The sequence below is a fragment of the Moraxella boevrei DSM 14165 genome (assembly GCF_000379845.1).
Classification (GTDB): domain Bacteria; phylum Pseudomonadota; class Gammaproteobacteria; order Pseudomonadales; family Moraxellaceae; genus Faucicola; species Faucicola boevrei.
Map to the genome: position 1 here is coordinate 57,672 of NZ_KB903811.1, position 50,344 is coordinate 108,015.

The window sequence follows — 50,344 nt, forward strand, 5'->3', positions numbered from 1 at the left end:
TTGCGGTCGGTAATTATCAAAGCCGTGCAACCAATCATGTGCTAAATGTCATGGATGGCATTGCGTGGTTAAGTCAGGCAACCTTATTTGTGATGCTTGGGCTATTGGTAACGCCGAGTGATGTGCTAAAAGTGTGGCATTATGGCTTGGCGGTAGCGATTTTTTTGGTGTTGGTGTCTCGTCCGATTGCGGTGGTAACAGGACTTATGCCATTTGGTTTTAAAAAGAATGAACTGATGTTTATCTCTTGGGTGGGATTGCGTGGTGCGGTACCTGTGACGCTTGCGATTATCCCTGTAATGATGGGCGTTGAGCAGTCCATGCTGTTGTTTGACATCACTTTTGCGGTAGTGGTGCTATCGCTTTTGGTACAAGGTTCTACCTTGCCATTTTTTGCCAAACGTTTAAATGTGCTGTTGCCGGACGAAGCTAAGCCAAAAAGCGAACATCGTATTTGGCTCAATGACCATGCCAGTATTCAGATTTTTGAATTTGAAGTTGTAAAACATTCTTTTGCGATCAACCAACATCCTGAAACCATTGCCCACGCCATTGATGCCAATGAAGTACGACTATTTGCGTTTGTCAGACGTGGTAAATTAACCACGCTTAGCCCCGACATTCGCCTACAAATCGGCGATAGCGTGTGGTTTGCATTGCGTGGCGATCATGCCGATTCGTTATCGCATATTTTTGGTGATAATATGATAAAAGAACGCCAAGATAGTGAATTTTTTGGTAGTTGGATTGTATCGCCCCATATCCGTTTGTGCAATTTGCCGTTATTGGCATTGGACGAGATTGAGCCTGATATTCGCCAAAAAACTGTGCTAGAATATATTGAGCACGAAACGTCAGGTAATCTGGTGGTCGGTGATAGTATTAGCTTGATAAAGGGGATTAAGTTAGTGGTTCGTCATGTGGATAACTGGGGAAAAATTACCGCTGTTGGGGTAAAAAAAGTGGAGAAAAAAGCCGAATAAAAAACTTATAGTAAAAACTAAATTAAAATAAGCACCGTTGCCCTGAGCTTGCCAAAGGGTAACGGTCATAGGTTTAACAGGCTTACCATAAACGACCTTGTTCAGTATAGCCCAGTTTTCACTATAAAAAGTTTAACATTTGGCAACAATCACACACTCTCCCACACTGCCAATGCCTGTTTCATCATTTTTACGTCATGGGTACGCACGATGCACGCCCCTTGTTGCACCGCAATCAGCCCAGCCATCGTACTCGCTACATCACGATGAGCCACATCATGCTCAAGATTGGCATTTTTTAACATGTCGCCGATAAAACGTTTGCGAGATAATGCCACCATCATCGGCAAATTAAAACGATGAAATTGCCAAAAATTATTCAATAATTCTGCATTTTGCACCGCATTTTTGGCAAAACCAAACCCCACATCAAGGATAATATTTTCAAGTTTTACCCCTCCTGCGACTACGTCTGCTATACGTTGTTGTAATTCTTGATAAACGTCGTTAACCACATCTTGATAATTTGCCAAATCATTCATGGTTGTCGGCTCACCACGATTGTGCATGAGTATCACAGGGATTTGTAAATCTTTTGCCATTTCAATCGCATTTGGGCGTGTCAAGGCACGCACATCATTCCAAATATTCGCTCCCACTTCATAGCAGGCTTTAATAACATTGGGGGAGCTGGTATCCACCGAAATCCAAAGGTTATCATCGCTATTTTGTCGCAATTTTTCTACGACTGCGACCACTCGGTCTAACTCTTCGCTTTCACTCACGATACTCGCATTAGGGCGAGTGCTTTCACCACCGATATCAATAATGCTTGCACCATCTGTTATCATCTGTTCGGCATGATATAAAGCGGTATCTAGCGTGTTGTGTTTGCCACCGTCCGAAAAAGAATCTGGGGTAACATTCAAAATCCCCATAATATGCGGTTTTGATAGGTCTAATGTCTGATGTTTATACTGAATTGAAAAATTTGGTAATTTGGTAATTTGCATGGTTTTTCCTGTTGAGATTAAAAAATAATTCGGTAAAAAACAAAAACCGCCATCATCTGATAACGGTTTGTTTGCCCCATTACATCGCTGGCAATGGCGGTGGTAAGCTTGTGCCTGTCTGTATGACGTCTTTTTCAAAATTTACCTTAATCGTTTCTTGGTAATTTTTTGGTTCACGTGGTGGCAGACCTGCCATGATATCTTGCAACTGGTCTCTATCAATGGTTTCCCATTTCATCAACGCATCTACCATAGCGTGCATTTTATCATGATTGGCTTCAATCAGCTCACGAGCGATTTTGTATTGGGTCTCCAAGATATGACGCACTTCTTCATCAACTTTTTGTTGAGTCGCCTCTGATATCGTGCGAGTTGGCATATAGCCTGATTGGTCGTCATCTTCATATACCATCACACCCATTTTATCCGACATACCATATTTGGTTACCATGGCACGCGCCATTTTTGTTGCACGTTCAAAGTCGTTAGACGCCCCTGTTGATTGTTGATTAATAAAGACTTCTTCAGCAATACGCCCACCAAATAAAATAGAAATCTCGTTTAGCATACCGTCTTTGTATTTGCTAATCGCATCTTGTTCAGGTAATTGCCACGTTACCCCCAATGCCCAGCCACGTGGCATAATGGTTACTTTGTGTACAGGGTCAGTATTTGGCAACATTTCGGCAACCAAGGCATGACCTGCTTCATGATAAGCAGTAGCACGGCGTTCTTCTTCACGCAATACCATGGACTTACGTTCAGGTCCCATAAATAGCTTATCTTTGGCTTCTTCAAAGTCATTCATATCTACACTCGCCTTATTATGACGAGCTGCGAACAAGGCTGCTTCATTGACAAGATTGGCAAGCTGAGCCCCACTAAAGCCAGGGGTTCCTCTTGCCAATGTGCGAATATCCACGCTCGTGGTTGATGGTAATTTTTTCAAATGTACTCGCAAAATCTGCTCACGCCCTTTGATATCAGGCAAGCCGACCGATACTTGACGGTCAAAACGACCGGGACGAAGTAATGCTTTATCCAACACATCGGCACGGTTCGTCGCTGCAATTACAATCACACCTTCATTACCGTCAAAACCATCCATTTCAACCAATAATTGGTTCAAAGTTTGCTCACGTTCATCATGACCGCCACCCATGCCATTACCACGATGACGACCCACTGCATCAATTTCATCAATAAAAATAATACACGGGGCATTTTTTTTGGCCTGTTCAAACATATCACGCACACGAGATGCCCCGACACCGACAAACATTTCCACAAAATCCGAACCAGAAATGCTAAAAAACGGGACTTTCGCCTCGCCTGCAATCGCTTTTGCCAACAAAGTTTTACCTGTACCAGGAGGACCTACCATTAAAACACCACGCGGAATTGTTGCCCCAAGTTTGGTAAATTTTTCTGGGTCACGTAAAAAGTCCACGATTTCAGCGACTTCTTGCTTAGACTCTTCAACGCCTGCCACGTCAGCAAAGGTAACTTTAACTTGGTCTTCGGTGAGCATTTTGGCTTTAGATTTACCAAAACTCATCGGACCAAAACCACGCCCGCCGCCACCAGAGCCACTTCCGCCCATATTTCGCATGATAAATAAGAACAAGCCAATAATCAACAGCACAGGAAAACTGGCGATAAGTAGTTGCATCATCACGCCTTGACGCTCAGGACTTGCCCCTTGTACTTCCACGTTATGCTTAATTAAGTTTGGCATAAGCTCAGTATCAGTAACCGCAGGGCGTACCGTTTCAAACTCTGCACCACTTTTGGTTTTACCCGTGATATGTTCACCGTCAATTTTGACACTTTTAATTTTATCACCGCTCACTTGGGTAACAAATTGGGAATAATGGAGCTTATCAGGTTCATTTTTGGTATCAAAGTTGCTAAAAATAGCCACCAACAAAAAAATCACTGCCAACCATAATAAGGTATTTTTTACCATGTCGCTCACGTTTTTGTCCTATCCGTTTTAATATTACTAAACAAATTTTAGTTTTGGGTATGTTTTTAAATTTTAAACAAATCTGGTTTTTTGATAAAAATTACCAATTATTCCGCATGATTTTAACATATTTTGCCACAAAGTTTGATTTATTTGTTAAAATCTTATTTTAAATAAAAGGCAAACGTTTAATATAGCATGATATAAGGTCTTACACATAATTATCAAGCCAAAAAACTGTTATAAAATCGTAATTGTCCAGCTAAAACCTACATCGTGGCTACCCAGTACATTTCTTTTGACCTTGCCCGAGAGGCTTTTGGCTTAATACTGCGCACTTTGTTAAAGGTTTGTTGCATTTGTTTACGTAATTCGTCCGAACCTTCACCCTGAAACACTTTGATAATCAGCGAACCGCCTTCGTTCAATACTTGACTGGCAAAGTCCACCGCCAATTCACACAAATAAATCATGCGTGGCTGATCAACCGAGGCGAAGCCTGACGTGTTGGGTGCCATATCCGACAACACCACATCTACCTTTTTATCGGCAACTTCTGCCATGATTTTGTCAAAAATTGTCTGCTCACGAAAATCACCCTGAATAAAAGTAACATTTTCAAGCGTATCCATCGGTAAAATATCAGACGCAATCAATTTACCACTATCGCCCACGAGTTTGCCCGCTACCTGCGACCAGCTACCAGGGGCAGATCCTAAATCCACCACGGTCATGCCTTTTTTGATAAGCTGTAATTTATCATTAATTTCCAACAACTTATAGGCCGCTCTGGCACGATAGCCGTCTCGCTGAGCCAACTTAACATAATGGTCATCAAGGTGTTCTTTCATCCACGCACGACTGCTTTTAGACAATTTTTTGTTGGTAATTCGGGTTGCCATACTCGTCTTTTGCTCTTTTTTCAATCAAAACTTCTGCTATTTTACCATATTTTCGTCAATGGTTTATGCTATAATAGGCTAATTTTTATCATTTTATAGGTTTTTTATGTCAAACAAAGCAATCAACAATGCCGAAATGAAGTTTCTAAAAGGCATCGGACATCGGCTTAACCCTGTCGTTATGGTAGGCGGACACGGCGTAACCGACAATGTAATTGAAGAAATCAACCGTGCCTTAGACGATCATGAGCTGATTAAAGTCAAAATCCCTGCAGGCAGTAAAGACGAGCGTGATGCCGTTAACCAAGCGATTAGCGAAGCTACTGGCTCAACAATTATCACCAGTATCGGACGCATCGTGTTGCTACTGCGTCATAATCCTGACGCCAATCCAAAATTGTCAAATTTGGCAAGATTTGGCGGATAATTTTATCAAAATTAAAAAATGAATTTAGAAAATATAAAAAATAAACACTATCTACTAAATCCGATTGCCAAACATAGTACGCAAGCGGATTTTCCATCCATAGTTACCCAAGTTCAATTACAAAAAAATGTGGATAATGCACAAGTTTTGCTAACTTTAAGCTATCAAATTTTGGCAAAAAGTACCGTAAAATTGGTAGAATTTGACCAAAGTTTGGTAAAACCGACTGATTTTTTGTGGGAAAATGATTGTTTAGAATGTTTTATTCAGCTTGATGAACGCCGATATTTTGAAATCAATGCCAGCCCTAGTGGTGCATTCGCTTTGTATGAATTTGATGATTATCGTACGCCCAATCAATTACCACCACGAGCAACTGATAAACTCACATTTATTTGGCAAAATCCTAATTGCGAAAATTACAAAAAATACAACAATTGTAACAGTCATTTTGAGTTTTCAGTCATCTTACCTACCAATTTTTTACCGACAAAAATCAATCCAACTGTGATTTTATACCAACATCATCAACCCATTTTTTATGCGGTCAATCATGCCAGTCCGCCTGATTTTCACAACAAAAACTTTTGGCAAAATTTTTAAATCAATTTTTACCAAAACAAAAAAAACTGGCAAACCCGCCAGTTTTTCTATTTTTATTTTCAGCAATTTAGCAAAAAATTAACGCTCTGGTGCTAATGCTAGATAAGTTTGTGGATTGACAGCTTGACCATTTTGGCGTACTTCATAATGCAAATGCGGACCTGTTGAACGACCTGTATTGCCCACGTTGGCAATGTGTTGATTGGCGTACACGGTATCGCCGACGTTTACCAAGTTCGCTGAGTTGTGTGCGTAACGTGTGGTAACGCCATTGCCGTGGTTAATTTCAATATAACGACCGTAGCCAGAACCCCAACCTGAGTAAGTTACCACACCGTTGCCTGTGGCATAAATTGGCGTGCCGACTGGTGCAGCAAAGTCCATACCTTTGTGAAATTGGGTTTTACCAAAAATATAACGATAGCCAAAACCTGACGACATACGAGCCTTTGACGTAATCGGACGCACAGGTAACAAACCATTGCCCGCATAGCTCGGTTCTGCATACACATTAGTAATGGTAATCACATTATCGCTAGAAAGTTTTTGGGCTAAAACTGCCAAACGGTCTTCTTTTTGTTGGGCTTGTTGGCTCAATAATTGGATATCACTGCTGATATCGCCAACATAATAATCTTCGCCATCGTCATCAGCATGAGCCACGCTCACCGTCATTAAGGCAACAAATGGAAGTACAGTTAAAGCTAATTTCATGGGGGTTCCTCTTATTTCAGTCAAACTTGATTAGGTTTAACTTTCATATTTGGCTTAAATTTTGGTAAAATTCATTCGTTTGAAATATCGTTTGACAATTTAACAGCTAAAAATCAAACCCAATCCCAACAAAAATAAGTTAAAATAACACGCTTAAATTTCGCTGATGGATAATTTTGTTTCACATTAATCGTTAAAAAACTGGAATGCACATGACTTCTAAAAAACCAGTCAACTACCTCGCCTCGCATCATGAACGCATCGCCAATTTACCGACACCGTTTCATGATAAAATCCAACATTTTCAAATCCTAACTCAAAAAATCCGTCAAGCATGGCAATCAATCCTGCCTGATGATGCCCTAGCAACGCTAAATGTCGGCTATCAATCAGAGCAAACGCTCTTTATCACCACCAGTAATCAAACGCTTGCCAATCATCTAAGTTACAGTCAGGCGGTATTGTTAAGTACATTGCAACAATCCAACCCAGCGTTTAATGGTATCTACCAATTAAAATTTCAAGTGGTTCATCCAACTTTTGCAACCACAACCGCTCAACTGGAATGTAATCAAACCGTTAATTCTGTAACATCGTGTGACATCAGCGAAAATACGAAGCGAAATATAGCACATCTTGCCGAGCTTGTCACTCATGACAAAGCATTATATGACGTGTTGCAAAAATTTTTGGATAAATAAAATCTTAATTTTTTTGATGTTTACAATGTAAAGTTATGTAAAATTTGTTACTTTTAGAAAAATAAATTTGCACTAGTTACAATTCATTGACAAAACTTATGCACAGCCTAACCATTTTTTTACTTTTTTATCATAAAATCAAAAAGATATCTTTTTAACGCTAGGCATTGCCCTATCACGGCTACACGCACCAAAAAATTTTGGACAAATTTGTCAATAATTAGCCGATAGAAAACCCCATGTTTTTTGTTGCCAAAAAATTAGCCAAACTTGTGACTAAAAATGTTACACAGAGTTTGGCTAAATTTTTAGTTATTTAATCATTTTAAAATAATTTAGTTGTTATAATTAACAAATGATGAATTCACATTGTCATATTTTGTTACAATTTTAAAATTATTCGGATCGCTAAAAACTGCTTTTAATAAATTGTTATTCAACATATGTCCAGATTTATAACCATAAAACGCCCCCAAAATCTGATGTCCTGCCAAATATAAATCACCCACTGCATCAAGTATTTTATGCCGAACAAATTCATTGTCAAAGCGTAAGCCGTCTGGGTTTAGCACCTTTTCATCATCCACCACGATCGCATTATCCATACTACCACCCAAGCCTAAATTTTGGCTTTTGAGATACTCAATATCTTTTAAAAAACCAAACGTTCTGGCTTTTGCGATTTGTTCAGTAAAATTAGCACGATTAAAATCAATCTCAAAGGTATCATGCTCTTTGGCAAAAGCGGGGTGGTTAAAATCAATGGTAAACGCCAATGAAAAGCCGTCATACGGGGTAAAACGGGCGATTTTGTCATCATGGCGTACTGCTACAGGACGTAGAATTTGGATAAATTTTTTGTCAGCAGATTGGGTAACAAGCCCTGCTTTTTCCAAGGTTTCAATAAACACCATGGCACTGCCGTCCATAATCGGAATTTCAGGGGCAGACACTTCCACCACAAGGTTATCAATACCTAAACAGGCAATCGCACTCATCAAATGCTCTACCGTACCAATGCGTTGGTTGTCGGTATTAGTGAGATTGGAAGACATGACGGTATCGGTAATTTGGTCATAACGTGCCAAAATCGGCTGTGGATTGGGCAAATCGCTGCGCAAAAATACCACGCCTGTATCTACATCCGCAGGTAAAAATCGTATTTGTACCAACTTGCCACTATGTAGCCCAATGCCTTCTAAAGAAATTGGCGTTTTTATGGTACGTTGTTTCAGGGTTTGTTGTTGTGTCTGTTCTATCATGGTTGCTCTATTACATATTTTGTTACATTTGGCGTATTTTAGCATTGTTTTGACAGATAACAAGGCTCTTTTCTTGATTTTTTTGATGAGTTTTTTTTATGATTTTTATCAAATTGTTTAACAATATTGCTAAGGCGATAGCTAAAAATTAAAATCGCATAAAAAACCCACTATCAATCTTGATAATGGGTTTTGTTTTTTCTAATACTTAACAATTACTTGTTTTGTTGTTGGCGTAAATATTGTTGAATACTATTGCCTGTACGCTGTGGTTGTGTGGTTGACACAGTTGGCTGAGCGGTTGCTGGTTGTGGTGTAACAGGTTGAACTTGTGGAGCAACACTTGGAGCGACAGTTGCTGTTGGCTGTGAGCTGTTGGCTGTCAATGCAGGTGTGTGTGTTCCTGCATCTACTCTTTGGCTACCAATCTCTGGGACAAAAGCACGGTTTGGATTTGGTACTTTTGGTGTCGTATCAAGGGTTAAACCTGTCGCCACAACGGTAACTTGGATTTCATCGCCCATATCTTCATCAAATACGATACCGTAGAAAATATTCGCTTCATCAATATCCACCAAACTTTTTACCTTTTCGGTAATGCGTTCTTGTTCATCAAAATTAAAATCAGAACTTGCCACAGTATTTACCAACAAACCTTTGGCATTTTTTAGCAACAAATTATCCAGTAGCGGACTCTTAATTGCTTTTTCGGCAGCGATTTCGGCACGGTCTTCGCCACTGGCCTTACCAATCCCCATCATCGCATGACCCCGAGAAGTCATCGCTGTGCGAATATCATTAAAGTCAATGTTGATAAAGCCATCTTCACGAATCATATTTGAGATACCTTGTACCGCTTGCATCAGTACTTCATCGGCTTTTTTAAAGGCATCTTTCATTGAGATTTTGCCATACACATTCATCAATTTATCATTGGGGATGGTAATAATCGAGTCAACAAAATTTGATAATTGTTCAATCCCTTCTTTGGCAACTTTACTGCGTTTGCCACCTTCAAAAGTAAAAGGCATTGTTACCACGGCAACAGTAAGTTTGTCCATTTCTTTGGCAAGACGGGCAATCACGGGAGCTGCCCCTGTCCCTGTACCACCACCCATCCCTGCAGTAATAAATACCATGTCCGAGTTTTCTAACACTTGTCGAATTGTTTCTTCATCGCTTTCAGCCGCTTCACGTCCGATTTCAGGATTTGCCCCTGCACCTAGACCACGATTATTATTTTTCAGACCAAGCTGAATTTTACTTGGGGCTGATAAGCGGTCAAGTGCTTGTCGGTCAGTGTTGGCACACACAAAGGTGATATTTTTGATGTTGGATTGTACCATGGTTTCCACGGCATTACCGCCACCACCGCCGACGCCAATTACGGTCAAACGGGCTGAACCATTATGCTCTTCAAAAGAATCATTGGCAATGCTAAATTTTGATTCCATCTTGGATTATCTCCGCACTAAATGTCGTTAATCAATAAAATTACGCCTATCATACCACGACTTTTAAAAAAACGCTAAAAATCTTGGCAAAAAATTGCTAAACACCAAAAAATATTAAAAAAAATTAAAACATTTTTTTCAAAAAGCTTTCAATTTGGTGTAAGGTTTTACTTAAGCCAGATGCTTCTTCAATATTCGCATTTTTTTCGGTATGATAAAACGCATCACTTTGGGTATATAACAACGTGCCAAACACATTTTGATATTTTCGTTGTCCAATCAGCGAAGCGATGTGTCGCAATTTTTCATCATCCCCATATTGGCTGTAGGCACTGATGGGTGATTGATGTTCGGCACGGTTGGATTTATGGACTTTATTGGCAAATACCTTTTTGGCAAGTGGAATAAGTCCACGCATTTCTGAGCCACCGCCCGTTAATACATAGCCTTGTTGCAAAAAATCACTTAACCCCAACGCATCTAAATCATTTTTAATATTTATTAAAATATTAATGTAGCGTGCTTCCACGATTTCTAGCAATTCTTGCATATTGACGGTTTTTTCATCATTTAGCTGAGAACGACGAATGCTAAAAAATTGACTAGCATCGATGCCAAAACGGTCAACGCTGGCTTGTTGTTTTTTCAACTGTTCTGCTTCAGCAACCGTTACGTCTAGCAACACCGAAATATCAAGAGTAGCGTGTTGACTGCCTTCAGGAAAACAGCGTGTATAGACCAATTTATTATCACTATAAACGCACACACTGGTGGTTGATGAACCGATATCAATTAGGCAAACACCGTGATATTTTTCTTCCGCCAACAAGCTATACTCCGCCGATGACACCGCATCAAACATCATTTGTTCAATATTGACATCGCACTCTTGTAAGAGTTGTTGTAGATTTTGCCGACTACGTACAGGCATCATCATCAAATGATGGAGTACCATTAGCTCGCTAGCTTGCATCCCAATCGCATCATCAATCATCTCGTCGCCACCGTCTAGGGCAATGCCTTGTTGCACATAGTGCATTAGATACATATCATCGCTTTGGTGTTGTTTTTTGGCTTGGGTCAATGCTGACACTACGTCTTTGGCACGAATGGTGTCGGTATTGATTGTCACTGTACCCGAACTATTAACACTCACCAATTCAGGGGTGGAAAAACTCAGCCAAACACTGTTAACACGGCAGTTTGCCATATCTTCGGCTTCTTGAATGGATTGTTTGATTGCGGATTTTAAACGTTCCCGATGACGGATAACGCCCTGAGCAAAATCATGGTTTTTAACCGATGAAATGCCAATAATACGAATATCTTGGGCGTGAAAAACCTGACCAATCACCGTATGTACGGCAGTGGCACTTAGATGAACAACGACGATAAGTTCAGGTTTTGTCATTTTTTAACGCTTTTACATCCGATTTATATAAAATTTGTCAAAGGCTTACGAAGTTTTTTGAGTTAAATTTTGTGTTTTTACCACAGGTCGCCAAGTGATTGCCATTCCATTTTTATACCGTAAATCAATGCTTTGAATATTAGAAAGTTTTGGGTTTAATTGGTTTTGTAGCAATACGCTCAAACGGTATAATTTTTCTGATGTATTGTCATTATCCACCAAAATTCGCAAACCATTGTCAAACCGAAATAACCACGTCATGCGTGATGTGACGATTACTTCATTCACTTTTAAACCAATCGGTAGGTACCAATCACTAACTTGTTTGGCTTGTTGCATCATTGCAATGGCGTCTTTGTTATCATCGCCCTGCAAATGCATCCAATAATCAGCCTGAAGTTCACTCGGGTCAGCAGGATGAAACACCACACCACGGGCATCAACCAAGCGTTCGCTACCAAATTTTGCTACCGCTTGGCGGGGTATCACTTTTACCACTAAACCCTGTTGCCAATCACGGCGGATGTCTACTTGTTCCACCCAATCAATCCGTGCAATTTTGTCAACATAAGTTTGTAAATCGGTCTGTAAAAAATTATCCGTTGCTTGTGTGCCAACAGTTTGCACCAAAACGTGATGTTCGTATTGGTTTAAATCGTTGGGTAGCACGCTAATCTTGGCGTCTGGCAATTGTCTTAACAACTGAATAGTCAACCCCAAAAATACCAAAAGAAACACGCCAACCCCTGCCAATAGCCAGTAAATGGGATTTTTCAAGGTCTGTTTATCAAAGTTCATCGCTTTGTCAAAACCAAACAAGGACTTGGGTTGAGCGTGGGTCATTGGTAAAAATGTTAATCCTAAAAGTCATCAATACAAAAAGTGTCTATCATACCAAATTATACCGACAAAATAACCTTACTTCATCGCAAAGTTTTTGATATTCATCCGTATTTTGTAAGAAAATGTAGTATTCTAACAGTTTTTGTGAAAATTTAAAACCTTTATCAAATATCTGCCAGATTTTCTAAAAAATTTTTTAGCAAAAATTATGACAAAGTCTCTGATAAAATTTGTAAGCATAAATCTGCAAACGAAATCCCAACCTGCTTGGCGGCCATTGGCACAAGGCTATGGTCGGTCATTCCAGGGACGGTGTTGAGCTCCAAAAGGTACAATTTGCCGTCATCGCCTTTTAAAAAATCCACCCGCCCCCAACCTTTGCCCCCCACCGCTTCAAAGGCACGCTTGGCAAGCTCGCCCATTTGCTTCTCTTCATCAGCGGTCAAATCAGACGGACACAGATAAGCGGTATCATTACGCAGATATTTGGCATCATAATCGTAAAATTTGCCCTTGGGGACAATCTTAATGCTTGGCAAGGCCCTATCGCCCAGTAGCGACAAGGCGTATTCGCCCCCTGTGATGGCTTTTTCTGCCAAAATCTCGCCGTGATACTGCTTTAAAGTGGGGTAGACTTTTGCCAAATCGCCCACCTGTTCAATCATCACCACCCCCACGCTTGACCCTTCACTGGAAGGCTTGACAAAGAGCGGTAAACCAAAGTCTGTCTCCACCGCATCAAAATCGCTGTCATCGTGTAGCACCACATACGGCACATTGGGCAAGCCAAGTGCCTGCCAAATCAGGCGACAGCGAAATTTGTCCATCGCAATGGCAGATGCCAGCACACCACAGCCTGTATAAGGCACGCCCAAGCCGTCCAGCACCCCCTGCAAACCGCCGTCTTCGCCAAAAGTGCCGTGCAAGACATTAAACACACGGTCAAAGTTTTTAAGCTGTGTCAAATCACGCTCTTTGGGATCAAAGTGGTGGGCGTCTATACCTTTGGATAGCAGGGCGTCAAGCACCGCCTTGCCACTTTTTAAAGACACTTCTCGCTCGGCACTTGTACCACCGCACACCACGGCGACTTTGCCAAAATTTGTTACATCGTTCATAAGTTTTAACCTTAATATAAAATTAAAAACCACACATTTGCTTGTATTCTTGCAATAATTTATCCATTTCTGGTTTAAATTGTTTAATATAATTATATGCTACCTTTGCACCGCTTGGGTGCGGAAAACAAACGGTTTTGCATTTTTCAAAGTTTTGGAAAAATACTTGAAATCCGCCACTTTCTTTTTGTACCATTTTTCTCTGACCAATTTCATTGCCAACAACTTTAATGAATTTTTCGTAATTGTCTTGTTGGTTAATAAAATCTGTTAATCTACGCCCCATAAATAATACTAAACTTGGTTGTAAAACTTCAAAATGAGTAATTAGATAATCAAAATTTTTTGAGATTTCATTATAGTCTTCAACACTTTTATTTGCGGTTGGGGAGATATTGGTTTGCATAATACTTTTTTCAAAGTTACCGCCCAAATTCTCCCTATCAAGAGAATGCCCCCATAATTCAAACCATTTAGCGACAATATTATCATATCTATATTTGTTAAAATTAAAAAAACCATCCCCTAAAAATGGTGTTTTATTAGCAAAAGTGAAAATTGTAGCATTTTTTCTTTGCCAAATTTCATCATCAGTTAAACCAGTAAATTGCTTATCAGGGTTTATTCCGTGCTCGTAACCACAAATTAACAATCCATTTTTATCATTCAATCCTTTAAAAATTGAATTTGCAAGATTAAGATTATCGTAAATAGACATTACTTTTCTCCAAAATAAAAACTATCAAAATCAGGGGCAAAAACCACTTTGCCTTTTAATGTACCTGCGGTGCGTTTTTTTGGAGTATTGATTGGCTTAGCAGACTGATTTTTTTGTGTCATAAATTCATCAATCAATCCAAAAATTTGTTTTTGCTCCAATTGTGGCAAAGACTGAATATAATCCACCGCTTGCCCCAGTGTTTGAATGGATTTTGTTTTCATCACTACTCCTTATTCAATGTATCAGCACTAACTTTAAGCCCATTGATTGGTTTGGCTAATTGACCTTTAAAATAATAAAACTCGCCTGCTCTTGGCAAGGGCTTTAATATAAATTGATAATGGCGAGCGTCAATGATTGTCGGTTTAATATCGCCTTGATATGAACCAATTTGCAGTCCATTCAAAGGCGTTAAGCCAAGCCACGATTGCCCAAAATAAGTGGGGCTACTGACGGTAATTTGCACAGGTTTATCACTATAAATAGGGTTATAAATTTGGCTGTGTCTGTCTTTGTCCACCCATTCTATATATTCAAAAAAACAAGTAGGTAAGGATTTATCGCTAATATGAAAACGCCCATAAGTTCCTGCTTGACAAACGCTTGCCAAAAGAGCGGTTAATAAAAGCCATTTTTTCATTTCAAATCCTTAATTTAAATAAACCCCATTCTCCTTTAATTCCAAACACAACTGCCCCACATTGCCTGCCCCTTGCGTAATGAGTAAATCACCTGCCTTTAAGCCTGCTTGCAATACTTGTTTGATTTGTGTTTTGTCGTCCACATTCAACACAATCGGCTCAACTTGCCCACGCTCACGAATAGAGCGCGCCAAATCATCACTTGTCGCCCCCTTAATTGGCTCTTCGCCTGCCCCATAGACATCAAGCAATATCAATTTATCCACCTGCGACAACACCGCCACAAAGTCATTAAAACAATCTCGTGTACGACTGTAACGGTGCGGTTGAAACATCATCACCAAACGGCGGTCTGGATAGCTTTGGCGTGCAGTAGCAATGGTCGCTGCCACTTCGGTAGGGTGATGCCCATAATCGTCAATCAACACAATATCACCGCCATCGGTGGCAAAACTACCATTATTTTCAAAACGTCTACCCACACCAGCAAATTTTTCCACCGCACGAGCAATTGCATCATCGCTCACGCCTTCGTCAGTCGCCATCGTGATTGCCCCAAGTGCATTATAAACGTTATGCAAACCCGGAATGTTCAGGGTGATTTTTAACGGTTCTTTATCTTTTCTTAACACGGTAAAATGCGTTTTTGTGCCGTCAGCAACCACATCAACCGCACGCACGTCATTATGTTCTTCCAAACCATAAGTTAAAACAGGGCGAGCGATATCGTCTATCATGCCATACAGTTCTTTGTCATCGCCACAAATCACCGCCAAACCATAAAACGGCATATTTTGCAAAAATTGAATGTAGGCTTTTTTCAAATTATCAAAACTGTTGCCATAGGTTTCCATGTGGTCTTCGTCAATATTGGTAACGATACACGCCATCGGACGCAAACTCAAAAATGATGCATCGGACTCGTCCGCTTCGGCAACCAAATAACGACTTTGCCCCAAAGACGCATTTTTACCAAAAGCATTGACTTTTCCGCCAACGACATAGGTTGGGTCAAGCCCTGCTTCATGGAGCATCACGGTTAGCAAACTTGTGGTAGTGGTTTTGCCATGGGCCCCAGCGACTGCAATACCATGACGATAACGCATCAGCTCGCCCAACATATCGGCACGGCGAACCACAGGAATGCGAGCGGTCAACGCCGACACAATTTCCGGATTGGTGCGATCAATCGCAGACGACACCACAACCACATCAGCATTTTGAATATTTTTGCTATCGTGTTGGATAAAGACTTGCACGCCCATTTTTTCTAGGCGTTCGGTAACGCCACTTGCCTTGATGTCCGAGCCTGACACGGTGTAGCCTTGATTGTGAATGACTTCGGCAATACCGCACATTCCTGCCCCACCGATACCGACAAAATGAATGTGTTTAATGCGACGCATTTCTGGGATTTCAATCAGACGTTTTGGCAATTTTTTGGTTTTTTGTTCGCTCATCATTTTTCTCATTTTTCTCATTTTTCTCATTTTTTAAATTTTATTAAAATAAAATTAAATATTGGTAAAAAATTAATTTAAATTATCTAAAATAATTTTCGCACATTGTTCGGTAGATTGTGGATTACCAAATTGTCGAGCTTTGTTGGCAATTTGCAAAATTTTTGTACGGTCAAGGTCGGCTAAAATCGCAGACAAACTGTCGGCATTCAGCTGAGATTGGGGTAACAAAAATCCTGCACCCTGTTCAGACAGGCTTTTGGCATTGGCAGTTTGGTGGTCGTCTACCGCACTTGGCAACGGCACAAACACCGCAGGCAAGCCCACATTTGCCACTTCGGTGACGGTCAAAGCCCCTGCTCGGCAAACGATAACATCCGCCCACGCATAGGCTTCTGCCATGTCGCTGATAAAAGGTGAAATTTGGTAGGGTGTGGTTTGCAACTCCACTTTGTCATATACAGCTTGGGTATCTTCCAAATTATTTTTACCACATTGATGGCGTACTTGCCAACTTTTACCTAGTTTTTCTAATTTGCTTAAGGTGGGAGCGATATTGTTGTTTAACACTTGCGAACCAAGCGAACCACCGACAATCAGAAGTTTTAACGGACTGGTATCGGCTAGGTTGATACGATGATTGGGTTCGGGTAATTTAACAATGGCTTCACGCACAGGGTTACCGACCGTGATAACTTTTTGAATGGGCAAATCGGTAAACGTGTTGGCAAAGGCTTGCATGACGGTTTTTGCCATTTTTGCCAAATAACGATTGCTCATACCAGCGATGGCGTTTTGTTCATGAATGACAATCGGTTTTTTGCAAATTTTCGCCGCAAGCCCCCCCGGTGCGGTAACATAACCACCAAAACCGACCACCATGTCAATTTGATTACTTTTGATAATTTTTACACACGCCAAAGTCGCTTTTAACAAGGCATTCGGGGCTTGTAACAAGCGTTTAATACCATTACCACGCAAGCCCTGCATGTCAATGGCGTGATAGATAAAATCGGTGTTGGCAAGCAAATCGTTTTCCATACCCTTCACCGTGCCAAGCCAATGTACTGTCGCCCCTTGTTGTTGCAAAGCATGAGCCACCGCCATTGCAGGAAACACATGACCGCCTGTGCCTGCTGCCATCATCAAAATTGTTGGCTTTTTTTGCGGAGTATTGCTTGTCATAAGGGTGCCTTTGTCAGGAATAATGATTGGAAATAGTCAGTTAAATTTTGGGAAAAAATAAGCGGTGACGTGCTGTCAAAAAAATGGTGAAATGATAGCATTTTTTGTCAATTTTTTAAAGGGATATCCGTAGAGAGTTTTTGCTAAATGATTGCTAAACGATTGCTAAATGTTTTTTAAATGTAATCTTGTAATTTTTATAAAAATCTTGGTGTTTTTATTTAATTATTTTAATTTTTTGTTTAAAAGATAGTAAAAAATAAGCTAGAAAAATTTTCCTAGCCTATTGATTTATGTAAGTTTAATTAAAACAACCCTTCAATCACCTTAATAAATTCACCCGCAATGTCCGTACCAAACTGGTCATCAATCTCACGAATGCAGGTCGGTGAAGTTACATTAATCTCAGTAATAAATCCGCCAATCACATCAAGACCAACAAATAATAAGCCTTTTTCAAGCAAAATCGGAGCGACAGTTTCAGCAAGTTTACGTTCGGTGTCAGACAAAGGCATCACCACGCCACGACCACCAGCAGCGAGATTACCACGAGTTTCACCATCAGCAGGAATACGAGCCAAACAATAGTCCACAGGTTTACCACCGACAATCAAAATCCGCTTATCGCCGTCTTTGATTTCGGGGATAAATTTTTGTGCCATAATCGGTAAAGTTTCTAATTGCGTGAGCATTTCAAGCGTTGAGCCGATGTTTGGGCTGTTATCGGTCAAGCGAAAAATCCCCATACCGCCCATACCGTCAAGGGGTTTGACAATCACGTCTTTATGCTCGCTAATAAATTCACGAATATGCGACTGTTGTTGGCTCACCGTGGTTGGGGTCATTAAGTGTGGAAATTGGGTCGCGAAAAGTTTTTCATTGCAATTTTGTACATTTGTGGGGTCATTGACAACTTTCACGCCTGCACGCTTGGCGTATTCTAACAGATACAAAGCGTACAAAAATTTCATATCAAAGGGTGGGTCTTTACGCATTAAAATCACGTCAAAATCGGTGGCTTTTTGCGTTACCTTTTCACCAAGTTCATAAAATTTGTCAGGATTTTTAAAGGCGTTGACTGATTGATTATCAATCATCAGTTCACCATTTTTTAGCCATAAATCATTGATTTTACAATAATTTAAGTAATGGTTGCGTTCTTGAATTGCCCACATCATAGCAAGCGTACTATCTTTTTTGTAATTGATGGTAGCGATGTCGTCCATCACGATTAGAAAATTGAGTTTCATGATTTTTCCTTATAATATGTCTTTCTTACACCCCATACTGCTCACGATAGGCAGTCATTTTGGCAAGCTCATCAGCTGTGCCATGTTTAGCGACATAATCGGTAATATCGTCCATGCTGACAAGTGCCAGTACAGGTACGTTTAATTCATCACCCAGCTCTTGAATAGCGGATTTTTCGCCCTGCCCTTTTTCTTTGCGGTCAAGCGCAACTATCACGCCAGCCACCGTCGCTCCTGCCTTATCAAGCAAACCCACCACTTCACGCATTGCCGTGCCTGCGGTCATGACATCGTCAATCACCCACACCGATTTTCCATTTAAATCCGCACCGACTAGCATACCGCCTTCACCGTGGTCTTTGGCTTCTTTGCGGTTGTAGCCCCATTCAGCATTGATGTTGTGGTTTTTAAATAAGGCTTGGGCAGTTGCCCCTACAAAGGGAATGCCTTTATACGCCGCCCCAAAAATCACGAGATTATCAGTATCAGCGTTTTTTATCTGTTTAGCAAGAGCATCAGCATAACCGTCCGCCAATGATGATAATAACTCACCAGTTGATAACAAGCCAGCGTTAAAAAAATACGGACTGATACGACCTGATTTTAAGGTAAATTCGCCAAATTTTAGCACGTTATTGTCAAGGACGATTTTGATAAAGTTTTGTGGGTTAAAGTTTGCCATTGATTTTCCTTTTCAAAAAAATGATGAAGTCATTATAAAGAAAAACCCGCCAAAAAACCATGCCAAACATAGACAACTTTTTAAATTTCAGCAGATAAAATCAAAAACAACCATGTTAAATTGTCGTCTTTCATTGCAAACCTTATTTTTTCAACGGTTTAATGGCTTTAGTCAAACGTTTAATTTGTTGATTTTGTTTGTCAATGTCACTTCTGGGTTGATAGCGAGCTTGGCGATAGGCTTGTTGTAACATTCGGATATTGTCTGGACTATTTACGTTATCTTGAATACGTTGTAACCAGTGTAACACGCCCTCGCTATCATTGCGAGCCAAACTTCGCTCTTGTTTTGCCAAACGTTGGGACAAATTTAGCAAATATTTATCGGTTTTATCCCAAATTTTACGCCGTTTATACCACAGCCATAAGCCTAAAAATGCCAACATCATCACAATCACTAAACCCATATACATGACTTGTTGATAGATTGATTGGATGTTAAACCATTGTAATAACGAGTTTTTTTGTTTGTCTTGGTCATAACCGATCACATCTCGTTGCCAGTAATAACTGGCTTGGTCAAACAGTCGGCGAGCGTTTTGTAGCAGTTGAAATTGTTGATACGACAACTGCCCAACGATACCGTCGCCAAACATTTGTGCCCCCACGCTTGCGGTCAAGTTGTCCATACCTTGCTCCACACGGTCAGGCGACACAAAGGCAGTGGGGTCAATCCGCACCCAACCGTCGCCTTCTACCCAAATTTCCGTCCATGCGTGGGCGTCCATTTGCCGAACTTCCCAACTTTTGCCATCTCTTCCTAATTCACCGCCTTGATAACCTGTGACAATCCGAGCAGGCACACCGACCGAACGCATCAAAAACGCAAAACTAGACGAATAATGTTCACAAAATCCCGCCCGAGAACCGAACAAAAATTCATCAATACGGTTTTGGCGTAGTGCAGGTGGCGATAAGGTATAACGGAAATTTTGTCCATTTACCCATTGTTCTAAGGCACTGGCAAAGGCGATTGGGTCTTTGCCGACTTTTTCGTATAAATTTTTGGCAAATTCACGGCTTTGGCTGTTACCGTTGTTTGGTAATTGCAAATATTGCTGACGCTCAGCATCGCTTAGGGTTAAGCCTATGGGTAAATTTTTTAGATAAGTTACTTTATAATTTAAGCGTTGATAAACTTCTGTCCAATGACGCAAGGTGAAATCGGAGGTTAAACCAATGCCACGTTGATTGGCAAATGGGTAATCCAATGCAAACAGCCAATTTTGTCCCGTTTTTTCCAAAATCACTTGATACGTTGGCAAATTTTCCAACGGTAGTTTGACATGATTTAAGGTTTCATTTAGCCATAATGGGGCTTGTTGGCGTCTATTATACCACATATCAGGGGCTTGCTTACTCGGTCGCCACGTCACGCCATCAAAGTCGCTAAATACCAACCCACGCCAATACATATCGCCACGTCTTGGCAGTTGCCCGTCAAACTCCACCCGAAACGCAAGCTCTGTAGATTGGCTTAATTTGGCAAAATCACCTGGTGACATACTGTCAGAAATTCCTGTGGTGGCTTGGTTTTGTCCACTCATGTGTACCGCCCATAGCGGTGGCAAACGTGGAAAAAACACAAAAATTACCACGGTTAAGGGAATGGCTTGTGCCACCAACAATCCAAGGGTTCGATAACGCCCTGTACCATCATCATTCATACCAATCATGGCAAACAAAGTCGTCATCGTGCCTAACGCCACAATCACGGTGGTAACCAAATCTTGCTCCACCAAAAACAGCCCTGCCAGCACAAACAACGACAAAGTTAACGCCACATAAGCATCACGGCGTGTATACAGCTCCAACAGCTTGCTCACCGCACACAACAGCAAAAAAGCAATCGCCACATCCAAGCCCAATGCCGTGCGATACGTCAGCCAAAGCCCTGCTAAACTGCCCAAAAACCCAACATATTGCACCAATCGCATGGTGCGTGGTTGATACAGCGAGTTTGGTAACCAACGCCGTACCACGCCAAATTGAGCAATAATAATCAGCAACGCATACGCCACAAGCCAACTCGGTAAATGTTTGGCGTGTGGAAGCACCACAAACAACTGCGAAATCAACACCCAATGAAAAGCCGATAAACCGCTAATTTTAGCGAATAAACCTTGTTTTTTGTGGGTATTTTGCCCAGAATTTTGAGAAATCGGTTGCATCATCATGGTGTTTGTGCCAACCTTAACAAGCTATCTTGTTGAAATGCCAAGCCCTGCCCCATCACACCGTCATCATTTGGCAAGATCAAGCGAAAAGCAATTTGTTGTTGACTTAATTTATCCACACCATAGCGTAATTGTCGCAATTTATCTTCGTGGGTGGTGGCGGGCATTTGGTAATAATCTAGCACTTGTTGCTGACCGACATTATCCACAAAACGCTTGGATAACAAACCTTGCCCCCTTGCCAAATGCGACCATGAAATACGTGCCAACGACTCGCCTGCCACATAATTATCCAACTGGTCAAAATCTTCTTGCCCTGCTTGGGTTTGGAGCGATGCGACTTCTTCGTCGGTGGTTAGCACAAACTGCTTGGCTTTGACATCGTACGCCAACGCTTTGGGATAAATCCACGCATGAGCGTCCAAAAACACATACGACCACGCCCGCAAAATCCCAAGCGGATACACAGTGCTGACGGTTAATTTTGGCAAATCAAACCGTCCACGTTTATCCGCCATTACGTATAAACTAATGATTTGTGGTTGTGAAATCTGATTGACCAATACAGTGGGTAAATTTTTGTTCATCTGTTGCTGTGAAACATTATCTTGTAAAGGTTGTTTTAAATCATAGACTTGCGAACCAAAGGTAAAGCGAATTTGCCGATGCGGTTGTCGGCTACGGCTACTCACTTGTAGGCGAATTTGTACCGCTTCGCCTTCAGTTGCATTGGCAACATCCACCAATTTAATTTGCAATCCTGACAAATGAGCAAACGTATAATGAATGGTAATCACAAGCAAACTAATCAACAAAAAACACAAACCCAGCACCAAATTATTGGCGTAATTCGTCCCTGCGACAAACATAATCATCAGCAAAAACACATACATTATCCCTTCTTTACTCAAAAAAATGTACACGTTACGAATGTTAAGTTTGGCAGTTTTTGTCACAGGTGAACGGCGTTTAAACCAACTTTCAAAACGAGTTTCTAAATAATGTTGCAACATAATTCAACACAAAATCATTTTAATTATTTTTAAACAATAACAGGTACTTGGCGTAACAACTGACCTGCAAGCGTATCAGGCATCTGACCTGCCAAATGATTAAAAGGCACAAACGCTTGCCCAAGCCGATGGTCAACCACCGCAGAAAATACCGCTTGCACATCTTCAGGCGTCACTTCATTAAAACCACCCAAATACGCATACGCTTGTGATGCGTGTTTTAACGCTAACATTCCACGTGTTGATAGCCCATGATAATCACGACTTTCACGCGTTTTGGTAACCAAACGCTGTAAATAATCCACCACAACATCCGCCATAAACACTTGTTTTACCTGCGATTGAGCCGTTAGCAAATCGGTCATGCTTAACATTGGTCGAATATTTGCCAACATTTGTCGTCTATCTGTACCAAGCAATAACTCACGCTCCGCATTCGGCGAAGGATAACCGAGCGACAAACACATCAAAAAACGGTCAAGTTGCGACTCAGGCAACACAAACACCCCTGATTGTTGAGTTGGGTTTTGCGTGGCAATCACAAAAAACGGATTGGGCAACGCACGGGTGATGCCATCTTGCGATACTTGGCGTTCTTCCATGGCTTCTAGCAACGCCGACTGGGTTTTTGGGCTAGAGCGGTTAATTTCATCTGCCAATAATAGCTGGCAAAAAATAGGACCTTCTTTAAACTCAAACGTGCCTGTATCGGTTTTGTACAACGAAATCCCTAAGATATCCGCAGGGAGCATATCGCTGGTAAATTGCACACGGTTAAAATCCAAGCCTAAGTGATTGGCAATCGCATGAGCGAGCGTAGTTTTGCCCATGCCTGGTAAATCCTGTAGCAACAGATGCCCATTGGCAAGCAAACAGGCGACCGACAATTTCACCACTTCGGCTTTGTCTAATACAATTTGGTTAATGCTGTGAAGCATGGCTTGAAATTGGGTTTGTAACATTTCTTGGCTTTTGGGGCTTTCTTGATTTATTTGGTTCGTTTGGCTTGTTAAGTTTAGCTCGTTCATAGTCATCCCAATTTTTTTAGATTTAATTAACAATCAATTAAACAAAGCGACAAATTTTTACAAAAATAAGGTATCGTAAACTTATCTAGTTTAACAAATTTTGCTAAAAAATAGTGTTATGATTGTGTAGGCGTGCGAATAAACAGATAAATAAAAAGGATAAACCATTTGATTATCCTTTTTACTTATTTTTTAGCTATTTTAAAGTAGATAAATAGGCAATAATATCTTGGCGGGTTTTGGCATCGGCGATGGGTTCAGACCGCATTCGTGTACCATTTACCGCTTGTTTTGGATTGGCAATATAACGCTCAAGCTGTTCGGCTGTCCATACGATTTGGCTATTTTTTAACGCATCGGTGTATTGATAGTCGTTTAATAATGCCACTTTTGCCCCATAAATTCGTGAGAGTTGTGGGCCTTTGTTATTGCTACCGACTTCTAGGCTGTGACATTGTTTGCATTGTTTTTCGTAGGCGGTTTTGCCTAGGGTGGCATCGCCTTGGCTATAAACAGGCAAGGCAACAGGCGGTCGCTCGGTTGGCGGTTGTTTGTGGCAAGCGGTTAGACCTGCCATTCCCAATAACACCGCCAACATTGCACGTTGTTTTGCTAAATTGAAACCAAATTTTGAAAAATTCACGACCATGCTTATGCCTAATTATACCTACTCAGTTACGCCTGTTCAGTTTGGATTTTCATTTCTTCGCTAGGTTCTTGTAAATAATTACCTTGCAAATATTTCGCCCCCACTGTCCAAGCGGCTGACATGGCGGCAGGGTCTTGAATAAATGCCATCAGACTGTTCGCACCGTGTTCATGAATTTGGGCAATCAATGATGAAATGGTCGCCACGTTGTCGCTATTTTCCAAGTCTTTGATATAACTACGGTCAAGACGCACGATATTGGGTTTAATAAAATCCAAAATTTCCATTGAGTTCACTGCTGAACCAAAGCTATATAAACCAACATCACAGCCGACTTGTTTTAACATTTCGGCTTGTTTTTGTGCCATTGCCATATAGTCGTTTACCATCGCTTCGCTAAACTGGAGTGTGATACGCCCTGGTTCGCTACCGCCGACCGCTTGTAATAATTTACTGGCAAAGGCTGGCAAACTTTCGTCCGTCAATGATGCCGAACTTAAATGCACCATGATACGAGCAGTTGGATCTACTTCAGTACGATAGCGTTTAAGGTTTTTACACGCATTAATCAATACCCAACGGTCAATTTTATCCATTAAACCGTGTTCATTGGCAACGTGCAAAAATTTATCGGGTGTCATGAGCGTACCGTCGGCTAATGGTAAACGCAAGAATACTTCAAATAGGTTACTAATATCACGTTCAACGTCATAAATCGGTTGATACATCAAGGTAAATTTGTTGTGTTCAATCGCGTTTCGCAAGGTTTCTAACAGTACCGCATCGTCTTCGCTGGCAAAGGCAGACGGGTCATACAGATAAAACACATTGCCGTCCGCATTGTCTTTGAGTGCCAAGCCAATCGCTTGTATCACACGATCAATAATCACAGGGGCTTCAGGCGATGTGTTGTTAATCATGGTCGCACCCACAGTAACCGTGGTTTTCACCGTTCTTGCACCAACTTCAATCAAGGTTTCAGCGATTTGTGCGACGATTTGATTGCCCAAGTCTTCCACCTGTTCTTGTGGCATATTTGGCAAAATCAACATAAATTGACTATCGCTAAATCGGCTGACATAGCCTTTGTCCACTTTGTCTTCACCGACAATCGTGGCGACTTTTTGTTTTAACAAGTTTGCAATGGCAATCACGACACTGTCCACGCCTTGAATACCAAGGCTTGAGTTGATTTTACCAATATCATCAATCCGCACACTTAACACGCCTGCCAACAAGCCTTTTTGTACCACGGCTTCACGGATGCTGGTCAACACTTGTTCAAAACCACGGCGGTTAAAGATACCTGTTAATTGGTCAATCCGCTCCATTTGTGCCAATTTTTTGGCAAGTTCGGCATTATTACTCTCATCAGGTTGGATAATTACTTGTTGACATGGCTCACCTTCGTAGGTCGCCGCTGCCAGCTGTAATTTTGCATCAAAGGTTGAGCCATCTTTTCGCACCGACTCAAACTGAAATTCCACGTTTTTACGGTTGCCTTTTTCAAAATCTTTTAAAAATGTTTTAAAATCTTTGATATTATTACTGGCAATCAAGTCAATGATTGGCACACCCATTAAGTCGTCCATGCTCTTAAAGCCGAACATTTCTAAATACGGCTCATTGGCATAAATGTGCAAACCTTCTTCCACATAGGCAACCGCACTCTTGGAGTTTTTAATCAAAATATTAGCACGTTGCTCAGCATCTTTTAGCACTTGACGAAGTTTGGTTAAATCATCACGAAAACACCGTTGGCGGTGTTCTTGATATATCCGTAATGCCATTTCCATAACACGGTCTTTTGGTAAAGCATCGACTGCACCCCAATACTCATACAACGGCAAGGCGACATCGGTTTTATCACCATCTTGCACCATTTCAAGTTTGGTTTGTTCTTTGGCATCAAGGGTTTTTGCATTGATACCATTTTCTGGAATAAGGCCAATCATTGGCAAATCTAACGCATGCTCTTGGATGATTTTTACCACCTGTGGTACATTTAAATCATACGCCTTGCCCATAACAAGCACATCCCACGACTGACGCAATAATTTTAACAGCTCTTCTTTATCATCCAAAAAGCCTAAAATTACTTTCTTATAATAATTTTCTTCTAAAACATCAATCAATTGTTCGGCATATAGCTGATTGTCATCAATAATCAATAAATTTAAGTTATCAGGTTGTTTCATACCATTTCCAAAATTGACAAAAATTAGTTGTTAGTAAGAACCTGTATTCACAACCTTACGCAATTAAAATTTGTTGTAAAATTAATAAATAAAAGTTTGCTTTTGCATGAAAATTGGCTAAATCTTGCTTTTCTGCGTCAAAAACTTGCTTGATAGAATCACTATCAACCTGCGTTTTTTCCTTAAAAAGCGGGCAATTTATCGCATTTTTCATTGCAAAAATGTTATGAATACAGGTTCTAACAACCAATCTTATAAAAAATAAAAGCCCCATTATAAATCAAGTTGGGACTTTTTGCCTAACACAATTTTATTTTTTCGGTTTAAAAGGTTGATTTTATAGGTTTATTGACCAAATTCGTTAAAATCCAAACACACGTTTATTGTACACGGACAAAAGCGTACTCTTCTATGTCATCAGTCATATTTAATCGTTCGGTTAAGCGAATATTTACTTCTTTATTGTCAATTCGCATAATCAATTTTTCATCCAGTTGATAACCAAAACGGGCCATCAGAATGCTAGTCACAGGGCGGTTAAACTCGGTATTTTTAGGAATCATTAACGCAGGAACAAAATGCTGTGGACGCGTGCCTGCATTTTGTAACCGCACGCCACACGGTATCACCCCACGCCCAAACAAACGCACCATCACATCAACGTCTAGGACTTTTTGTTGACCTTCGGCAAAGATTTGGTTAGTTTTTGGACGTTGTTCCAACGTTTCAGCATAGCCTAATTGCCACGTTTTATTTGGGTCATCTGCCAAACGGGTTGCCACCATTGAGCCAACTTGCAGTTGACTTAACACTGTCATTTCGCTACTACGGTGTAAGCTGTGTTGCACATCGACGGTTTGATTGTACACCATGGGATTGGTTAAATGGTATTGATGAAAATTGGCTTCTACCACATCCACCAAAGTCGATTTATTCAGCTGATTTTGCGGTTGGCTACGTGGACGTAGGCGTTCTGGCAACTCATTGGCTTGAATGAGATTGCCTAGACTTGTTTTATTTGCCAACATATAATGAATATGATAAAAACCGACCACCGCTTGACATTTGCCTGATGCACCGCCTAGTTTTTCAGGTGTGGTTAACTGTTTTTTAATATTTTCCAACATAATTTTGGCAAAACGCTGTTGGATTTTATCCTCCATATCGTCGCTGTGTTGCGATTTTACAATCACTTGTTGCAAGGTATTAACCAATTTTGAAAAACTGATAAACAAACATTCGCTGTCTTTAGAAAATGGATTAAACGCCACGCCTGCGTGCAATAACTGTGGTGGCTGATTGGATTTTAAGTTGATAAATAAATACGGTTTCTCCGCCAACTCACTCGTCACAATCAGCTCTTTTTGCCAATCGTTACTCATTTTTTGCCACATCAAAATATCAGGACGGCGACAGGCAGACGGGTTAACCACTTCACTAAACAAACATTGATGATATACCGCTTGCATTGTCAAAGGTTTACCATTTGCCATACCTGACTGCCCAAATAACGGCAAATGATACGCCACATTTTCCCAGTGATTGCTCAGCATAAAATGATAGCACGCATTCAGCCATTGCCAAATCACTTCGGTATTTTTGCGATAGCCGATTTGTTTTTCAAACAACGCTTGACGAAGCAGACTCATCATACCGTAGAGGCATTGTTTGACAATTTCATCTGCAGATTTTCCACCGCCTAGCCCAAGTAACGAACCGATGCCTTTTTTTTGGGCAAGCTGTGGATTTGCCACCACTCGTTGCCACACGCTGTTATAAAACATCACGCCCAAATAATGTACCGAAATTGTCATATCCAAGGCTTGTTGCTGGCTCTCGTCCAAAATCCCTGATTGATTTTTATAAATCTGATGCAAACTGGCAATCAACCGCTCCGCCACTTTATTGACCGCAACAAACAACTCCAAACGTCTATATTCATCAATCTCCGCACGCATCAGCTGATTTATCACCGTTTGATAAGACGCATACATTTCCGCGATATTTAAGCGGTTAAAGTGCATCTGCCAATCCACCAACTTTTCACCGCCATTACCAATCATCAGCGTGATGTTTTCACTGGCGATAACGCTTGATTTTCTTAAAAAATCACCCAAATTTTTATCATTAATCATAGTGCAATTCCTACTTTTTTGGTAAGTTATACTTTGTTAAAGTTAACCCTAGCCTACCATTACCTTAGCCTACCACTTAGAGCCTATCAACTACAAAAAATTGTCCATAAACGCTAAATTTTAGCAAACTTTTGTTAAAAATGTTACTACTATCTAACGTTTTTTGGTTGTAAAATTGTTATTAAAAACTTGTTAAAAAACCCTAAATAAAATCAATCGCTTAAAATAGATTGGTTCTGTTCATACAAATTAATCGGCGTTTTAAACGGCTCGTTCGGCGTTTCTCGCACCAACTTTGGCACTAAATAACCTGCACATTTTGCCAATAATTGCCAATAAATCGCCACCGCTTCGGCATCGTCAATATAAAAATGGCTTGCTCCTGCCACTTTGTCCAAAACGTGCAAATAATACGGTAAGACACCTGCTTGCCACAGTTTTTCACTTAAATTTGCCAAAATATCAGCATCATTGTTAATATTTTTTAACAAAACAGTTTGATTTAACAAGGCAATTCCTGCCAGTTTTGCTCGTTGTAAATAAGAAATCGTCTCATCATCTAGCTCATTTGGATGATTGGCATGAATGACCAACACAATTTGACAACGGCTTGACGACAGACGCTTTAGCAACGCATCGTCAAGCCGATTGGGAATGACGACAGGCACTCGGCTATGTAGCCGAATGGTGCGGATTTGCGGTATATTTTCTAAGGTATCTAAAACCGCAAATAAGCGTCTATCGCTCAAAGACAAGGGGTCACCCCCACTCAAAATCACTTCGTTGACATCAAGATTTTTTTCAATGTAATCAACAATAGTTTGCCAATCGTCTGCAATAGGTAAATTTTCTTGATAATCAAAATGCTGTCGAAAACAATAGCGACAATGCACCATACACGCCCCTGTAATCGGCATCAGTACCCGAGAGCGGTATTTGTGGATAATGCCCTTGGTAGGATTGGCAGATTTTTCCGCAAGTGGGTCGGTAACAAACCCCGCCGTTTGTACTGTTTCGGCAAAGGTGGGTAAAATTTGCAATAATAAGGGGTCGTTTGGATTGCCTTTTTGCATTTTTTTCACAAACTTTTGTGGGACTTTTAACGGAAAATCGCTCATTTTTTCACCAACATTTTTTTCGTCTGTTTCGCCAAAGACTGTTTCAACAAAATCTGCAGGCAAATCGAGCATTTTTGCCAAGCTTTGCTTGTCATTAATGGTATTGACAAAGTCGCTTTTCCAATTGCTTTGCCAATTTGGGCTATCGTCTGTAATATTAGTAATGTGAATTGGCAGGTTTGGCATAAATTTTTCCGTTGGTTTATCTGATTATTTTTGAGTTTTGTACAATTTTTGGTGCGGATTATTTGAAATCGTGGTTAAAATTGGTTATTATATTGTGTTTGTAATTTTTTACAAGTCAATTACAACTAAACGATTTTATTTCTCTTTTTTGTTAGGAAAGTTTATGGCTTCTTACTCAACCAATGAATTTAAAGCTGGCTTAAAAGTCATGCTAGATGGCAACCCATATTCAATTTTGGAAAACGAATATGTCAAACCCGGTAAAGGGCAAGCCTTTAACCGTGTGAAAATGCGTAACCTAAAAACGGGTAAAGTACTAGAAAACACCTTTAAGTCAGGCGATAGCCTAGAAGGTGCGGACGTGGTGGATACCGAAATGAACTATCTGTATAACGATGGTGAGTTTTGGCATTTTATGCACCCAGAGAGCTTTGAACAGCTACAAGCAGACAAAACTGCGATGGGCGATGCGGTCAAATGGTTAAAAGAAAATAGCAATGAAGTGTGTACCATTACGTTGTTTAATGGCGTGCCATTAAGCGTGTCTGCACCGAACTTTGTTGAGCTAGAAATCACTGAAACCGACCCCGGTTTAAAAGGCGATACGTCTGGCGGTGGTGGTAAACCTGCCACGCTAGAGACAGGTGCGGTGGTACGTGTGCCATTGTTTGTACAACAAGGCGAAAAAGTGAAAGTTGATACCCGTACTGGTGAATATTTGTCTCGTGTGTGATTTTTAGCTTTCACTTAATAAAAAAATGACAACGACTTGGTTGTCATTTTTTTTATATAAAAAGATTGCAAAAAACTACATTTTCACCAAAAAGTTGTGCTAAACTGCTAAAAATTTCACCTTAGATTTTATTAAGTTTTAGCAGGTATCTTATGCAACTCACCCCGCCTGACAGTTTAACCCAAACACCGCCAATCACTCTAGAAGCTCCAACCGCCGTCAGCAACATTTCTCATGATGAAGCCGACAGTATGGTAAAACTTGACCAAACAAAAGTGCCAGAGCTGGACGCCAAAGTCAATGAATTTATCCAAAATGTATTAGCAAATCCTGTACAAAGCCCTGCGTTTAACGACAAAGTCAACGCCATTCATCAGCTTGGTAATGCCGAAATCCGAGCGTCTGCCCAAATTTCTAACCGAATGCTAGACCGCCCTGCCAAAACCATGGATAAAACCTTGTTTGATAATTCACCGATTGCCAAATCGCTGACCGAGTTGCGTGGCATTGTGGAAGATTTAGACCCAAGCAAACAAAGCACTTTATCAGGTAGTCGCAAGTTTTTGGGCATTATTCCCATGGGCAACAAAGTCCAAGATTATTTTCGCAAATATGAAAGCTCACAGAGCCATATTAACAAGATTATTGAAAGTTTGTATCATGGGAAGGACGAGCTACTCAAAGATAACGCCAGTATTGAGCAAGAAAAAGTAACCATGTGGACAATGATGCAGTCCTTGCGTCAATACATTTATGTTGGCAAAAAAATTGACGAACAGCTTGAACAGAAAATCTACCAACTCGAAGCCACCGACCCTGAAAAAGCTCGGATTGTCAAAGAAGAAATGTTGTTTTATGTACGGCAAAAAAACATGGATTTTCTCACCCAATTAGCGGTCAACATTCAAGGTTATCTCGCCCTTGACATGATACGCAAAAATAATTTGGAGCTGATAAAAGGGGTGGATAGAGCCACGACCACCACGGTTTCTGCGTTACGCACGGCGGTCATGGTCGCCCAAGCCATGAATAGCCAAAAGCTGGTATTAGACCAAATTAACGCCTTGAACACCACAACCAGTAGCTTGATTGAAGCCACATCCGCCATGCTCAAACGCCAAACAGGACAACTGCATGAACAAGCCAGCACCAGTGGCGTCCAATTAGAAAGTTTACAAAAATCGTTTAATCATATTTATGAAACCATGGATGCGATTGATAAATTTAAACATCAAGCCTTGGACAATATGCAAAAAACCGTGAATAGCTTGAGTAATGAAGTTGACAAAGCCCAACATTATCTGGACAGAGCCAACCGCCAAACCATCAATGACATTAGCACGCAGTTAAAAATTGATGATAAACAATTAGGTGATGTGAAAATTTGATAAATTTTTAACAAAAGATTTTAAGCAAAATAAAGAGGTAAGTTAAAATTAACTTACCTTTTTTTATGAATTTTTGACCAATTTAAAAACTTTTCGGGTCTTTTAATTCATCATGCCCATCGGTGTCAATGGACGGTTGTGGAATGGCAATCCCCACCGCACACGGGTCGTCTTGGATAATTTTTGGGGCAGATTGATAACGGCTAATCACTTCGTTGCCGTTCGCATCTTCACCAATCACATATTTGAAGCCCTTGCGATTAAAACGATTGACCGCACGCTGATACCAGCCTGCAAAGCCTGTGGTCGGTGCATTCGGATTATGATAAAACGCATTCATCACCGCAGGCAAGCCCAAACCACACACCACACCCGACAACAGTACCACAATAAAAGTATATCCGACCAAATACGCACTATATGGCTGTAACTGTGGCACATTTGACACAGATAAAATCAACGCCAGTGAAATGCCACCACGCACCCCACCCCATGATAAAATCGTCAAACTTCCATTATAGCTATATTTTTTTAAGTGTGGAAATAGGGCAAAGGATAAAAAATTTGCCAAAAAACGGGCAATGTGCAAACACACAAACGCCACAATACCACCAAAAATCAGACTTGCCGACAAATCCAAAATAAATAGCTCAAGCCCAATCAAGGTAAACAAAAACGCATTAATAATGCCTTCAATGGCATGCCAAAAATGGTTAATCTCATCAATCTCCTCTTGACTACGGATTTTATGCCATCGATTACCCACAATCAAACCGCCAACCACGCAAGCAATCGGAGCAGACGCATGGGCGTACAACGCTACCAAATACGAGCCACACGCCAAAAATGCCGTTGTCAAAATCAGCGACTCCATCTCATGCTTGCCTGCCAAGATACGTAACACCGCCTGACCAAAAAACCACCCAATCAGACCCGCTACCACAATCTCATAGCCAAGGGTTTTGAACATTCCCAACGCACTAAACTCACCACCTTTAATCACACCCAAAATCGTCATAAACAACGCAATACACACCGCATCGTTAAACAGCGACTCGCCTTCTAGCTTAATCATCAAGTGGTGTGGGGCTTTTACCGAACTTAACACGCCCTTAATACCAATCGGGTCAGTTGCCCCAAGCCCAGCACCGAGTAGTAACAGTATGCTCATGGGAATCACATGATTAGACAACCATTGAAAACCAAACATCAAGCCTGCAAAAAACACCGCACACAAGCCTAGTGCTAAACTTGCCAAAATGCCAATCGGTTTCCAATAATTTTTTAAATCCGACACCTTAAACTTTAACGCTGAAGCCGTCAAAATAAAACAAATCACCCCATTAATCAAAAAATCGTAAAAATTAATCTTTTTAACCGCTTCTTCAATATGGTGAATGTTAATCGTGATAAACTCACTGCCGTTTAATAAGCTGGCACTCCACTGCAAAATAAATACAAGCACTGCCGAGACAATCGGCACACCAATCGCCTGTGGAAAGCCCAAAATCCGCTTGTTAAACATGGTGGTAATCACCGATAGCGAACATACCGCAACCAAGACTTGTAATAAGAAAAAATTTCCCATAATTACCAACTTTTTAGCAAAAAAATCATAAAAAACGCTTAAAAACAATAAAAAAAGGCAAAAACCCGCCAGTTAACGAATTTTTCTATTATGTAACGAAACATTAAAGATTGCAACCAATTTATGCTTTTTTTTGCCATTTTTTGCTTTATTTCTAATCAAATTTAACAGATTGTGAAGACTAAAACCAATCGTTCCATTTACTAAAGCAAAATTGAAAAATGCGTGATTTTTTGTTAAAGTGCGATTAATTTTTAACCTTAATTTTTACAATGAATAATTAGGAAAACAACTGATGCCAACAAAAAATCTACATCTCGTTAATTTTAAACAACTAAAACTTGAACAATTACAACAACATATCAATGATGCATTAGAAAATGGCACAGCATTTTTAGCCATGCTCAATGACGAGCCGACCGCAAAAAACAGCCAACAAGCATTGAACGATATTACCGCCTTTGAACACGTGAATATCGCTTTAGACCGCAGTTGGGGCTTGTTGTCGCATTTAAATAGCGTGGTCAGCAATGACGAAATCCGTGCGTTGCACCATGAAATGTTGCCAAATGTCAGCGAATACGGTACAAAAGTTGGGCAAAATCTAGCTTTGTTTGGTCGTTATCGTCAAGTAATTGATGATACAGCATTTTTTAAACAATTAGAACCTGCTCGTAAGCGGGCGTTACAATTAGCACTACAAGGTTTTAAACTATCAGGCGTGGCGTTGGACGATGTTAAAAAAGCTGAATTTGCCAAATTAGCCAACGAACTTTCTACCTTATCGGCAAAATTTTCTGATAATTTATTAGATGCAACTCAAAGTTATTTTTTACCATTACTTGATAATCAATTAAAAGGATTGCCACAATCTGCCCTTGCCCTACTCAAAGATGCAGGCGAACGCTACCACGAAAAAACAGGAAAAACCACCCCAACCCAATATGTCGCAACGCTTGATATGCCTGTGTATTTGGCGGTAATGACCTATGCCGATGACCGAAATTTGCGAGAAACGCTATACAAGGCGTATGTCACTCGTGCATCCGAACACAGCGAACAACCGCAATTTAACAATGCCGAAATTATGACAGCAATTTTGGCAAAACGTGAACAAAAAGCCAAACTGTTGGGCTTTGACAATTTTGCTCAAGTGTCGCTTGCCACCAAAATGGCGGACGATGTGGCAACGGTGGAACAGTTTTTGCGAAATTTAGCCAAAAAAGCCATACCATATGCTAAAGCCGATTTAAAAACTTTGCAAACAGAAGGCTTAGCGTTTGATATTGACGAGCTAAAACCGTGGGATACCGCTTATTTGGCGGAAAAAGTGCGTGAACGCAAGTTTAACCTGTCGCAAGAAGCGGTACGTCCATATTTTCCACTGCCAAAAGTGATTGACGGTTTGTTTAATATTGTTCAACGGTTGTACGGTATTGCTATCGTGGAAAAAACCGCTGAGGTACAACGTTGGCACGACGATGTACGCTTTTACCAATTATTTGATGAAAATCAAACACTTATAGGTGGTTTTTATTTTGATTTGTATGCACGGACAGGCAAGCGTGGCGGTGCGTGGATGAGCGGTTTTCAAGCTCGTTACCAAAATGCCGAACATCAATATCAACAGTTGCCCGTTTGTTTTATGGTGAGCAATTTTACGCCCCCACTTTCTAATAAACAGCTTGGCGACAAACCAAGCTTGCTAACCCATGATGAAGTCTTGACATTATTTCACGAATTTGGACATGGCTTGCATCATCTTTTGACCGAAGTCAGTATTTCTGACGTAGCGGGCGTGAATGGCGTGGAATGGGATGCGGTAGAATTGCCAAGCCAGTTTATGGAAAATTGGGCGTGGCATGCCGATGCGATTGCGTTAATCAGCGGTCATGTGGACACAGGCGAACCGTTGCCCATGGCGATGTTGCAAGCCATGCTCAACGCCAAAAACTTCCAAAGCGGTATGCAGACGTTACGCCAGCTTGAATTTGCCTTGTTTGATTTGTTGTTGCACGCTAGTACGCCAGCCCTTGATTATCAAGGCTTGCTAACCTTACTTGACCAAGTGCGAGATGATATTGCCGTGATGCCAACCACCGACTATAACCGTTTTGCCAACAGTTTTAGCCATATTTTTGCAGGGGGTTATGCCTGTGGTTATTATTCGTACAAATGGGCGGAACTTTTGTCGGCAGATGCCTTCGATAAATTTGAGCAAGACGGTATTTTTAACACCGTAACGGGCAAGCAATTCCGTGAGCAAATTTTGGCAAAAGGTGGTTCTCGCACGGCAAAAGAGAATTTTGAAGCATTTCGTGAACGCCCTGCGGATATTGAAGCCCTATTGCGTCATTCGGGTTTTTATGAAGAAATTTTGAGTGACGATGTGAAAAATTCGCAGTCGTGGTAAAAGGAAAAATCATGCGATACCAATCTAACCGCCCCAAACGCCAATTTTTGGCAGGGGTAAAATGCCCACGATGTAACGAAATCGACAAAATCGTTCAAGTAGAAGTTTTTGAGCCGATACCTGATGAATACATTGAATGCGTGGCGTGCGGACACACTGAACGCCGACCCACGCCTGGCCAGTTGCCTGTCATTCAACAGCAAAATGCCCATGATGTCGGCGTGGTAACTTTTAAATAAATCGGAAATAGACTAAAATAAAATAAACAAAAGTTGATAAAATTTTGAGTTTTATCCTTTAAGTAAAAGATTGTTTCATTTTATCCTAAAATTTAGGCAAAATATTGTTAAATGCTACTGTTTTTTGCTATAGTATGACATAATTGCAAAAACTTGTAATAACGAGTTTTTTATTCACAAAATTTTAAAAATTGGTAAAAAATTATGAGCGACATCAACCGTAACCAAGACCCAATGGACGAATTTTCATTAGACGCATTAGATTTAGACAGCTTAGACTTAAGCGAAACGCCAACCACCAATGCGTTAGACAGCAGTTTGGATAATAACGCCTTAGATTTAGATGCGTTTGATTTGGACATGATGGCGGAGTCACCAGCCACACCAACGCCACCTGCTGATAATGGCAACGTTACGGTAGACTTTGACGACTTTGATTTTGACGACCCTGCAGGGACAAATAACCCCACAGACAATGTAGCAAATAACGTGGCGGACATGGATTTAAGCACGCCTGAGTTAGATGTGGCAAGCCTTAACGAGCCTGACTTCACTGCAGATAATCAGCTAAACAAAGCCCCAACACCAAGCTCTGATGGCATTTCTGATAACATTGATGATTTGGATTTAAACGATTTAATCGCCCCAACGGCGGTTGCAGGAGCGGTCGGTGCAGGGGTGGCAAGTATGGCAAATAACAGTACGCCAACGCCAAGCACGCCAGCTACGCCTAAAAAACCTGCAAAAAAATCGCTATTTGGCGGTCTTGGTAGTAAAAAAGCCGATAAAAAACCTGCCACACCAAAAGCAGATAAACCTGCAAAAAAACCATTATTTGGGGCAAAATCCGACAAAAATGCAAAATCAGCCGATAAAACCACTTTGGTAAAATCACCAAAAACTGCAGGCAAAAAGAATAACAACTTAATTTACGCCTTATTAGCCGTCGTAATTTTGGGAGCATTGGCATGGTTCTTGATGAACCAAATGGGCGGTAGTGAAGAGCCAACCCCAACACCAGCACCTGTTGCCACCCCTGCTCCAATACCAGAACCTGTGGCGTCAGTGGCATCAGCTACCGCAAGTAGCATGGCGAGTACTACGAGTGCAACCGCAAGCGCGACGTCAGCAACTGACACCACCGAAGCAACCGCAAGTGCCACCGCATCAACGCCAACAGTTGCAAGCACTGAACCTGTGGTAACTGCCGAAGAAATCTTAAACGCGAAAACCCCTGAAGACCCTGCCCTTGCCAAAGAAGAGATTGACCGTTTGGCAGAGCAAGCCAAGCAATTAGCGGAACAAGAAAAAATCATTGAAGAACAACTAGCAATGATGAATGAGCTATCTAGCAAAAAAGAAGAGCGCATCAAGCTACTAGAACAGCAAATTGCTCAACTTGAACAGCAAAAAGCCCAAGAAAAAACAGGTAAAGCTCAATAATCGTCGTTGTATGTTGACTTTTTCTGATAAAAAAGCCTTGTTTCAAGACCGCTACCAAGCGTTAATTTTGCCCGTCCCTGTGTCGGGCATTTTTCGTCATCGCTTGCTACTTCGCACGCAGATGCTATATCCTGAATTTTATCAGACTTACCGCCAAGCCTGTGAACGTAGCGAGTTGGAACTTGGACAAAATTTAATTTATGAAATAAAAGACATCTCAGGCATGAGTGTTACCAGTGCAACCGCTCGCCCAAAATTTATCGTGGCAATGGCGATTACCGAATTTGCCGAAACTGCTCCGCATTTAACTTTTATCAAGTCTTGTTTACAACAGTTCGAACCGATTTTACAAAGCCGGGGGCGTTATGATGGACTTCGGCGAGTGGCGATGTTGGCAGATGATGCGTTGATGTTACCTGATAACGGTGATTTTGGGCATGATATTTTACCGTTATTGGAACAATATTTACAGCCTGTTAGTAGTTTAAATGCGGTGATTTATCGCTGATTTTTGAGTATGTTTAATAACTTTTTAGTAATGCAAGTTTTTGATAAATAAGAAAATTTATGAAAATTTTAAAACGTTTGTTATTGATTAACAGTTTGGCTTTGTTAAGTGTGCCTAGTTTTGCCGAGAGTTTTTACGTCAGTCCTGCTTATTTTGAGAGCAAGGATTACTACAGCAAGTGTCAAGACAAATGTCCGAGCATTGAATATCAATTTATCAATACAGGGCATGATTGGCTAGATAATCAGATTAACAAAGACATTATCGGCAATATGGCGTTGCTCAGCTATGACAAAGACAGTGCAGAAAATAAGCGGTGGCAAGCGTTTTTTGCCAATAAAAATCCGACGAAAGCAGGGCTTATCAATCAGTTAAACGTGGCGATTGACAGCGTGGTGCAGGAAAATGCTGAATTTTTGCGTGAGCAAGAAGGCACAGCATTACGCTTTTCGGTGTCATCACAACCAACGTATTTGGGACATAAATCGCTAAAAAATGGCACAACTTTGGAGCTGTTTAGCGTGTTTACCGACCAATACACAGGTGGGGCTCACGGCATGGTGTGGGAGCATTATTATGCGTTTGACATGAAAAATAAAAAATTGTTGAGCCTTGATGACATTATTTTGCCCAATAAACAACATTTACTTAAACAAAAATTGCACGCTGAATACCAAAATTATTTACGCAAACATGAGATTGACCCCAAAGAATTCGAGACTTGGGAATTTTTTGTAACTGATAATTTTCAATTTGACCAAAGTGGCATTACCTTTTTGTATCAGCCATACGAAATTACGCCGTATGTTATGGGAATGCCAGAAATTCAGTTAAATTACAAAGATTTAAGTGGAATTATAAAAGCGGAATATTTAGATTAAGCATAAAATAATAGGAAATAATCATGCAAGTTACCTTAGATTTTGATGATAATTTATACCAAGATTTGCTCCAAAAAGTTGGCAAAGACAATTTAAACCAATTTATTCAAGCGGTCATTCGTCCACAATTATATGTTATGGATTATTTTAAAAAATCTAATGAAAATATTAAAGAAAATCTAGTAAATGGGTTAACTTTGCAACAAAGACAAGCCCAATTACAACGACTGGCTAGCAGTTGGCAAGGGGATTTTGAGCGAGAGCAACCCATGCCAACCGAGAGAGAATTTTTGCTATGACAGGTTTTTTGTTAGATACCAATGCTTGCATTTTATTTTTAAATGGCAAATCCGAGCCTTTACAACAAAAAATTACGCAAAATTTAGCGGATATTTATTTGTGCGACATTGTGATTATGGAATTGTTTTATGGGGCTTATAAAAGCCAACACGTTGCAAAAAACTTAGCAAAAGTTGAAAGTTTTAGCAAAATGTTTCCAATACTCACTTTTAACGAGCAAATTGCAAAAATTTCAGGGGAAATTCGTGCAAATTTAGCCAAACAAGGCACGCCGATTGGGGCTTATGACGTACTTATCGCAAGTACCGCTTTGTATTATGACAAAATCGTCATCACCCACAATGTCAAAGAATTTAGCCGAGTAACGCCGTTAGCATGGCAAGATTGGCAAATGGAAAATTAATGCAAAACTTAAAACTCATAGACACCCACACCCATTTTGATGTACCAGCGTTTGACATTGACCGAGAATTGCAAGCCAAACTTGCTTTTGACAATGGCGTTAAACATCTGATTTTAATCGGATTTTTAGCAAAATATTTTGGGCAAATGGTGACGTGTCAAACCCAAATCCACGGCTTTATCCAAGCCCACAAACCTAGCCCTATCGCGCATTTGGCATTTGGTCTGCATCCGTTTTATATTACTGAGCATGATGAAAATGATTTGTTACTTTTGGAACAATTTATTAAACAATATCAAAGTGTTGCGATGGGTGAAATTGGCTTGGACACCTTTAGCGATGAAATGAAATTACCGCAAAATTATGCCAAACAACAAGATTTTTTTATTAAACAATTAAGCATAGCTACTCAATACAAACTACCTGCCCTACTGCATATTCGCAAGGCTCACGCCGATACGTTGCAGATTTTAAAACAGCAAAAGTTTCAGCACGGCGGTATCGCTCACAGCTTTAGTGGGGGTATTCAAGAAGCAAAAGCATTTGTCAATTTGGGCTTTAAAATCGGGATTACAGGACAGATTACTAATCCAAATGCCAAAAAACTGCGAACCACCGTGCTAGAGTTGGTAAAAACCGTAGGCGTTGACAGTCTTGTGATTGAGACAGATTGCCCTGATTTTACCCCAATTTGTTGTCATCAGTCGCACGGACGACGCAACACACCTGCCAATTTACGCTTTGTACTAGAGGCGTTAAGTAGTTTATTAGACATAGATAAACAAAAACTTGCCGAGAAACTTTGGCAAAATAGTATCCATGTTTTGCCAAATTTGGCTAAAATGAATATTTAGTTTCTTAGACAGACAAAAATGACCGATTTACAATATGACCGCCGATTTGCAGGCACAAAAAAATTATATGGCGAGCATAATTTTGCCAAATTTGAACAACTCCACGCGATTGTGATTGGTGTGGGTGGCGTGGGTTCGTGGGTTGCCGAAGGCTTGGCACGCACAGGCGTGGGCGAAATTACGTTGATTGATATGGACGTGTTGGTAGCAAGTAATGTCAATCGTCAGCTTCCTGCGATCGATAGTAACTTTGGTAAAGGCAAAATCCAAGCCATGGCACAGCGTATCGTACAAATTAATCCACTTATCCGATTAAACTTGATTGATGACTTTTTAACTGTAGATAATATAACATCGCTCATTCCCAATAAAGAAAGCCACCAAACCTTACGACAACAGGGAAAACAGCTTGTCGTATTAGACTGCGTAGATGACATGAATGCAAAACTGGCGATTGCGTTGCATTGCCGTTTTAACAAATTAAAGCTCATCATGTCAGGCGGTGCAGGCGGTAAAACCGACCCAACCTGTATCACGGTCAGCGATTTAAAAGACACATATCAAGACCCATTACTTGCCAAGTTACGCCAAAAACTGCGTGAAAAAGACATTAATCGGGCGTTAAAAGAAAAATTTGGCATCAAATGCGTGTATTCTACCCAAGTGCCAATCGTGGATAAATCGTGTCAAACAGGGGGCTTACATTGTGGTGGCTATGGTTCCGCTGTTGTCGTCACCTCAGTTGTGGGCATGACGATGGTGGCCGAGGCCTTAAAAATGGTTTAAAAACTCATTATATTATAAAAATTATTTTGACAATTCTAAATTTTTTTAAAAGTTGGTATGTAATTTGCAAATTTTTTAGTAATTAGGTGCCAGCATTAAGTTTAGCACCCATAACGATAACAATTACCACTAAAAAAACAACTTTTTGTTGAATATTCTTGTTAAAAGTAACTATTTGGGGAAATTACTGTGAACGAATGTCAAATTCCATCTGTGCCTATCGCGTTCAATGAACCTGAACGCTTGGCTCAACTCGCTCAATACCAAATTATGTTTAGTGAGAAAGAGCCTGCGTTTGATCGTATTACCCAGTTAGCACAGTGCTTTTTTCAAACGAGTATGGCAGGTATTACCTTTATTGATAAAGACACCCAGTTTGCTAAATCTAGTGTAGGTTGTCAGATGAGCATTTTACCACGTGATATTGCGATTTGTAATCACACCATAGCTGATAGTAAAACCTTGGTTATTTTAGATATGTTACTGGATAGTCGTTTCAAAAAAAATCCATTGGTGGTTAGTGAGCCGTTTTTGCGTTTTTATGCAGGGGCTTCAATTTTGGTAAAAAATGCTCAAGGTGAAGAATTTGCATTGGGGGCATTATGTGTGTTTGATACGCTACCACGTGCTGAATTTAGTGAAAAGCAAGTTGAAATGCTGGAACAATTCGCCAAGCTAGTTGGTGATGCCCTAGAATCACGTTTGCAAAAACAAAAAGCCCAACGTGCCGATGAAATCAAATCAGCATTTTTGGCAAATATGAGCCACGAAATCCGCACACCCATGAATGGCATTCTAGGAATGTTAGATTTGTTGTCGCAAACGCCTGTGAGTCCACAACAACAAGAATATATTTCCCATCTAAAAAATTCTAACGAACATTTGTTAAATATTGCCAATGATATTTTGGATTTGTCCAAAATTGAATCAGGCAAAATGCAATTTACCAAAACGGCAATTAATTTAAAAGATGTATGCGAACAAGTTATCGCAATTTTTCATTTAACCGCGTATGAAAATGGCATTGATTTGATATTTGATTATCCGCAGGATTTGCCGAAATTTGTCAAAACTGACCCTGTTCGTGTGCGTCAAATTTTAGTAAATTTGGTGAATAATGCGATAAAATTTACCCCAACTGGTGGTAAAGTTAGGCTACAAGCGATTAATGGTGCTGATGATTGCGAAATCAAATTGCAAGTGATTGACACAGGCTGTGGTATTCGTGCCGAGTCGCAAGCGGTGATTTTTGATGCGTATAATCAAGCAGACAAATTCACCCACCGTGTGTATGGTGGTACAGGGCTTGGTTTGTCGGTGTGCAAGGCGTTAGCCGAAGGTATGGGCGGAACGATTACGGTTGATAGCAAAATCTGTCAAGGTTCAACTTTTAGCTTGTGTTTGCCGTTTGAAATGTTGAGCGATGGCGATTATCAATCCTTGTGTATCAATGATGATTTTCTTAGCCAAAGCAAAATCCGCTTGCCTGCTCATATTTTGCTTGCTGAAGACAATCAACTGAATGCCATGGTTGCGATAAAATCGTTAAAAAAATTCGGCTACACGGTGGATTTGGCAAAAGATGGTCAAGAGGCAGTAAATCTGTTTAGCGATAATCCCGATAAATATCAGGTAATTTTGATGGATCATCAAATGCCGATTATGGACGGCGTGCAAGCCACCAAAGAACTCAAAAAACGCTTTGACAAATTACCGCCAATCATTGCGGTAACTGCTCACGCCATGCACGGCGACAAAGATATTTACCTAAAAGTTGGCATGCAAGACTACTGCACCAAGCCGTATAAACCTGAGTTTTTAGATAATATGATACAAACTTGGTTAAAAAACTATACGTAAATTTGGGCGTAAATTTGCGTGCAAAATTAGCTTAGTTATCATTAACTTAGTTATCCATTGGTAATCAAAAAATTTAACATGGGCTAAACAATTCAAGCCATGCCGACAATAAACGAACCATCGTTAAAAGCCGTTAATAGTCTTGCTAATGCAATTTTTAGCGTGTTTTTTGATACCAATAAAAAAGCCCAAGTAAAGTGTTGACAAAAGCACAATAATTGGGCGGAAAAACTGTTGATGAGTATAAAACCATGAATAGCTTGTCGGTGCAATTTACCAATAATTTTAACAAAAAATAAAGCGAACTCCAGCACATTGACGGGGTGTTAGGCGTTACGCCAAATCAAATTCATGATTTGTATTCATTTGTTGATAAAAATCAAGCAGATAAATTGTTGGCAATTTACACCAACAATTCACGTTTGCCACTTTTACCCATGGCACTCACCAAGCCTGCCGACTCCATCGCATCCACAATCCTAGCGGCACGGTTATAACCAATGCTAAACTTGCGTTGGATGCTGGATGCTGATACTTTGCGACTTTCTATCACAAAGGCGACCACTTCGTCATACAATGGGTCATCATCACCGCTAGAACCGCCACCGCTTTCGCTGCCGCCTGTCGGTGCAGACAATTCAAAATTATCAAACATATTGTCAATATAGTCAGGAGCCCCACGCTCCCGCCACGCATCACAGATACGGTTCACTTCTTCGTCACTGATAAAAGGTCCATGTACACGGATTGGTTCAATTTGCCCTGGCCCTAAAAATAACATATCGCCATGCCCAAGCATATCTTCCGCCCCACCTGCATCCAAAATCGTACGAGAATCCACTTTTGAGTTGACACGCAAGCCAATCCGCACAGGAATATTGGCTTTAATCAAACCTGTAATCACATCCACAGATGGACGCTGGGTCGCCAAAATCAAGTGAATACCTGCAGCACGCGATTTTTGGGCAAGGCGAGTAATCAGCTCTTCGGCTTGTTTGCCCACTTGCATAATCATATCCGCAAATTCATCAGCGACAATCACGATTTGCGGTAGTGGTTTTAGTTTTGGTGGTTTGTCTTGGCTAACGCTGTCATGAATACGCCACAGTGGGTCAAGTAGTGGGTGTCCTTGTTCTTCTGCGGTGATAATTTTTTTGTTAAATTCATCAAGTTTTCGCACTTTAAATAGCGACATCAGCTGATAACGGCGTTCCATTTCGCCAACACACCATGACAAGGCACTGGCAGCTTCGGTCATATCGGTTACTACAGGGGTCAACAAATGGGGAATATCATTATAATTTGCTAGCTCTAACTGCTTAGGGTCAATTAAAATCATGCGTAACTGACTTGGTGTATATTTTAACAAAAGCGATAGCAAAAGCGAGTTTACCAATACGGATTTGCCAGACCCTGTCGTCCCTGCCACGAGCATATGCGGGGCTTTGGCAAGGTCAGTTATCACAGGTCGCCCTGCGATATCTTTGCCCATTGCCATACTTAGATGAGCTTTGGGGTCTTGGTAATTTTCGGTTTTTAACAGTTCAATTAATCGCACCATTTGACGCTTTGGATTTGGCACTTCAATGCCGATATATGGCTTACCGGGGATAACTTCTACCACCCGCACCGATGCCATGGACAACGAACGTGCCAAATCTTTGGCGATACCTGTGACCTTACTAGCTTTCACACCTGCTGCTAACTCTACTTCAAAACGGGTAACCACTGGACCCATTTGGGCGTTCACTACTTGGGCTTTTACCCCAAAATCTTGCAATTTTATTTCCAATAATTCGGATAATTGTTGTAACTCTTCTCGTGTGTAGCTTGGTTTTCGGTTTGGGTCGGGCAAATCCAGTAATGTGATAGATGGCAATGCAGGCAAATCCGCGCGGTATTGGGCGGTTTGTATGGCACGAGATTTACCGACAAATAACGCATCATTATGAATATCCAACGGATTTGCCACAGGTTCAACCGTGTTTGGTGTGTCAAATTCTGCTGAATCCACCGCTCGCTCGGCCACGGATTTTGTTGGTAATGTCTTGTCAATTTCAAACGCATCATTGACAAAATCAATGTCTTCAATGCGATCATCAACCGACACATTATCAATCTTATCAAATACTTGTGGCTCAATATTATTTTGCAAAGTTAAATTAGTGGCAACAGTTCGCAAACCCAAAATTTCGGCAACTGATTGGACTTTTGTCGGCTCTGCTGTATTTCCCGCTACATTTGCATTCACACTCGTATTATTAACTTGAATGGTGGTTATTACATCTTCACCAATCCCCATTTTGGGCAAAGTATTATCAAAGCTCTCTTGAAAGTGATTGCTCGTGTTCAGCGTTGCCAAGCCTTGCGTGGCATTCATCAGCGTGTCAAACACATCGTCATTGTTATCAAGTTGGTTCGCCTGAGTTTGATTAATTTGATTATCAAACTCACCTGAAAAATCACTTTCAAAATGCACTTCTTGCGGTGTTTGCAGTTGCAGATTGGCTTGTAACGTGTCAGGAATGGTTTCACCCTTGAGTTTGGCATTTAATTTTTTGGTTAATTTACTGTTTGCCAAATACGCCGAACTAATCGGACGGAACGGGTTCACCCCTTCGTTGCTATCCATCCATTCAAATTCTTTGGTTTCACTAAAGCCCGTTTCATCCAAAAAGTCATCGAGCGGGCTTTGTTGATTATCAACATAAGTTTGATTTTTAGACGAATTACTTTCGCTAATAATCGGTTGAATAATCTCACTTTCTGGTGTTTCTTGTGCCCAATCTACGTGCAAATCATTGTCAAACGTTAATGGTAATTGTGGATTGTCGGTTTCGGTTTTTGCTTGAGTTTCGTTAGCAATTGGCTTTTCAGCATTTTGTGGCTGTTTAAATAGGCTTGCCAATGGGGTTTTTGCCAAAATCTTGTGCCATTTTAAATCAAAACTAAACGTCATCACGATAAGCAAAAACACCAATAAAAAGATAAACGCACCAACAATAGTTAACAAATTTTGCAAACCTTGCCCAACCACTTGCCCAATCAGCCCTTGACTGAACCAACGAAACGGCAACAAACTCATCAATGCCGAACTTGCCAACAGCAAAAAAATGTAACCAAGCAACCGCAACGCACCATGTGGCTCGGTATGACGAAACCATGCACGCCAACCTTCATAGCACGCCACTAGCACTAGCCACCAACTTGACACGCCAAAAAACGTATACAAAATATCGGACAACCACGCCCCACCTTCGCCAGCCAAGTTACTGACTTCACTCGTAATATTACTGGCGTGCGACCAACTGGGGTCGTTAGCAGAATAACTCATCAGCGACATAAACAGCAACACCGCAACAACTAACCAAAGAAACGTCAAAAAACTTGAGCGAAAATAATGCGACAACATATTCACCTTTTGGGGAAATGAAAAAATAGCAAAAACAGGAAAGTAGCGAAAATCAATGGCAAATTTTATCATAAAATCAGATGATTATAAAATCCAATCACCACAAAAAAAAATTACCGTCAAAGCTTGCTATTTTGGACAAAACCCCTTATCTTAGTACTAAGTTTTACCAATTAAATTGAATTAAGGGCAGTATCATGACTGATAGCAACACTATTCACCACAAACTCATCATTCTAGGCTCAGGACCAGCAGGCTATACCGCAGGGGTTTACGCCGCTCGTGCCAACCTAAATCCTGTCATTATTACAGGACTGCAAGTCGGCGGACAGCTCACCACCACCACCGACATCGAAAATTGGCCGGGTGATGCCCACGGCTTGACAGGCACGGAGCTGATGAACCGTATGCAAGCCCATGTGGAGCATTTTGGCACACAAATCATCTATGACCACATTCATGCGGTGGATTTGAACCAACGCCCCTTTCAATTAACTGGCAACAGCCAAACTTATAGCTGTGATGCGTTAATCATCGCAACAGGGGCATCAGCACAATATTTGGGGTTGGAAAGTGAACAAAAGTTTATGGGTCAAGGTGTGTCCGCTTGTGCAACTTGTGATGGTTTTTTTTATAAAAATCAAGAGGTTGTGGTCATCGGTGGGGGAAATACCGCCGTTGAAGAAGCGTTGTATTTATCCAATATTGCCAAACACGTGACGCTTATTCATCGCCGTGATAGCTTGCGTGCCGAAAAGATTTTGCAAAATCGTCTATTTGAAAAACAACAAAACGGCAATATCAACATTGAATGGCACGCCCAAATAAAAGAAGTTATTGGCGACCAAACAGGGGTAACAGGCGTTATCATTGAGAATGTCAATGACGGCTCAACCAAACAAATCAACGCCACAGGAATGTTTGTAGCAATCGGACACAAGCCAAATACCGACATTTTTGTCGGACAACTCACCATGAAAGACGGCTATATCGTGGTCAATAGCGGACTTGACGGTAACGCTACCGCAACGAGTGTCGCAGGTGTGTTCGCTTGTGGCGACGTCGCCGACCATCAGTATCGCCAAGCGATTACCTCCGCAGGGACAGGCTGTATGTCGGCGTTAGATGCCGAACGGTATTTAGACGGATTGACCGAAAATCCTTAAACAATGGTTGACATGACAAATTTATCCCATTATGAAATTTTGCAACGTAAATTTGACGGTGAAAACAGTTCGTTTTTAATGCAATTACGTTGTGATTTGTATTGGGATAAATTGGCGTTGGAACGACTTGTAAAAAGTAGAAATTGACTTTAATTTTCAAAAATAAATCAATCTTTACTTTAATTATTATGAATAATTCAACATCAAAAACGCTCACCAAACAAGGAAAATTGAAAAATCCATAACAGGTTTTTTGTCAAATTTTGCCAATCCAACACTCATTAACCAAGAAAAAATAGCATGGCAACAAGCCATGATAGACAAGCATAAAAATAAGCTTAAAAATTCGGATAATAAAAATTGATGTTAAATCAATATCTTAGCTACCCTTGTGATTATGACTTCCCTAACCCATTATTTAGCCAAAATAAAGATGGACTAATCGCTATCGGAGCGGATTTATCACCAAAAACTTTGCGTTACGCCTATGCACACGGCTTTTTTCCGTGGTTTGACGATGAAAGTCCGATTATGTGGTGGTCACCAAATCCACGTTGCGTAATTTATCCACACACCTTCTCGCCCAGCAAAACCCTTGCTCGCAAACTCAAAAACAGCAATTGGACATTTACCCTAAACCGTGACTTTTCTGCCGTAATCAATGCGTGTAGCGAGGCTCGCAGTTATAGCGATGGCACATGGATAACTGGCGATATGATTAACGCTTACAGCCAATTACACCATTTAGGCGATGCTCACAGCGTGGAAATTTGGCAAGATAAGCAACTGATTGGCGGATTATATGGTATCAAACTAGGACAAGCTTTTTTTGGTGAAAGTATGTTTCACAAAGTTACGGACGCTTCTAAAGTAGCATTTTTTGCCTTAATGAAAATTTGTCAATTATCCGATTTTGCGTGGGTAGATTGTCAATTACCTAACGCACATCTGTTAAGTCTTGGGGCAAATGTGATTAGCCGTGAACAATTTTTAACTGATTTGCCCAAACAAATTCACCAAGCCAGTTGCGATTGGTCAGCGATTTTTGAGCAAAAATTTACAGTGAAAGACTTGTTATTAAATTGTCCGATTATTAATAAAAGCAATCAGTTACACTTAAAACAACCGTCGTAAAATCAACGCATCGATTCGGCTATTATCCGCATTTTGGTAATAATTTTTACGAATAGCAATCTGCTCAAAACCAAATTGATGATAAAACGCAATCGCAGACCCATTATCTTCTCGCACTTCTAGCAATATACCGTCAACATTTGCTAATTTTAAATGGTCAAAAATGTGTTCTAACAACTGAGTGGCAATGCCTTGGCGTTGATAATTGGAATGTGTGGCAATGCGTAAAATCTCTGCATTTTCAAAGACTTGGTTATATAGACAATAACCCACCGCTACCTTATTTTTTAGCAAAAAAACTAACTGATGAAAATCATCTTTTAATAAGTCGGTAATCGTTATTTGCGACCAAGCATCTACAAATAAACTCTGTTCAATCTCGCTAATCTGCTGTAAATAGCTTTCATTCAAATCATCTTTTTGCAAAAACTTTTTGCTCATCACTTCGCTCATTACATTTCCCAAAACATTTTTTCAAAATAAAAAATATCTACCAAACTCAAGCCATAAAAAAAGAGCCACCTAAGCGACTCTTTTTTGGTTTGGTATTACCAAATCACCGATAACCTTACGATTACCCAGTTATTTTTATTCGGTTACTTTAGCAACAACACCAGCACCGACAGTACGACCACCTTCACGGATTGCAAAGCGTAACCCTTGGTCCATTGCGATTGGGTGGATTAATTCTACTGCCATTTCAACGTTATCACCAGGCATTACCATTTCGGTACCTTCTGGTAGGGTGATTGCACCTGTTACGTCAGTGGTACGGAAGTAGAATTGTGGACGGTAGCCATTTAGGAATGGGGTGTGACGTCCGCCTTCTTCTTTGCTTAGTACGTATACTTCTGCGTCAAATTTGGTGTGTGGTTTGATTGAGCCTGGTTTTGCCAATACTTGTCCACGTTGTACTTCTTCACGTTTTGTACCACGTAGTAATACACCACAGTTCTCACCTGCACGACCTTCGTCTAGCATTTTGCGGAACATTTCTACACCGGTACAGGTGGTTTTGATGGTTGGTTTGATACCAACGATTTCAATTTCTTCACCTACTTTGATGATGCCTGATTCTACACGACCTGTTACGACAGTACCACGTCCTGAGATTGAGAATACGTCTTCAATTGGCATTAGNAATGCTTTGTCAATGGCACGTTCTGGTTCTGGGATATAGCTGTCTAGCGTGTCTAGTAGTTCTAGAACTGCTGGTTCGCCGTATTTGCCGTCACCGCCGTTTAGGGCTTCTAGAGCTGAGCCTTTGATAATTGGGGTGTCGTCACCAGGAAAGTCGTAAGAAGATAGTAGTTCACGTACTTCCATTTCTACGA

General features: G+C 40.7%; 46 protein-coding genes (1 of these 46 running past the window's edge). 19 read left to right on the forward strand and 27 right to left on the reverse strand.

The features are described 5' to 3' along the window. Positions 1 to 983 carry the 3' portion of a potassium/proton antiporter gene (locus A3G3_RS0111975; protein ID WP_019520763.1) on the forward strand. The gene continues 760 nt to the left of window position 1, outside the view, so only the last 983 of its 1,743 coding nucleotides appear in the window; its start codon lies off the left edge, out of view; its stop codon occupies positions 981 to 983. 149 nt (positions 984 to 1,132) lie between these two features. Here A3G3_RS0111975 and folP read toward each other — a convergent pair whose 3' ends face one another. From folP to rlmE, 3 genes are all read right to left on the reverse strand, one after another. Further along, positions 1,133 to 1,996 (reverse strand): dihydropteroate synthase, encoded by an 864-nt coding sequence (gene folP / locus A3G3_RS0111980; RefSeq protein WP_019520764.1) that lies wholly within the window; start codon positions 1,994 to 1,996, stop codon positions 1,133 to 1,135. A 79-nt stretch (positions 1,997 to 2,075) separates the two neighbouring features. Further along, positions 2,076 to 3,974: an ATP-dependent zinc metalloprotease FtsH gene (ftsH, locus tag A3G3_RS0111985; protein ID WP_019520765.1), complete on the reverse strand. Its 1,899-nt coding sequence runs from the start codon at positions 3,972 to 3,974 to the stop codon at positions 2,076 to 2,078. Between the two features lie 260 nt (positions 3,975 to 4,234). Next, the gene (gene rlmE / locus A3G3_RS0111995; protein WP_019520767.1) at positions 4,235 to 4,867 is read right to left on the reverse strand and encodes a 23S rRNA (uridine(2552)-2'-O)-methyltransferase RlmE; all 633 of its coding nucleotides are present in this window, start codon (positions 4,865 to 4,867) and stop codon (positions 4,235 to 4,237) included. Positions 4,868 to 4,973: 106 nt separating this feature from the next. Here rlmE and A3G3_RS0112000 point away from each other — a divergent pair, with 106 nt between their 5' ends. Both A3G3_RS0112000 and A3G3_RS14155 read left to right on the forward strand, forming a co-directional pair. Beyond that, positions 4,974 to 5,294, forward strand: a complete 321-nt coding sequence (locus A3G3_RS0112000; protein WP_019520768.1) for a YhbY family RNA-binding protein — start codon at positions 4,974 to 4,976, stop codon at positions 5,292 to 5,294. Positions 5,295 to 5,312: 18 nt separating this feature from the next. Beyond that, the gene (locus A3G3_RS14155) at positions 5,313 to 5,897 is read left to right on the forward strand and encodes a DOMON domain-containing protein (protein ID WP_019520769.1); all 585 of its coding nucleotides are present in this window, start codon (positions 5,313 to 5,315) and stop codon (positions 5,895 to 5,897) included. A gap of 78 nt (positions 5,898 to 5,975) precedes the next feature. Here the strand turns inward: A3G3_RS14155 and A3G3_RS14950 are convergent, their stop codons facing one another. Then, a complete protein-coding gene (locus A3G3_RS14950; protein WP_019520770.1) occupies positions 5,976 to 6,611 on the reverse strand; it encodes a M23 family metallopeptidase in 636 nt (211 codons plus the stop codon). 212 nt (positions 6,612 to 6,823) lie between these two features. Between A3G3_RS14950 and A3G3_RS0112020 the strand changes: the two genes are divergently transcribed. After that, entirely contained in the window at positions 6,824 to 7,312 is a 489-nt protein-coding gene (locus A3G3_RS0112020) for a DUF721 domain-containing protein (RefSeq protein ID WP_019520771.1), read from the forward strand. Positions 7,313 to 7,647: 335 nt separating this feature from the next. On the opposite strand, the gene lpxC is transcribed toward A3G3_RS0112020, so the two are convergent. From lpxC to epmB, 19 genes are all read right to left on the reverse strand, one after another. Beyond that, positions 7,648 to 8,574, reverse strand: a complete 927-nt coding sequence (gene lpxC / locus A3G3_RS0112030; RefSeq protein WP_019520772.1) for a UDP-3-O-acyl-N-acetylglucosamine deacetylase — start codon at positions 8,572 to 8,574, stop codon at positions 7,648 to 7,650. A gap of 215 nt (positions 8,575 to 8,789) precedes the next feature. Beyond that, positions 8,790 to 10,028: a cell division protein FtsZ gene (gene ftsZ / locus A3G3_RS0112040; RefSeq protein ID WP_019520774.1), complete on the reverse strand. Its 1,239-nt coding sequence runs from the start codon at positions 10,026 to 10,028 to the stop codon at positions 8,790 to 8,792. Positions 10,029 to 10,152: 124 nt separating this feature from the next. Beyond that, complete coding sequence (gene ftsA, locus A3G3_RS0112045; protein WP_019520775.1) at positions 10,153 to 11,439, reverse strand: cell division protein FtsA; 1,287 nt, start codon at positions 11,437 to 11,439, stop codon at positions 10,153 to 10,155. Between the two features lie 45 nt (positions 11,440 to 11,484). Beyond that, complete coding sequence (locus A3G3_RS0112050; protein WP_019520776.1) at positions 11,485 to 12,282, reverse strand: cell division protein FtsQ/DivIB; 798 nt, start codon at positions 12,280 to 12,282, stop codon at positions 11,485 to 11,487. Positions 12,283 to 12,488: 206 nt separating this feature from the next. Beyond that, positions 12,489 to 13,400 (reverse strand): D-alanine--D-alanine ligase, encoded by a 912-nt coding sequence (locus tag A3G3_RS0112055; protein WP_019520777.1) that lies wholly within the window; start codon positions 13,398 to 13,400, stop codon positions 12,489 to 12,491. 22 nt (positions 13,401 to 13,422) lie between these two features. After that, positions 13,423 to 14,118 (reverse strand): hypothetical protein, encoded by a 696-nt coding sequence (locus tag A3G3_RS0112060; RefSeq protein WP_019520778.1) that lies wholly within the window; start codon positions 14,116 to 14,118, stop codon positions 13,423 to 13,425. After that, complete coding sequence (locus A3G3_RS0112065; protein ID WP_019520779.1) at positions 14,118 to 14,342, reverse strand: DUF2281 domain-containing protein; 225 nt, start codon at positions 14,340 to 14,342, stop codon at positions 14,118 to 14,120. The genes A3G3_RS0112060 and A3G3_RS0112065 overlap by 1 nt, the downstream gene beginning before the upstream one ends. Positions 14,343 to 14,344: 2 nt before the next feature. Beyond that, the gene (locus A3G3_RS0112070; protein WP_019520780.1) at positions 14,345 to 14,761 is read right to left on the reverse strand and encodes a hypothetical protein; all 417 of its coding nucleotides are present in this window, start codon (positions 14,759 to 14,761) and stop codon (positions 14,345 to 14,347) included. A 9-nt stretch (positions 14,762 to 14,770) separates the two neighbouring features. After that, positions 14,771 to 16,222 (reverse strand): UDP-N-acetylmuramate--L-alanine ligase, encoded by a 1,452-nt coding sequence (gene murC / locus A3G3_RS0112075; protein WP_019520781.1) that lies wholly within the window; start codon positions 16,220 to 16,222, stop codon positions 14,771 to 14,773. Between the two features lie 72 nt (positions 16,223 to 16,294). Further along, the gene (gene murG, locus A3G3_RS0112080) at positions 16,295 to 17,407 is read right to left on the reverse strand and encodes an undecaprenyldiphospho-muramoylpentapeptide beta-N-acetylglucosaminyltransferase (RefSeq protein WP_019520782.1); all 1,113 of its coding nucleotides are present in this window, start codon (positions 17,405 to 17,407) and stop codon (positions 16,295 to 16,297) included. A gap of 305 nt (positions 17,408 to 17,712) precedes the next feature. Next, the gene (gene gshB, locus A3G3_RS0112085) at positions 17,713 to 18,660 is read right to left on the reverse strand and encodes a glutathione synthase (protein WP_026213039.1); all 948 of its coding nucleotides are present in this window, start codon (positions 18,658 to 18,660) and stop codon (positions 17,713 to 17,715) included. Positions 18,661 to 18,682: 22 nt separating this feature from the next. Beyond that, positions 18,683 to 19,339: an orotate phosphoribosyltransferase gene (gene pyrE / locus A3G3_RS0112090; RefSeq protein ID WP_019520784.1), complete on the reverse strand. Its 657-nt coding sequence runs from the start codon at positions 19,337 to 19,339 to the stop codon at positions 18,683 to 18,685. 142 nt (positions 19,340 to 19,481) lie between these two features. Beyond that, positions 19,482 to 21,575, reverse strand: coding sequence for a transglutaminase family protein (locus tag A3G3_RS0112095; protein WP_019520785.1), 2,094 nt, complete (start codon positions 21,573 to 21,575; stop codon positions 19,482 to 19,484). After that, positions 21,572 to 22,588: a DUF58 domain-containing protein gene (locus A3G3_RS0112100; RefSeq protein ID WP_019520786.1), complete on the reverse strand. Its 1,017-nt coding sequence runs from the start codon at positions 22,586 to 22,588 to the stop codon at positions 21,572 to 21,574. The genes A3G3_RS0112095 and A3G3_RS0112100 overlap by 4 nt, the downstream gene beginning before the upstream one ends. Before the next feature lie 29 nt (positions 22,589 to 22,617). Beyond that, positions 22,618 to 23,616 (reverse strand): AAA family ATPase, encoded by a 999-nt coding sequence (locus A3G3_RS0112105; protein ID WP_019520787.1) that lies wholly within the window; start codon positions 23,614 to 23,616, stop codon positions 22,618 to 22,620. Between the two features lie 196 nt (positions 23,617 to 23,812). After that, positions 23,813 to 24,265: a c-type cytochrome gene (locus A3G3_RS0112110; RefSeq protein WP_019520788.1), complete on the reverse strand. Its 453-nt coding sequence runs from the start codon at positions 24,263 to 24,265 to the stop codon at positions 23,813 to 23,815. A gap of 26 nt (positions 24,266 to 24,291) precedes the next feature. Further along, a complete protein-coding gene (locus tag A3G3_RS0112115) occupies positions 24,292 to 26,463 on the reverse strand; it encodes an EAL domain-containing protein (protein WP_019520789.1) in 2,172 nt (723 codons plus the stop codon). A 380-nt stretch (positions 26,464 to 26,843) separates the two neighbouring features. Beyond that, positions 26,844 to 28,598, reverse strand: a complete 1,755-nt coding sequence (locus A3G3_RS0112125; protein WP_019520791.1) for a hypothetical protein — start codon at positions 28,596 to 28,598, stop codon at positions 26,844 to 26,846. 212 nt (positions 28,599 to 28,810) lie between these two features. Then, entirely contained in the window at positions 28,811 to 29,902 is a 1,092-nt protein-coding gene (gene epmB / locus A3G3_RS0112130) for an EF-P beta-lysylation protein EpmB (protein ID WP_019520792.1), read from the reverse strand. A gap of 163 nt (positions 29,903 to 30,065) precedes the next feature. Here epmB and efp point away from each other — a divergent pair, with 163 nt between their 5' ends. Both efp and A3G3_RS0112140 read left to right on the forward strand, forming a co-directional pair. Then, on the forward strand, positions 30,066 to 30,635 hold the full coding sequence (efp, locus tag A3G3_RS0112135; protein ID WP_019520793.1) for an elongation factor P: 570 nt from the start codon (positions 30,066 to 30,068) through the stop codon (positions 30,633 to 30,635). Between the two features lie 152 nt (positions 30,636 to 30,787). Then, entirely contained in the window at positions 30,788 to 32,023 is a 1,236-nt protein-coding gene (locus tag A3G3_RS0112140) for a toxic anion resistance protein (protein ID WP_019520794.1), read from the forward strand. An 82-nt stretch (positions 32,024 to 32,105) separates the two neighbouring features. Here the strand turns inward: A3G3_RS0112140 and A3G3_RS0112145 are convergent, their stop codons facing one another. After that, positions 32,106 to 33,611 (reverse strand): cation:proton antiporter, encoded by a 1,506-nt coding sequence (locus A3G3_RS0112145; protein WP_026213042.1) that lies wholly within the window; start codon positions 33,609 to 33,611, stop codon positions 32,106 to 32,108. Between the two features lie 295 nt (positions 33,612 to 33,906). On the opposite strand from A3G3_RS0112145, the gene A3G3_RS0112150 reads away from it, so the two are divergent. The 10 genes from A3G3_RS0112150 to A3G3_RS0112195 all read left to right on the forward strand — a co-directional run bounded on the left by A3G3_RS0112150 (position 33,907) and on the right by A3G3_RS0112195 (position 43,298). Beyond that, on the forward strand, positions 33,907 to 36,024 hold the full coding sequence (locus A3G3_RS0112150; protein WP_019520796.1) for a M3 family metallopeptidase: 2,118 nt from the start codon (positions 33,907 to 33,909) through the stop codon (positions 36,022 to 36,024). Between the two features lie 11 nt (positions 36,025 to 36,035). Next, positions 36,036 to 36,263: a YheV family putative metal-binding protein gene (locus A3G3_RS0112155; RefSeq protein WP_019520797.1), complete on the forward strand. Its 228-nt coding sequence runs from the start codon at positions 36,036 to 36,038 to the stop codon at positions 36,261 to 36,263. Positions 36,264 to 36,467: 204 nt separating this feature from the next. Beyond that, the gene (locus A3G3_RS14160) at positions 36,468 to 37,706 is read left to right on the forward strand and encodes a FlxA-like family protein (RefSeq protein ID WP_019520798.1); all 1,239 of its coding nucleotides are present in this window, start codon (positions 36,468 to 36,470) and stop codon (positions 37,704 to 37,706) included. A 10-nt stretch (positions 37,707 to 37,716) separates the two neighbouring features. After that, positions 37,717 to 38,214 (forward strand): hypothetical protein, encoded by a 498-nt coding sequence (locus A3G3_RS0112165; RefSeq protein WP_019520799.1) that lies wholly within the window; start codon positions 37,717 to 37,719, stop codon positions 38,212 to 38,214. 59 nt (positions 38,215 to 38,273) lie between these two features. Beyond that, entirely contained in the window at positions 38,274 to 39,095 is an 822-nt protein-coding gene (locus A3G3_RS14165; RefSeq protein WP_019520800.1) for an RsiV family protein, read from the forward strand. Positions 39,096 to 39,118: 23 nt separating this feature from the next. Beyond that, positions 39,119 to 39,394, forward strand: coding sequence for a hypothetical protein (locus tag A3G3_RS0112175; protein ID WP_019520801.1), 276 nt, complete (start codon positions 39,119 to 39,121; stop codon positions 39,392 to 39,394). Beyond that, positions 39,391 to 39,798: a type II toxin-antitoxin system VapC family toxin gene (locus A3G3_RS0112180; protein WP_019520802.1), complete on the forward strand. Its 408-nt coding sequence runs from the start codon at positions 39,391 to 39,393 to the stop codon at positions 39,796 to 39,798. Before A3G3_RS0112175 ends, A3G3_RS0112180 begins: the two co-directional genes overlap by 4 nt. After that, positions 39,798 to 40,652 (forward strand): TatD family hydrolase, encoded by an 855-nt coding sequence (locus A3G3_RS0112185; RefSeq protein ID WP_019520803.1) that lies wholly within the window; start codon positions 39,798 to 39,800, stop codon positions 40,650 to 40,652. Before A3G3_RS0112180 ends, A3G3_RS0112185 begins: the two co-directional genes overlap by 1 nt. 18 nt (positions 40,653 to 40,670) lie before the next feature. Beyond that, positions 40,671 to 41,438: a tRNA threonylcarbamoyladenosine dehydratase gene (locus tag A3G3_RS0112190; RefSeq protein WP_019520804.1), complete on the forward strand. Its 768-nt coding sequence runs from the start codon at positions 40,671 to 40,673 to the stop codon at positions 41,436 to 41,438. Positions 41,439 to 41,627: 189 nt separating this feature from the next. Continuing rightward, entirely contained in the window at positions 41,628 to 43,298 is a 1,671-nt protein-coding gene (locus A3G3_RS0112195; protein ID WP_019520805.1) for a GAF domain-containing hybrid sensor histidine kinase/response regulator, read from the forward strand. 403 nt (positions 43,299 to 43,701) lie between these two features. Here A3G3_RS0112195 and A3G3_RS0112205 read toward each other — a convergent pair whose 3' ends face one another. Beyond that, positions 43,702 to 46,782 (reverse strand): DNA translocase FtsK, encoded by a 3,081-nt coding sequence (locus A3G3_RS0112205; RefSeq protein ID WP_019520807.1) that lies wholly within the window; start codon positions 46,780 to 46,782, stop codon positions 43,702 to 43,704. 125 nt (positions 46,783 to 46,907) lie between these two features. On the opposite strand from A3G3_RS0112205, the gene trxB reads away from it, so the two are divergent. From trxB to aat, 3 genes are all read left to right on the forward strand, one after another. Then, a complete protein-coding gene (trxB, locus tag A3G3_RS0112215) occupies positions 46,908 to 47,876 on the forward strand; it encodes a thioredoxin-disulfide reductase (protein WP_019520809.1) in 969 nt (322 codons plus the stop codon). Positions 47,877 to 47,888: 12 nt separating this feature from the next. Further along, on the forward strand, positions 47,889 to 48,023 hold the full coding sequence (locus A3G3_RS14880; RefSeq protein WP_019520810.1) for a hypothetical protein: 135 nt from the start codon (positions 47,889 to 47,891) through the stop codon (positions 48,021 to 48,023). Between the two features lie 216 nt (positions 48,024 to 48,239). Continuing rightward, positions 48,240 to 49,010 (forward strand): leucyl/phenylalanyl-tRNA--protein transferase, encoded by a 771-nt coding sequence (gene aat, locus A3G3_RS13805; protein WP_019520812.1) that lies wholly within the window; start codon positions 48,240 to 48,242, stop codon positions 49,008 to 49,010. On the opposite strand, the gene rimI is transcribed toward aat, so the two are convergent. After that, positions 48,993 to 49,463, reverse strand: a complete 471-nt coding sequence (gene rimI, locus A3G3_RS0112235; protein ID WP_019520813.1) for a ribosomal protein S18-alanine N-acetyltransferase — start codon at positions 49,461 to 49,463, stop codon at positions 48,993 to 48,995. The two genes, aat and rimI, sit on opposite strands and share 18 nt — an antisense overlap. 135 nt (positions 49,464 to 49,598) lie before the next feature. Continuing rightward, a partial coding sequence (locus tag A3G3_RS0112240; RefSeq protein WP_026212945.1) for an EF-Tu C-terminal domain-related protein occupies positions 49,599 to 50,344 on the reverse strand: 746 nt, incomplete at its 5' end.

Bases quoted from the DNA above. Each gene is read 5' to 3' on its own strand.
- folP (WP_019520764.1), bottom strand. From the start codon at position 1,996: ATGCAAATTACCAAATTACCAAATTTTTCAATTCAGTATAAACATCAG.
- rlmE (WP_019520767.1), bottom strand. From the start codon at position 4,867: ATGGCAACCCGAATTACCAACAAAAAATTGTCTAAAAGCAGTCGTGCG.
- A3G3_RS0112000 (WP_019520768.1), top strand. From the start codon at position 4,974: ATGTCAAACAAAGCAATCAACAATGCCGAAATGAAGTTTCTAAAAGGC.
- A3G3_RS14155 (WP_019520769.1), top strand. From the start codon at position 5,313: ATGAATTTAGAAAATATAAAAAATAAACACTATCTACTAAATCCGATT.
- A3G3_RS14950 (WP_019520770.1), bottom strand. From the start codon at position 6,611: ATGAAATTAGCTTTAACTGTACTTCCATTTGTTGCCTTAATGACGGTG.
- A3G3_RS0112020 (WP_019520771.1), top strand. From the start codon at position 6,824: ATGACTTCTAAAAAACCAGTCAACTACCTCGCCTCGCATCATGAACGC.
- lpxC (WP_019520772.1), bottom strand. From the start codon at position 8,574: ATGATAGAACAGACACAACAACAAACCCTGAAACAACGTACCATAAAA.
- ftsZ (WP_019520774.1), bottom strand. From the start codon at position 10,028: ATGGAATCAAAATTTAGCATTGCCAATGATTCTTTTGAAGAGCATAAT.
- ftsA (WP_019520775.1), bottom strand. From the start codon at position 11,439: ATGACAAAACCTGAACTTATCGTCGTTGTTCATCTAAGTGCCACTGCC.
- A3G3_RS0112050 (WP_019520776.1), bottom strand. From the start codon at position 12,282: ATGACCCACGCTCAACCCAAGTCCTTGTTTGGTTTTGACAAAGCGATG.
- A3G3_RS0112055 (WP_019520777.1), bottom strand. From the start codon at position 13,400: ATGAACGATGTAACAAATTTTGGCAAAGTCGCCGTGGTGTGCGGTGGT.
- A3G3_RS0112060 (WP_019520778.1), bottom strand. From the start codon at position 14,118: ATGTCTATTTACGATAATCTTAATCTTGCAAATTCAATTTTTAAAGGA.
- A3G3_RS0112065 (WP_019520779.1), bottom strand. From the start codon at position 14,342: ATGAAAACAAAATCCATTCAAACACTGGGGCAAGCGGTGGATTATATT.
- A3G3_RS0112070 (WP_019520780.1), bottom strand. From the start codon at position 14,761: ATGAAAAAATGGCTTTTATTAACCGCTCTTTTGGCAAGCGTTTGTCAA.
- murC (WP_019520781.1), bottom strand. From the start codon at position 16,222: ATGAGCGAACAAAAAACCAAAAAATTGCCAAAACGTCTGATTGAAATC.
- murG (WP_019520782.1), bottom strand. From the start codon at position 17,407: ATGACAAGCAATACTCCGCAAAAAAAGCCAACAATTTTGATGATGGCA.
- pyrE (WP_019520784.1), bottom strand. From the start codon at position 19,339: ATGGCAAACTTTAACCCACAAAACTTTATCAAAATCGTCCTTGACAAT.
- A3G3_RS0112095 (WP_019520785.1), bottom strand. From the start codon at position 21,575: ATGATGATGCAACCGATTTCTCAAAATTCTGGGCAAAATACCCACAAA.
- A3G3_RS0112100 (WP_019520786.1), bottom strand. From the start codon at position 22,588: ATGTTGCAACATTATTTAGAAACTCGTTTTGAAAGTTGGTTTAAACGC.
- A3G3_RS0112105 (WP_019520787.1), bottom strand. From the start codon at position 23,616: ATGAACGAGCTAAACTTAACAAGCCAAACGAACCAAATAAATCAAGAA.
- A3G3_RS0112110 (WP_019520788.1), bottom strand. From the start codon at position 24,265: ATGGTCGTGAATTTTTCAAAATTTGGTTTCAATTTAGCAAAACAACGT.
- A3G3_RS0112115 (WP_019520789.1), bottom strand. From the start codon at position 26,463: ATGAAACAACCTGATAACTTAAATTTATTGATTATTGATGACAATCAG.
- A3G3_RS0112125 (WP_019520791.1), bottom strand. From the start codon at position 28,598: ATGATTAATGATAAAAATTTGGGTGATTTTTTAAGAAAATCAAGCGTT.
- epmB (WP_019520792.1), bottom strand. From the start codon at position 29,902: ATGCCAAACCTGCCAATTCACATTACTAATATTACAGACGATAGCCCA.
- efp (WP_019520793.1), top strand. From the start codon at position 30,066: ATGGCTTCTTACTCAACCAATGAATTTAAAGCTGGCTTAAAAGTCATG.
- A3G3_RS0112140 (WP_019520794.1), top strand. From the start codon at position 30,788: ATGCAACTCACCCCGCCTGACAGTTTAACCCAAACACCGCCAATCACT.
- A3G3_RS0112145 (WP_026213042.1), bottom strand. From the start codon at position 33,611: ATGGGAAATTTTTTCTTATTACAAGTCTTGGTTGCGGTATGTTCGCTA.
- A3G3_RS0112150 (WP_019520796.1), top strand. From the start codon at position 33,907: ATGCCAACAAAAAATCTACATCTCGTTAATTTTAAACAACTAAAACTT.
- A3G3_RS0112155 (WP_019520797.1), top strand. From the start codon at position 36,036: ATGCGATACCAATCTAACCGCCCCAAACGCCAATTTTTGGCAGGGGTA.
- A3G3_RS14160 (WP_019520798.1), top strand. From the start codon at position 36,468: ATGAGCGACATCAACCGTAACCAAGACCCAATGGACGAATTTTCATTA.
- A3G3_RS0112165 (WP_019520799.1), top strand. From the start codon at position 37,717: ATGTTGACTTTTTCTGATAAAAAAGCCTTGTTTCAAGACCGCTACCAA.
- A3G3_RS14165 (WP_019520800.1), top strand. From the start codon at position 38,274: ATGAAAATTTTAAAACGTTTGTTATTGATTAACAGTTTGGCTTTGTTA.
- A3G3_RS0112175 (WP_019520801.1), top strand. From the start codon at position 39,119: ATGCAAGTTACCTTAGATTTTGATGATAATTTATACCAAGATTTGCTC.
- A3G3_RS0112180 (WP_019520802.1), top strand. From the start codon at position 39,391: ATGACAGGTTTTTTGTTAGATACCAATGCTTGCATTTTATTTTTAAAT.
- A3G3_RS0112185 (WP_019520803.1), top strand. From the start codon at position 39,798: ATGCAAAACTTAAAACTCATAGACACCCACACCCATTTTGATGTACCA.
- A3G3_RS0112190 (WP_019520804.1), top strand. From the start codon at position 40,671: ATGACCGATTTACAATATGACCGCCGATTTGCAGGCACAAAAAAATTA.
- A3G3_RS0112205 (WP_019520807.1), bottom strand. From the start codon at position 46,782: ATGATAAAATTTGCCATTGATTTTCGCTACTTTCCTGTTTTTGCTATT.
- trxB (WP_019520809.1), top strand. From the start codon at position 46,908: ATGACTGATAGCAACACTATTCACCACAAACTCATCATTCTAGGCTCA.
- A3G3_RS14880 (WP_019520810.1), top strand. From the start codon at position 47,889: ATGACAAATTTATCCCATTATGAAATTTTGCAACGTAAATTTGACGGT.
- aat (WP_019520812.1), top strand. From the start codon at position 48,240: ATGTTAAATCAATATCTTAGCTACCCTTGTGATTATGACTTCCCTAAC.
- rimI (WP_019520813.1), bottom strand. From the start codon at position 49,463: ATGAGCGAAGTGATGAGCAAAAAGTTTTTGCAAAAAGATGATTTGAAT.